Raw genomic sequence first — 57,671 nt, forward strand, 5'->3', positions numbered from 1 at the left:
GGGGGGCTGGTGTTGGTGTCTCGTGGGTGGGGCGTGTGGGCCGATCCTCGGGGTGGGGGGCGGGGTGGCGGCGCTCGGGTGGGGGATTTTTTCTTTGGGGGCCCCTGGGGTGCGCCCCCCCACTCATTTGCGAGGTGCGTTCAGATCAGGATGCCGCGCGCGCCAGCTGAACGTCGTCAGCCTTGGGCGACAGCTTGAACACGAAGTACAGCACCGTCAGCATGACCAGGAATGCCGGGCCGACATACAGCGCCACGCGGGTTTCCTCGAAGTAGGCCATCAAGCCGACCACCAGGATCAGGAACGCCAGCGCCAGGTAGGAGCTCAGCGGCCACAACCACATGCGGTACTTGAGCGCATCGCGCTCGGCGTTGGAAAGACCGGCGCGGAACTTGAGCTGTGCCAGCAGAATCATTACCCAGGTCCAGATCGCGCCGAACGTGGCGATGGCTGTCACCCAGACGAAGACTTTACCCGGCACCAGGTAGTTGGCCAGCACACCCAGCAACAGCGCCGCGATCGACAACAACAGGGCATTGCGCGGCACACCACCTTTCGAGGTGCGGGCGAAGACCGCGGGTGCCTGGCCGTTCTGCGCCAGGCTGTAGAGCATGCGCCCGGTACTGAAGATACCGCCGTTGCACGACGACAGCGCCGCGGTGATCACCACGAAGTTGATGATGCCAGCCGCGGTCTTGATACCCAGGCGCTCGAAGGTCATCACGAACGGGCTGCCCTGGCTGCCGATTTCATTCCATGGGTAGATCGACAGGATCACGAACAGCGCGCCCACGTAGAACAGCAGGATGCGCCAGAACACCGAGCCGATGGCCTGGGGAATGGTCTTTTGCGGGTTGCGGGCCTCACCGGCGGTGAGGCCGATCATTTCTACACCCAGGTAGGCGAACATCACCATTTGCAACGACATCAGCACACCGGTGACGCCGTTGGGCATGAAGCCACCGTTGCTCCAGAGGTTGGAAATGCCCATCGCTACACCGTCGTTACCAAAGCCGAAGGCAATGATGCCGATGCCGCCCAGTACCATGGCGATGATGGTGACAACCTTGATCAGGGCAAACCAGAACTCGAACTCACCAAAGGCCTTGACCGCGATCAGGTTGATCGCGCCCATGCTGCCCAGGGCGGCCAGGGCCCAGATCCAGCGGGGTACCTCGGGGAACCAGATGCCCATGTAGATGGCCACCGCGGTGATTTCCGCCACACAGGTCACCAGCCACAGGAACCAGTAGTTCCAGCCGGTGAGAAAGCCTGCCAACGGGCCGAGGTAGTCCTGGGCATAGCGACTGAAGGAACCTGCGACCGGGTTGTGCACGGCCATTTCGCCGAGCGCGCGCATGATCACCAGGATTGCCAGGCCACCGATGATGTAGGACAGCATGATTGCCGGACCGGCCATTTCAATGGCTTTGGCCGAGCCCAGGAACAGGCCGACACCGATACAGGCGCCCAGCGCCATCAGGCGAATATGTCGCTCGCCGAGTTCTCGTTTGAGTGGACCGCCCTGGGCGTTCTCACCATGAGAAGGATGGTTGCCGACTGGCATAGAAATACAACCTCATTTTGTTATTGGATATAGACCGTTCGTGCAGGCCTGGTACCGCCGATAGGCTGAATACGCTGCCTTGCCGGGAGCCACCTCGTGAGCGGTCCCGTCTGCCGGCACGCAACATGCCGGCAAAGCGAAAGGGGCGAGCAGTATAGGAAGCCCTCTGCAGGGCATTTCACTATAAAGAGCAGGATATTTGGCGAGAAGTCTCGGCAAAAACCCTATTCACGGAGGGGCATTCCCCGTGATTTCTCCACTCCTACTTACAGGGCGGCTAACATAGCACCAAAACAGGGCATTACAACCTCAACCAAAGGCGCACAATCTCTCGGTTTTTTAGGAAGTGCCTTACAACGCCTACAAATTTTTCACCACATCCGCTCACCGTCTAAGCTTCAGACAAGCAAGACGAAAATACGAAGCCGGGCTGATAAATATGGGCGCATTGTGGCAATCGGAACCAACGAGTAAGGAAGCTCCCCCTGAATCCCTTGAAGAATCACCCTTGCCGAAAAGCCCCCGCCAGCGTCATCTGTGGTGGCGGCTGGTCTGGCTGGTGCTGCTGCTCGCCCTGATCGCGCTGGGAATTGCCATCGCCAACGAAATGCATACCTCGCGCCTGCAATCGCGCGAGCTCAGCCAATACGCCTCGACACTCACCTACTCGCTACAGCCCGGGCCCAGCGACGCCATCCTTTACCCGGGCGACGGCCCCTTCGACAAGCGCCTGGGCTACAGCGCCCTGGGTGAGTTTTTGCCACGCCTGCTCAAGCGCGATTACGTGGTCAGTGAACAGGTGCATTTCTCCCCGGCCTTGATGACCTACACCGAGCGCGGCTTCTTTGTGCCGTACAAAGAGAAAATCCAGGCGGGGCTGTCGATCACCGACTGTAAGGGCGATGTGCTCTACCAGTACCACTACCCGCAGTTCCTCTACCCGGATTTCGATTCGATCCCGCCGGTCATCGTCAACAGCCTGCTGTTCATCGAGAACCGCGACCTGCTCGACCCCAACGACCCCAATGCCAACCCGGCGGTGGACTGGCCGCGCTTTGCCAAGGCAGCCTACAGCCAGGTGGCCAAATACCTGGCCCTGCCCGGCCAGTCTGCCGGCGGCAGTACCCTGGCCACCCAGCTGGAAAAGTACCGCCACTCGCCGGATGGCCTGACGGTTTCCGGCGGCGAGAAGATCCGCCAGATGATTTCCGCCAGCGTGCGCGCCTATCAAGGTGGGCCAAACACCCTGGAAGCACGCCAGCGCATTGTGCGTGACTACCTCAACAGCGTGCCGCTCTCGGCCGTACCCGGGCACGGCGAGGTTCACGGCATGGCCGAAGGTTTGCGGGTCTGGTACGGCGCCGACTTTGCGCAAGTCAACCAGGCCCTGGCGTCGACCGCCACCGACCCGCAAAGCATGGCGGCTCGCGGATTGGCGTTGCGTCAGGTGCTGTCGTTGATGATCGCCCAGCGCCGCCCTTCGCATTTTCTGTCAAAAGGACGCAACGAGCTGGCCGACCTGACCGACAGCCACATACGCGTCCTGGCCGCCAGCAACATCGTCGACCAGCCGCTGGCCGATGCGGCCCTGGCCAGCAAAGCGACCTTCCGCGACTGGGTGGCCCAGCCGACGATCCAGCCGATCGTCACCAACAAGGGCATCAGCGTTGCCCGCAGCCGCTTGTCCCTGGCCCTGGCACGACCGCTGTATGACCTCGACCGCCTGGACCTGTCGGCCACCAGCACCTTGCAGTCCGACCTGCAGGGCCAGGTCAGCCAGTACCTCAAGGACCTCGCCGACCCGGCGATTGCGGAAAAACTCGGGTTGTTCGGTGAACGCCTGCTGACGCCGACCAGCACTACCCAGGTGCGCTACAGCTTCACCTTGCTGGAACGCACCGCCAACGGCTCACGGGTAAGGGTACAAACCGACAGCACCGACCAGCCGTTCGACATCAACGAAGGCAGCAAGCTGGAACTGGGCTCCACCGCCAAATTGCGGGTGCTGACCAGTTACCTGGAGATCATTGCCGAGCTGCATGACAAATACGCCGATACTCCGGCCGCCGACCTCAAGAAGGTCCCGGTTGCCGAGCTCGACTTCATCACCCGCTGGTCAATCGACTACCTGATCCAGAACAAGGATCGCAACATCACCGCAATGCTCGATGCCGCGCTCAATCGCAAGTATTCGGCCAGCCCCGGCGAAGCCTTCTTCACCGGCGGCGGCATGCATGTGTTCAACAACTTCCGCAAAGAAGACAACAACCGTATCCCGACCCTCAAGGACGCCTTGCGCGAGTCGATCAACCTGCCCTTTATCCGCCTGATGCGCGACCTGGTGCGTTACAGCACCTATCAGGCGCCGGGCAACAGCGCCAGCCTGCTCAAGGACGATGCCGAGCCACGTCGCCAGGAATACCTGGCACGCTTTGCCGACAAGGAAGGCACCGACTACCTGCGCAGGTTCTGGAAAAAATACCAGCGCAAATCGTCGCAAGAACGCCTGGATACGTTCCTTGATGGCTTGCGCGTCACACCGATGCGACTGGCGGCCGTACACCGCTACCTGTTTCCCGAAGCCGATCAGGCCACCTTCAATGCCTTCGTTCGCGCCCACATGAAAAAGGAGCTGCAGGAAACCAAGCGTGCCCCGACCAAACAGGACGCCGTGACCGACAAGCGCCTGGATGACATGTACTTTGCCTACGGTCCGGGCAACTACGACTTGCCCGATCAGGGTTATATCGCCAAGGTCCACCCGCTGGACCTGTGGCTGCTGGGTTATCTGCTGAAAAACCCCACAGCCAGTTTCCAGGACGCAACCCAGGCCAGCGAGTTCGAACGCCAGGAGGTCTACAGCTGGCTGTTCAAGAGCCGGCACAAAGGCGCCCGCGACAGTCGCATCCGCACCCTGGTGGAAATCGAAGCCTTCCTGGATATCCACCGGCGCTGGAAGCGCGTCGGTTATCCGTTCGATCACCTGGTGCCCTCACTGGCCACCGCTATCGGCAGCTCGGGCGATCGCCCGGCGGCCCTGGCCGAATTGATCGGCATCATTCAGAACGACGGTATTCGCCTGCCGGTCTTGCGTATCGACACCCTGCACTTTGCCGCCGACACGCCTTATGAAACGCGCCTGGCGGGAGACCCCGACCTGGGCCAGCGGGTATTGTCGGTGGAAGTTGCACGGGCGCTGCGTGGTGCACTTTCGCAAGTGGTCGATGCCGGGACGGCGCGGCGCGTGTCCGGCAGTTTCAAACTCAACGACGGCACCCCGATGGTCATGGGCGGCAAGACCGGTACCGGCGACAACCGCATTGAAAGTTTTGGTGCCGGTGGCCGGTTGATCGGGTCGCGGGCGCTGAACCGGACTGCAACCTTCGTGTTCTTCCTGGGCGACAACCACTTCGGCACCCTCACCGCCTTCGTGCCGGGACGCGCCGCCGAAGCCTTCAAGTTCACCTCGGCCTTGCCGGTGCAAGTGCTCAAGGGTATGGCACCGATCCTCACGCCGTATCTGCAACCAGGCACCCATACCCTGTGCAAGGCACCGCAAGTGGCGCAAAAGTAGCCCTTTCAGCAGGCAGGTTCAGGCGGATATCCGACGTCTGAGCCTGCCTTCCCGCTGCGACCATTCATCACCTCCTCCCGTTTCATGAGAATAATTCTCACGCTCATGCTTGCTTTAAGATATATCTTGAGTAGTATCTGAAGATACATCTAACGCAACGGGAGACCTCCATGCGTGAACATCACCCCCACCACCCTCACCGTGACCCTGGCGAACGCCATGACGGTTTCGAGCGCCGCCATAACCGCGAACGCGGCGACCGCGGCCCACGGGTCTTTGCCCCCGGCGACCTGAAACTGCTGTTGTTGTCGATGCTCGCCGAGCAGCCGTGCCATGGCTACGACCTGATCCGCCAGATCGAAAGCCTGTTCGGCGGCCACTACAGCCCAAGTCCAGGCGTGATTTATCCGACGTTGACCTTCCTTGAAGAGAGCGACCTGATCGTCAGCCAGCCCCATGGCAGCAAGAAGCGCTATAGCGTCACCCCGGCCGGCCTTGAGTCGCTGGCCGAACAGGCCGTCGCCCTGGATGGCGTGCGCATGCGCATTGAAGTGAGCAAGCGCTCGCTGGTCGGGCACGACCGCCCGCAAGAAATCCACGAAGCGATCCACAACCTGCGCCATGCCTTGCAAATGCACAGCGGTCGCTGGAACCCGCAGGAGATCGAGCGCGTCCGTACCCTGATCAACAACACCGCCAAAGCCATCGTCGCCGGCCCCACAGCAACCCCCACGGAGCATGCCGAATGAGTGTCAACGACAACGCCTCGATTCACCGCGTCAGCCACGAGATCAAACGCCGCCGCCTGCAAGTGCTGCGCGTTACCGACCTGACCCCGCGCATGCGCCGCATCACCCTCGGCGGTGAGCAGCTCGAGGGCTTCATCAGCATCGGCAGCGACGACCACATCAAACTGCTGTTCGCCTGCTCGCCTGAAGAGCAGGCCGCACTGGACGGCTTTGAAATGGGCAACGAGGGCGTACGCCCGACCATGCGCGAATACACCCCACGCCGGGTAGACCTGGCGGCCGGTGAGCTGGACATCGACTTCGTCTTGCACGGTGATGGCCCTGCTTCGACCTGGGCCGCTCAGGCGCAAACCGGACAGTTCCTCAACATAGCCGGCCCGCGTAGCTCGATGGTGGTGCCGGATATCTTCGACAGCTACCTGCTGGTCGGTGATGAGACGGCGATCCCGGCCATCGCCCGGCGCCTGGAAGAGCTACCGGCCACACGCAAGGTGCTGGCAGTCATCGAGATCGAAGATGCCCAGGAGCAACAACCCCTGGCCACTCAGGCGCAACTGGAAGTGATCTGGGTGCCGCGTCATCAGCAGGATCTGCTGGCGGTGGTGAAAGACCTGACGTTGCCTGAAGGTCAGCTGTACGCCTGGGTCGCCCTGGAAAAAGCCCTGACGCGTAAGACCAAACGCCTGTTGATCGATGAAAAAGGCGTCAACGAAGACTTGATCAAGGCCGCCGCCTACTGGCGCCTCGACCCGCACGACGACGAGTGATCCAGCATTTCAGGGTTGCGTCCTGGCCTTGGCCAGGCGCCCGCCCTGCCAATGGTCCAGCGCCAGCATCACCCCACCGATGACAATGAAGCCGATCAGGATCGCCAGGGCGTTGAGAACTACCTGCGCATACCCCAGTTTGCTCACGTCGATGAACGGATAGGGATAGACCCCGATCGAATGCCCGCGCAGCAACGCAAAGGCAAAATACCCCAGCGGATACAGCAACCACAGCGCCACGTGCTTGAACCGCAAGTTGCCTTTTTCCACGCAGCACCACCAATAGGCAACGAACAGTAGCGGCATCACATCATGCAGCAACTCATCGGCCAGCCACTGCCAGCCTTGCGGATGCCACAGGTGACGTAACAACAGGCTGTAGGCCAGGCCAACCAGAATGATGCTGGCAGCGATCCCCGAACTGACGGCCGGGGCGAGGAAAAAGCGCCGCGCTGCAGACGCCCTGCCGAAAGCCGCCTGGCTGAGCACCACCGCCACCAGGGTATTAGTCAACACCGTGAAGTAGCTGAAGAAATTGATCAGGCCGCCGATCAGGCTGGCCTGCTCCTGCCAACGCGCGAAAAATACCAGCAGCATCTGGATGGCCAGCGCGCTCCAGCCCAGACAGGCCGCCAGGCCGATCACGACCTCGCGCCGGGCCATGGGCTTAGCGACCGCGCTGCAGTTTCAGGTACAAACGCTCGACTTTCTCCCGCGCCCAGGGCGTGCGGCGCAAAAAGGTCAGGCTGGACTTGATACTGGGGTCAGCTTTGAAACAGCGGATGTCGATGCGCTCGGCCAGCCCTTCCCATTGGTAGTGCGCCACCAGGGCGGTGAGGATCTGCTCCAGGGTCACGCCATGCAGCGGATTGGGGTTGGCGGTGGTCATGCCTGTGCTCCAGCGAATCAAAGGTGCGCACCTTAGCCCAGGGTCGGGTTGCAAGTCTTCAGACATTTCAACTTTCAGGGCGCTTTCAACTGACAGTCTAGTGCGCGCAAAGGCTCTGGTCAGCGCAAGGGCGTTTAAATCGAATTGGTAATGTTATATTGTATCAATACTATAACGCTGCCAAGGATCCTCGTTGCTCATGCGTCACTTCCCTCTTCGACTCTCCCCGCTCGCCGCCGCACTGTATTTCACTTCACCGCTAGGCCAGGCGGTGGAGCTTGAACCTCAAGTCATCACCGCCAATCCACTGGGCAACAGCCAACTGGCCGCACCGACCACCGTACTCGAAGGCGACGCCCTTGCCCTGCAACAAAAAGGCAGCCTCGGGCAAACCCTGAACAACCAGCCAGGCGTTGCCTCAACCTGGTTCGGTCCCGGCGCCAGCCGCCCGGTGATCAGGGGCCTGGATGGCGACCGCATCCGCATCCTGCGCAATGGCGTCGGCGCCCTGGATGCTTCCTCCCTGTCCTATGACCACGCAGTGCCCCTGGACCCGGCGACCGTGGAGCGCATCGAGATCGTCCGCGGCCCGGCCGCCCTGCTCTACGGTGGCAATGCCATCGGTGGCGTGGTCAACAGCTTTGACAACCGTATCCCGACCGCCCCAATCGAGGGTATCCACGGCGCAGGCGAACTGCGTTACGGAGGCGCCGACACCACCCGCAGCAGTGCGGGCAAACTCGAAGCGGGCGATGGTCGCTTTGCCTTGCACCTGGATGCCAACAGCCGCCAGTTCAACGACCTGCGCATTCCCGGTTACGCCCGCAGTGGCAACGTGCGCAACGCTGACGAACCGGGCTCGCGCCACCATCTGGAGAACAGCGACGGCCGCCAGGACGGTGGCGCACTGGGCGGTGCCTATCACTGGGATCACGGCTACGCGGGGCTGTCCTATAGCCGTTACGACGCCAACTACGGTTCGGTCGCAGAGCCCGGTGTGCGCCTGGACATGCAACAGGATCACTATGCCTTCGCCTCGGAACTGCGCGATCTGGACGGCCCGTTCAGTGCGCTGAAATTTGATGTCGGCTACACCGACTACCAGCACCGCGAACTGGAAGGTGGCGAGGTACACACCACGTTCAAGAACAAGGGCTACGAGGCTCGGGTTGAAGCCCGGCATCAACCCTTCGGGCCGGTCGAGGGTGTGATTGGTGCCCAAGTCACGCGCAGTGAGTTTTCAGCATTGGGCGAAGAGGCGTTCGTCCCGCAGACCGATACCGACAGCCTGGCGCTGTTCATGCTCGAACAGTGGCAAGCCACTGAACGCCTGAATCTGAGCCTGGGCGGGCGCCTGGAATACACCCGGGTCGACCCTGACAGCCTGGGCAGCGAGCGCTTTGCCCACGCCGACAGCGCCAGCAGCTTCACCGCTGCCAGCCTGTCGTCCGGCGCGGTGTATGAGCTGACGCCAGTCTGGTCGCTGGCGGCGACCCTGGGTTACACCGAACGGGCGCCGACCTTCTACGAGTTGTATGCCAACGGTGCCCACGTCGCCACCGGTACGTATGAAGTCGGCGATCCGGACCTGGGCAAGGAAAAAGCCATTTCCAGCGACCTGGCACTGCGCTTCGACAACGGTGTTCACAAAGGCAGTGTCGGCGTGTTCTACAGCCATTTCCGCAACTACATCGGCCTGTTGGCCAGTGGCGAGATGCGTGAAGGGCACGAACATGATCACGGTGACGAAGATCACGACCACGATCATGACCACGGCGGTGAGGTACCCGAGTATCTGTACAAGGGTGTGCGTGCGCGCTTCTACGGTATCGAGGCTCAGGACCGCTGGCAGTTGACGCAAAACCGGTTGGGGAGTTTTGCCCTGGAGTTGTCGGGCGACTACACACGGGCCAAAAATCTGGACAGCGGTGAGGACTTGCCACGCATCGCGCCCCTGCGATTGAACAGTGGCCTGCTGTGGGAACTCGAACGCTGGCAGGCGCGTGTCGATGTTCAGCATGCCAGCGCCCAGCATCGCAAGCCGGACAATGAAACCAGCACCGATGGCTATACCACCCTCGGCGCCAGTGTCGGTTACCGGTTCGATATCGGTCAAAGTGAGTGGCTGGCGTTTGTGCGCGGCGAGAACCTCACGGACCAGACCGTGCGTTATGCCAGTTCCATCCTGCGTGACATTGCACCGGCGCCGGGACGCAGTATCGAGGTAGGCCTGCGTACATCCTTCTGAGCCAACGGACTGTGTGGGAGCACGCTCCCACCCGGACTATTACCAATCCGGCAACGATCCCTCTTGTGGAATTGACTTTTTTTCTTACAAATTCAGCTATATCCTCTCCGCCGCAAGCTGAACCGCTTCAGTCAGCCCTCCCTGACAGCCTTATCGCCGAAGATCCCCAGGACCCGGCGCCCTTGCCGTTTACTCAACAATCAAAAGATAGCGCTATCTCATGCCTCAGATTCATCGTTTCCGCCTTTCCCCTGCCACCCGGACACTGCTTTCGGGTCTGGCCATCGCCAGCCTTGCCCCCGGTGCCCAGGCTGATGCGATGTTCGCCAGCGACTCGCCATGGATGCTCGGCGATTGGGGCGGCACCCGCACGGAGCTGGCTGAACGCGGCTACGACTTCACCCTCGGTTACACCGGCGAAATGGGCGCCAATTTGCACGGCGGCTACGACGACGACCAAACCGCGCGTTACAGCGGCCAGTTCGCCCTCGGCACCCACCTGGACCTGCAGAAGATCCTTGGCTGGGACGACACCGAGTTCCAGCTGAGCGTCACCCAGCGCCATGGCGACAACATCAGCAACGACCGCATCAACGACCCGCGCGTGGGCGGTTTCACCTCCGCCCAGGAAGTCTGGGGCCGCGGCCAGACCTGGCGCCTGACCCAGATGTGGATCAAGCAGAAATACTTCGATGGTGCACTGGACGTGAAATTTGGCCGCTTCGGCCAGGGCGAAGACTTCAACAGCTTCCCCTGCGACTTCCAGAACCTGGCGTTCTGCGGCTCGCAGGTCGGCAACTGGGCCGGTGACATCTGGTACAACTGGCCGGTCAGCCAGTGGGCGCTACGGGTCAAATACAACCTCACCCCCGCGCTCTACGCGCAGATCGGCGCCTACGAGCAAAACCCCTCGAACCTCGACCGTGGCAACGGCTTCAAGCTCAGCGGCAGCGGCACCCAGGGCGCAGTGATGCCGATCGAACTGGTGTGGGCGCCAGCGCTCAATGGCCTGAAAGGGGAATATCGCGCCGGTTACTACTACAGTAATGCCAAGGCAACCGATGTCTACAAAGACAGCAACGACCAACCGGCAGCGCTGAGTGGCCAGGCATACCGCAGCAGTTCGAGCAAACACGGCTTCTGGCTCGGCGCCCAGCAGCAGGTGACGTCGATAGCTTCCGACCACTCCCGTGGCCTGAGCGTCTTCGCCAACGCCACCCTGCACGACAAGAAGACCAATGCCATCGACAACTATGTTCAGGCAGGTGTTGTGTACAAGGGGCCCTTCGATGCCCGCGCCAAGGACGACATCGGCTTCGCCCTCGCCCGCGTGCACGTCAACCCGGCCTACCGCAAGAACGCCAAGGCACTCAATGAAGCCAATGGCGTCAGCGACTACAACGATCCCCTGTTCCGTCCGATCCAGGACACCGAGTACAGCGCCGAGCTGTACTACGGCATTCACCTGGCCGACTGGCTGACCGTGCGCCCGAACCTGCAGTACATCCGCCACCCCGGTGGCGTGCACCAGGTCGATGACGCATTGATCGGCGGGCTCAAGATTCAGAGCAGTTTTTAACCACCCTTTTGACCTAACGGAGAACACACGATGAGCACTGATGGTGCCTTGAGTAGAACCCGCTGGCTGCCGCGCCTGATGGGCGTGCTGCTGCTACTGATGGGCCTGGCCCTGCTGGCGGGCGGCATCAAGCTGAGCCAGCTTGGCGGATCGCTGTATTACCTGATCGCCGGTATTGGCTTTGCCCTGTCGGGCATTCTCTTGCTGGCACTACAGCGCACCGCTCTGGGCCTGTACGGCCTGGTGCTGCTGGGCAGCACCTTGTGGGCACTGTGGGAAGTCGGCCTGGACTGGTGGCAACTGGTGCCACGCCTGGCCCTGTGGTTCGCCTTGGGTGTGGTATTGCTGCTGCCATGGGCACGTCGCCCGCTGGTGGGCAACCCCACCAAGATCAACCCGGCCCTGCTGAGCCTGGCCGTGGTGCTCTCGGGCGCCACTGCAGTTGCCAGCCAGTTCACGCATCCGGGTGAGATCAAGGGCAAGCTGGGGCGCGACAGCACCGGCTTGGCCAGCACCGCCCCGCAGATGCCCGATGGCGAATGGCAGGCGTATGGCCGCACCGAGTTTGGTGACCGCTATTCGCCGCTGCGCCAGATCACCCCGGACAACGTGCACAAGTTGCAGGAAGCCTGGCGTATTCGCACCGGTGACCTGCCGACCGAGAACGACCCGGTGGAACTGACCAACCAGAACACTCCGCTCAAGGTCAACGGCATGCTCTATGCCTGCACCGCGCACAGCAAAGTGCTGGCCCTGGACCCGGACACCGGCGCTGAAATCTGGCGTTTCGACCCGCAGATCAAGAGCCCGGTCGGCTTCAAGGGCTTTGCCCACATGACGTGCCGCGGTGTCTCGTATTACGACGAGAACAGCTACGTCAACGTCGATGGCAGCCCGGCACCGAAGATCTCCGACGCCGGTAAAGCCGTCGCCCTGTCCTGCCCGCGCCGCCTGTACCTGCCCACCGCCGATGCGCGCCTGATCGCCCTGAACGCCGACACCGGCAAGGTCTGCGAAGGCTTCGGCAACCAGGGTGTGATCGACCTGACCACCGGTATCGGCCCGTTCACCGCCGGTGGCTACTACTCCACCTCGCCGGCAGCTATCACCCGTGAACTGGTGATCATTGGCGGTCACGTCACCGACAACGAATCGACCAACGAGCCGTCGGGTGTCATCCGCGCCTACGATGTGCATGACGGCCGACTGGTGTGGAACTGGGACAGCAACAACCCGGACGAAACCGCACCGCTGGCACCTGGCAAGACCTACAGCCGCAACTCGGCGAACATGTGGTCGCTGGCCAGTGTCGACGAAAAACTCGGCATGGTCTTCCTGCCGCTGGGCAACCAGACGCCTGACCAATGGGGCGCCGACCGTACCCCGGGCGCGGAAAAATTCAGCGCCGGCATCGTCGCGCTGGACCTGGCCAACGGCAAAGTCCGCTGGAACTACCAGTTCACCCACCACGACCTGTGGGACATGGACGTCGGCAGCCAGCCTACCCTGCTAGACCTGAAGACCGCCGATGGCGTCAAACCCGCGCTGATCGCCCCGACCAAACAGGGCAGCCTGTATGTACTGGACCGTCGTGACGGCACGCCGATCGTTCCGATTCGCGAAATTCCGGCCCCGCAAGGTGCTGTCGAAGGCGACCACACGGCGCCGACCCAGGCCCGTTCGGACCTCAACCTGCTTGGCCCGGACCTGACCGAACAAGCCATGTGGGGTGCCAGCCCGTTCGACCAGATGCTTTGCCGCATCCAGTTCCGCGAGCTGCGCTACGAAGGCCAGTACACCCCGCCGTCGATTCAGGGCAGCCTGGTCTACCCCGGCAACGTTGGCGTGTTCAACTGGGGCAGCGTCTCGGTCGACCCGGTGCGCCAACTGCTGTTCACCTCGCCTAACTACATGGCCTTCGTCTCGAAGATGGTGCCGCGTGAACAAGTGGCGGCCGGCAGCAAGCGCGAGAGCGAGACCAGTGGTGTGCAGCCAAACACCGGCGCACCGTACGCGGTCATCATGCACCCGTTCATGTCGCCGCTGGGCGTACCTTGCCAGGCGCCAGCCTGGGGCTACGTCGCCGGTATCGACCTGACCACCAACCAGGTGGTATGGAAGCACAAGAACGGTACCAGCCGTGACAGCTCGCCGATCCCGATCGGCCTGCCGATTGGCGTACCGAGCATGGGCGGCTCCATCGTCACCGCTGGCGGCCTTGGCTTCCTCAGCGGCACCCTGGACCAGTACCTGCGGGCCTACAACACCAATACCGGCAAGGAGCTGTGGAAAGCACGCCTGCCGGCGGGTGGCCAGGCCACGCCGATGACCTACACCGGTAAAGACGGCAAGCAGTACGTGCTGGTGACCGCCGGCGGTCACGGCTCGCTGGGCACCAAAATGGGTGACTACGTCATCGCTTACAAGCTGGCGGAATAGGCCTTAGCGCCCTGCTTCACGCTTCAAGCTGCAAGCCTCGCAATCCCCACTTGCGGCTTGTAGCTTGAAGCGTGAAGCTTAAGTCCCCATCTAAGCACCATAGCCATTTACGCAGGTGCCCCATGAGCGATCAGCAGGATCTACCCGAACATCCCGAGGACCACGCCGAAGTCGAGCATCCTGAAGCCACCCGACACACCGGCCACCACCTCGCCCTGCCCGGCCAGCAATTGCCGGACAAAGTCTATGTAATCCCGATTCACAACCGTCCGTTCTTCCCGGCGCAAGTCTTGCCCGTGATCGTCAACGAAGAACCCTGGGCGGAAACCCTCGACCTGGTCGCCAAGACCCCGCACCACGCCTTGGCCCTGTTCTTCATGGACACCCCGCCAGAAGACCACCGACATTTCGACACCTCGGCCCTGCCGCTGTACGGCACCCTGGTCAAGGTTCACCACGCCAGCCGCGAAAACGGCAAACTGCAGTTCGTCGCCCAAGGGCTGACCCGCGTGCGTATCCGTACCTGGCTCAAGCACCATCGTCCGCCCTATCTGGTCGAGGTCGAGTACCCCCACCAGCCGAGCGAGCCTACCGACGAGGTCAAGGCCTACGGCATGGCCCTGATCAATGCGATCAAAGAGCTGCTGCCGCTCAATCCGCTGTACAGCGAAGAACTGAAGAACTACCTCAACCGCTTCAGCCCCAACGACCCTTCGCCGCTGACCGATTTCGCCGCTGCACTGACCTCCGCCACCGGCAACCAGCTGCAGGAAGTGCTCGACTGCGTGCCCATGCTCAAGCGCATGGAGAAAGTCCTGCCGATGTTGCGCAAGGAAGTCGAGGTCGCGCACTTGCAGAACGAGATTTCCGCCGAAGTGAACCGGCAGATCGGCGAGCACCAGCGCGAGTTCTTCCTCAAGGAACAGCTCAAGGTCATCCAGCAGGAACTGGGACTCACCAAGGACGACCGCAGCGCCGACCTGGAGCAGTTCGAACAGCGCCTGCAGGGCAAGACCCTGCCTGCCCCTGCGCAAAAGCGCATCGATGACGAAATGGGCAAGCTGGCGATCCTTGAAACCGGGTCGCCCGAATACGCCGTCACCCGCAATTACCTGGACTGGGCCACCGCCCTGCCCTGGGGCGTCTATGGCAAGGACAAGCTCAACCTCAAGCACGCCCGCAAGGTCCTCGACCAGCACCATGCCGGGCTCGACGATATCAAGGACCGGATCCTCGAGTTCCTTGCCATCGGCGCCTGGAAAGGTGAAATCAGCGGCTCCATCGTCCTGCTGGTGGGGCCGCCCGGTGTCGGCAAGACCAGCATCGGCAAGTCCATCGCTGAATCATTGGGCCGGCCGTTCTATCGCTTCAGTGTCGGCGGCATGCGCGACGAGGCAGAGATCAAAGGCCACCGCCGCACCTACATCGGCGCCCAGCCTGGCAAACTGGTACAGGCGCTCAAGGACGTGGAGGTGATGAACCCGGTCATCATGCTCGACGAGATCGACAAGATGGGCCAGAGCTACCAGGGCGACCCGGCCTCGGCGTTGCTCGAAACCCTCGATCCCGAGCAGAACATCGACTTCCTCGATCATTACCTGGACCTGCGCCTGGATCTGTCCAAGGTGCTGTTCGTGTGTACCGCCAACACCCTGGACTCGATTCCCGGGCCATTGCTTGACCGCATGGAAGTGATTCGCCTGTCCGGCTACATCACCGAAGAAAAGCTGGCCATTGCCAAGCGCCACCTGTGGCCCAAACAACTCGAGAAGGCCGGCGTGGCCAAGACCAGCCTGAGCATCACCGACAGCGCCCTGCGCACCGTGATCGAGGGATATGCCCGCGAGGCAGGGGTGCGTCAGCTGGAAAAACAGCTGGGCAAACTGGTGCGCAAAGCCGTGATGCAACTGCTGGAAAACCCCGACGCGACCATCAAGATCACCCCCAAAGACCTCGAAGCCTCGCTGGGCATGCCGGTATTCCGTAGCGAACAGGTACTGTCGGGCAAAGGCGTCATCACCGGTCTTGCCTGGACCAGCATGGGCGGTGCCACCTTGCCGATCGAAGCGACGCGCATTCATACCCTCAACCGCGGCTTCAAGCTTACCGGCCAGTTGGGCGATGTGATGAAAGAGTCGGCCGAGATTGCCTACAGCTATGTCAGCGCCAACCTCAAGAAGTACGGTGGCGAACCGGCCTATTTCAACGAAGCCTTCATCCACCTGCACGTGCCCGAAGGCGCCACACCCAAAGACGGGCCCAGCGCCGGTGTCACCATGGCCAGCGCCCTGCTGTCGCTTGCCCGCGACCAGGCGCCGAAAAAAGGCGTGGCCATGACCGGTGAGTTGACCCTGACCGGACAGGTTCTGCCGATCGGCGGGGTGCGTGAAAAAGTGATTGCGGCGCGGCGCCAGAAAATTTTCGAACTGATCCTGCCAGAGGCCAACCGCGGCGACTTCGCAGAGCTGCCCGATTACCTCAAGGAAGGCCTGACCGTGCACTTTGCCAAACGCTTCAGTGATGTTGCCAAGGTGCTGTTCTGAGGCCCTGAAACAGTATCGGCGGCAGGCCGCATCTACAGCCTCTGTAGGTGCAGGCTTGCCGCGCAATCATCTTCAGTTATGCTGCGCTTTCGTCGTCCAACCGGAGCCACCATGACTGCCGTCCGCCTGCTCGCTCCCCTGAGCCTTGCTTTGCTCACTGCCTGCGCCCAGCAACCGCCCCACACGGTGGAACTGGATAAGCAGAACGATTGCCCGGTACAACTGCATACCGGCCAGAACCTCACCCTGACCCTCCCCAGCAACCCCAGCACCGGTTACCGCTGGCTGTTGCAAAACCCCGCTGCCGGTATTCTGCGTAGCTTGGGGCCCGAGGTGTACAGCCATCCGGAAGACGCCGGTGTAGTCGGCAGCGCCGGTCAATCGGTGTGGCGCTTCCAGGCCCAGACCGCTGGCGTCGGCCATCTGCTGCTGGTTTACCAGCAACCCTGGGCGCCGGAAGTACGCCCGGTACAGACCTTCGACTGCGACATTACGGTGAAGTGACCGCGCTGGTCAGTCAGGCCATGCATCTGGCGGCCAGTTTGGCTAAAATGCCCGCCTTTTACCGCCCAACGCCTGGATTGCCCCCGTGAGCAAAGAACCTGACCGCCTATTCGCCCAGCCACTTGGCCAGGTGCCCGACTTCGCCTTCAACGAAGACGTGGTGCGGGTGTTCCCGGACATGATCAAGCGCTCCGTACCGGGCTACCCGACCATCGTCGAGAACCTCGGTGTGCTCGCGGCACAATTCGCGCAACCGAATACCGCCCTGTATGACCTGGGCAGCTCGTTGGGCGCCGTAACCCAGGCGCTACGCCGCCATGTGCGCAGCGACGGTTGCCGGGTCATCGCGATCGACAACTCCGCGGCCATGGTCGAGCGTTGCCGGCAATACCTGAATGCCCAGGATTCGATGTTCCAGGAGTTGCTGCCGGTCGAAGTCATCGAGGGCGATATTCTCGCCCTGGACTTCCAGCCTGCCTCTGTCGTGGCGATGAACTTCACCTTGCAGTTCATCGCCCCTGAACAGCGCCTGGAACTGCTTGCCCGTATCCGCGCGTCACTGTTGCCCGGCGGTGCGCTGATCCTCTCGGAGAAGCTGCGCTTCCAGGACCTGCAAGAACATGCCCTGCTCACCGACCTGCATGTCGCCTTCAAACGTGCCAATGGCTACAGCGAACTGGAAATTGCCCAAAAGCGTAGCGCCATCGAAAACGTGATGAAGCCCGACAGCCTCGAAGAACACCGCGAACGCCTGCTGGCGGCCGGTTTTTCCAAAGTCGTGCCCTGGTTCCAATGCCTTAACTTTGCCTCGTTGATTGCCCTGCCATGATTGATCTTTCCCCTCTGGTCCGCCGCCTGGCGGGCACCCCCCTGGCGCAATGGTCACAAGGCCTGCAAGCGCAACTCGACGCCAAGATGGAGAAAGGCCACGGCGACCTGGAACGCTGGCAAAACGCGTTGGACGCCTTGCCGGCGCTGGTGCCCAGCCAGGTTGACCTGGTCAACGGCCTGAACCTGGACTGCGACTGCGATACCGACACCCGTGACCGCATGCGCCAGGCCTTGATGGGGCTGTCGCCGTGGCGCAAGGGCCCGTTCGACCTGTTCGGTGTGCACGTCGATACCGAATGGCGCTCGGACTGGAAATGGTCACGGGTCGCCCCGCACCTGGACCTCAAAGGCAAACGCGTGCTGGATGTCGGCTGCGGTAACGGCTACTACCAATGGCGCATGCTTGGCGCCGGTGCCGACAGCGTCATCGGTGTCGACCCCAACTGGTTGTTCTTCTGTCAGTTCCAGGCGGTGCAGCGCTACCTGCCGGAACTGCCAGCCTGGCACCTGCCGTTCGCGCTGGAAGACCTTCCGGCCAACCTCGAAGGCTTCGACACAGTATTTTCCATGGGCGTGTTCTACCACCGTCGCTCGCCCATCGAGCACTTGCTGGCGCTCAAGGACTGCCTGGTAAAAGGCGGTGAACTGGTGCTGGAAACCCTCGTGGTCGAAGGTGACGAACATCAGGTACTGGTCCCCGAAGACCGCTACGCGCAGATGCGCAATGTCTGGTTCCTGCCCTCGGTTCCGGCCCTGGAGCGTTGGCTGCGGCGTGCCGGATTTACCGATGTACGCTGTGTCGACGTCAGTGTTACCAGCATCGAGGAACAGCGCAGCACGGAGTGGATGCGCTATCAGTCGCTCAGCGACTTCCTTGACCCTGCTGACCACAGCCGCACCGTCGAAGGCTTGCCAGCCCCACGTCGCGCGGTGCTGGTGGCACGCAAGTAAGGGCTGAACGCACGATTTTGCGGAGTTAAAAAAAGGCGCCCTGTTGGGCGCCTGAAAATTCACCTTTACCAAAGGGGCGGGGAGCCTCCAAGGTGAATGGAGCTACTCTTTGGCGACCTGCTGCTGGGCGTTATCGCGCTTGGGCTTGTCGACGGTGACCAGCGCCTGATCCTTCTTGCCATGGAGCTGCTCCTGGCTCAGACGGAATTTCTCCCAGAACTGCTTTGAACGCTCCGCGCCACCTTCGGCCAACGCGGAACCGCTACCCAGGGCCAGCGCGCCCATCAGCACATACTTGATCAGGCTCATGTTGCTCACCTCGTGATTGAATGTCGGTACGCTTCAATCATAAGAAGGACAAGCTAACGGCAAGGTGAGCCGGACATTACAGTGTTGCAAGAAAGGCACTACAACACTGAACGGATATTGCCGAAACACAGGTTCCGTCATTCACCGACGCCTTGCGCTTCATCCTTGCGGTGCGCCCAGTAGTACAGCGCCGGCAGCACCAACAGCGTCAACGCGGTGGACGACAGAATGCCGCCAATCACCACGGTTGCCAGCGGTCGCTGTACCTCGGCACCGGTGCCTGTCGCCAGCGCCATCGGGATAAAGCCCAGGGACGCCACCAACGCAGTCATCAGCACCGGCCGCAAACGGGTCAACGCCCCTTCATCAATGGCGATACGCAGCGGCCGCCCTTGTTCACGCAAGCCGCGGATAAAGGCGATCATCACCAGGCCATTGAGCACCGCGACCCCGGACAAGGCAATGAAGCCCACCCCGGCCGATATCGACAACGGAATATCACGCAGCCACAGCGCCACCACCCCGCCGGTCAAGGCGAAGGGAATACCGGTGAATACCAGCAAACCGTCCTTGAGGTTGTTGAACATCATGAAGAGCAGGCCAAACACCAACAGCAAGGCCACCGGCACCACCACCTGCAGACGTTGAGCGGCCGATTGCAGCTGCTCGAACTGCCCACCCCAGCGAGTCCAGTAGCCGGCCGGAATACTGACCTGACCGGTGATGCGCTCGCCCGCCTCGTCAACAAAAGAGCCGATATCACGGCCGCGCACGTTGGCGCTGACCACCACCAGGCGTTTGCCATCTTCCCGGCTGATCTGGTTAGGACCCTGCACCAGTTGCAGGCGGGCAACATCGGCCAGGGTGATAAAGCCGATCTGGCCATTGCCGGCGCTGCCCGCCGGCACCGGAATCAACAGCTGCGCCAGGCCGTCGATGTCGGTCCGCAGGTTATCGGACAGGCGCACCACCATGTCGAATCGACGGTCTCCCTGGTACAGGGTTCCCGCCTGACGGCCGCCCACCGCCACGGCGATGGTGTCCTGCACATCGCCGACATTGAGCCCGTAGCGAGCCGCCTTGTCTCGATCGACTTCAATGGTCAGGACCGGCAACCCCGAGGTCTGTTCGACTTTGACCTCGGAGGCACCGGGTACCGCTTGCAGCGTGGCGGCGATCTGTGCGGCAGTGCGATTGAGCTGGTCCATGTCATCGCCAAAGACCTTGACCGCCACATCGCTGCGCACCCCGGAAATCAGCTCGTTGAAACGCAACTGGATCGGTTGCGACAGCTCATAGTTGCTACCCGGCACGCGGGCACTGGCGCGTTGAATGTCGGCGATCAACTGCTCGCGCGACTTGCCCGGATCTGGCCACTGATCCTGGGGTTTGAGCATTACATAGCTGTCGGAAATGTTTGGTGGCATCGGGTCCGAGGCAATCTCGGCAGTCCCGGTGCGCGCGAACACCCGCTCGACCTCCGGCACCTGGCTCAACACACTCTGTTCCAGTTGCTGCTGCATCGCCACCGACTGGCTCAGGCTGGTGCCGGGAACGCGCAACGCCTGCAGGGCGAAATCACCTTCGCTGAGGCTCGGCACAAACTCGCTGCCCATGCGGCTGGCCAGTACTGCCGACAACAGTACCATTACCGCCGCCAGGCTGAAGGCGAAGCGCCGATGCCCCATGACCCACTGCAGCAACGGCGCGTAGCCACGCTTGGCACTGCGCATCAGCAGGTTTTCGTCTTCCTTGACCTTGCCCGTGACAAACAGGGCAATGGCCGCCGGCACGAAGGTCACCGACAGCAGCATGGCACCGAGCAGGGCAATCACCACGGTGAACGCCATCGGGTGGAACATTTTGCCCTCGACCCCACTCAGGGCAAAGATCGGCAGGTACACCACCATGATGATCAACTGCCCATAGATCAGTGGCCGACGTGCCTCGCGGGCAGCATTGAAGACTTCGTGAAAGCGCTCGGAGCGGGTCAGCAAGCGACCATGGTGCTGCTGGGCGTGCGCCAGACGCCGGATCGCGTTCTCGACAATCACCACTGCGCCATCGACGATAATGCCGAAATCCAGCGCCCCCAGGCTCATCAGGTTGGCACTGACCTTGTTGCTGAACATGCCGGTGAAGGTAAACAGCATCGACAGCGGAATGATCATCGCGGTGATCAGCGCGGCGCGAATGTTGCCAAGGAACAGGAACAGAATCACGATGACCAGGATCGCGCCTTCGATCAGGTTCTTCTTCACCGTGGCGATGGCCTTGTCGACCAGGTTGGTACGGTCATAGACCGTCACCGCACTGACCCCGGCCGGCAACGAGCGGTTGATCTCCACCAGCTTTTGCGCCACGGCCTGGGAGACTGTGCGGCTGTTCTCGCCGATCAGCATGAACACCGTGCCCAGCACTACTTCCCGACCGTTCTCGGTCGCTGCACCGCTGCGCAGTTCTTTGCCGATGCCCACCTCTGCGACATTGCGCACACGGATGGGCGTGCCGTCGATGTTGGCCAGGACGATATTGGCAATATCGTCGATCCCCGCCAGTTGCCCCGGCGCGCGGATGAGCAATTGCTCGCCACGACGCTCGATGTAACCGGCACCGACGTTGGCATTGTTACGCTCCAGCGCAGTGAGCAGATCGCCCAGGGTCAGCTTGTAGGACGCCAGGCGCTTGGGATCAGGGGCAATCTGATACTCCTTGGCAAACCCGCCAATGGTGTTGATTTCTGCAACACCGCGAACATTGCGCAATTGCGGCTTGATGATCCAGTCCTGGATTTCCCGCAGGTCTGTCGGGGTGTACGGCGTACCGTCTTCTTTGCGTGCATCGTCGGCGGCTTCCACCGTCCACAGGAAGATCTCGCCAAGCCCCGTGGAAATCGGCCCCATCGCTGATTCCACACCGTCCGGCAATTGTCCGCGGGCCTGTTGCAGGCGCTCGTTGACCAGTTGCCGGGCAAAGAACAGGTCGGTGCCTTCCTCGAAAATCACTGTCACCTGCGACAATCCCGAGCGCGATAGCGAACGGGTCTGCTCAAGGCCAGGCAAACCGGCCATGGCGGTCTCGATGGCAAAGGTAATACGTTGCTCGGTTTCCAGTGGCGAAAAGCCCGCCGCCTGGGTGTTGATCTGCACCTGGACGTTAGTAATGTCCGGGACCGCATCGATCGGCAACTTCTGATAGCTGGCCACCCCCAACCCGGCCATCAACAGCACGGCCAGCAGCACCATCAGGCGCTGCTCGATGGCAAATTGAATCAAGCGTTCGAACATGACGGGTACTCGCGCGGGTCAGTGGACGTGCTCGGCGCTGGCTTTGCCCAGCTCCGATTTGAGGACGAAGCTGCCCAGCGCCGCCACTTGCTGGCCGGCTTGCAGGCCCTTGCGAATTTCGATGTAACCATTGGCGCTGGCGCCCAGTTCGACCGCCTGGGCACTAAAACCCTCGGCGGTTCGCACGAACACAGTGGGCTTTTCTTCGAGGGTCTGGATGGCCTGGTCGGGTACCGCCAGTACGGCGGCAACGGCGTCGCTCGGCACCTGCACCGCCACGAACAGCCCCGGGCGCCAGGCACCACGCGGGTTATCAAGGGTGACACGCACGCTTGCGGTTCGCGTTTGCTCACCCAGCAGACTGCCGACATGGCTGATCCGCCCCTCAACCTGTTCGCCCAGTTCGGTGGCGACAATGTTCACTGCCATCCCCGCGCGGACCTTGCCCAGGTCACGGGGTGCCACGCCAAACGTCGCCCAGACCCGAGACAGATCGGACAGGGTGAAGGCGGCACTGGTTTCGTTGACCACTTCGCCCGGCACCAGGTGCTTCTCGACGATCTGCCCGGCAAACGGCGCCCGTAGCTCATAACGGTTACCGCCCGCCAACACCGTGGTGCCGCTCAGGGCGCTGATTTTCTGCCGGGCATTGGCCTGGGCAATTTCGGCCTCCTGCAGGGCCTGACGGGCTTGCAGGTAGTCTTGCTCGGCAGAGATACCCTCCTGCCACAGGTCCTTTTCCCGTTGATAGGTACTGCGTGCCAGCTCCAGCCGCCGCTGGCTGGCCGCCAGTTCACTGCGCTGTTCGGATATCTGCGGGCTGGCGATCACCGCCAGCACATCACCGGCCTTCACCTGCTGGCCAAGCACCACCGCCACCGACTCCACCACGCCGGCAGCCCGCGGCACCATGTGCGCGGTACGGTCTTCATCGAATCGGATCTCACCCGGTAACGACAGGTTGTTCTGCAATTGCCGGGGCGCGGCAGGTGCCAGCTCGATACCGGCCAGATCAATCTGCTCCTGGCTGAGCACGATGGTGCCCGCTTCTTCCTCATGCCCTGCTTCGGCGTCGGCATGCCCATGCTCGCCATGCCCCTCCTCTTGGTGATCACCTTCTTCAGCATGATCGTGTGCAGCAGCCGCGGCCGGCGCATGAGGAGCGGCCTGACGTGCCAGTAGCACGCCGAGTCCCAGGCCCAGCAACAAGGCAGCGATCAGCAGGGTTATGGACTTCTTGTTCATGCAGTCTCCTTGGCACGCACCGCAGTGTGCGGCGTCGATCAAAGCGGGGGAATGTCGATCAGGCTCAACGACCGGCCAGGCTCAGGTCGCCGAAAATTCGCTCCAGACGCACCCGCGCTTCACTGCGCTGGGCCTGGGCCTGGAGGTACTGCAGACGGGCCGCAACCAGGGTGCGCTGAGCGTCGAGCACATCGAGAAAGGCGAACTTGCCGCGCTCGAAACCACGGGTGGCAGCATCCACAGCCTGTTGCGCGGACGGCAGAATCGAGCGGTCGAAGTCCTCCACCTCCTGGGCGGCGGTGCGCCACTGGGCCAGGGCCTGGATCACTTCACTGCGCAGACGCAGCTCGGCACCGTTGCGCTGGTCACGCGCCTGATCGGCACGGCGTGCTGCGGCCAGGACATTGCCCTGGTTGCGGTCAAACAAAGGAATGGGCAACGACACGCCAACGACATTGACGCGCTCACGCTCGGTTTCGCTGTACTGGCTGCCAACGCTCACGGTCAGGTCGGGAATCCGCTGCGTGCGGGCCAGGTCCAGGGCGGCTTCGCGTTGATCGATCTGCACGCGGGCCAGGCGCATGTCCGGTGTCTGCTCCAGGCGCTGCATCAACTGGGTGCGGCTCGGCAGGTCCGGGTCTTCACTGCCGACACCGTCGACCCGGCTGAACGTCGCCGTCGGCGCACCGGTTGCTGCCGCCAGCTGCTGATAGGTCACGGTCAGTGCCTGCTCGGCCCGCCCCAGCTCCAGGCGCACCTCAGACAGCTGCACCTGTGCCCGGGTCGCTTCCACGGGTGAGGCACTGCCGGCTTTTACCCGCCCTTGCACCACACGCAAGGCGCGCTCGCTCAGGTCCAGTGACTGTCGAGCCAGTTGCAGCCCCTCCTGGGCCTGTACCGCAGCCTGATAGGCGCCAATCACTTCGGCCCGCAGTGCATTGCGCTGGCGCTCAAGTTCAAGCCCGGCCAATTGCGCATCCTGCCCGGCCACGCCGAGGCGCGCGCCGCGCTTGCCACCCAGCTCGAACATCTGGCTCACACTGACCGTGGTGGTCTGCGAGCCATTGCGGGTGTCTTCCATCTCCCAGCTCAGCTCGGGGTTGGGCAGCACGCCGGCCTGGCGCCGATCGCCTTCGGCAATATCAATACCCCAGCGCGCAGCTGCCAGCTCAGGGTTATTGGCCTGGGCGCTTTGCAAGGCGTTGTCGAGGGTCAGTACGGGGCCTTGTGCCAACGCCAGCGAAGGTACGGCGAGCATCAGCAGCGTCAGCAGAACGCGGCCGGTGCCAGGCCTGTCCAGGGTGCGAAACATGGCGGACTCCTGCGCCTGTTGGGAGCCCGCACTGTAGTAACCGGGGTTTATCCTCAAGATGACTCGAGGATTACAAATCTGTAATCCAGCCACGGCGGCAGCAAAGATGCCTTAGTATCCGCCGCTCGATGCCCTGCGGCCCTTGACCCTGCAGTTACTTCAGGGTTGAGAATCACCGCTTTTTACACCACCGAGTCATTGCATGCGCTTACTGATTATCGAGGACGAGCTCCGCACCGCCGACTACCTGCATCAGGGCTTGAGCGAGAACGGCTACATAGTCGATTGTGCCCACAGCGGCGCCGACGGCCTGCACCTGGCCCGCCAGCAGCCTTACGACCTGATCATTCTCGACGTCAACCTGCCCGAGCTTGACGGCTGGACGGTGCTGCAACGCCTGCGTGCCGAGTCCAGCACACGCATCATGATGCTCACCGCCCACGGACGCCTCTCGGACCGGGTCAAGGGCCTGGACCTGGGTGCCGACGACTACCTGCTCAAACCCTTCGAGTTCCCGGAACTGCTCGCGCGTATCCGCAGCCTGCTGCGGCGCAACGACCAGAGCCTGCAGCCAAGCACCCTGAAAGTCGCCGACCTGGAGCTGGACCCTGGTCGCCACCGCGCCTACCGCGCAGGCCAGCGCATCGACCTGACGGCCAAGGAGTTTGCCCTGCTGCACCTGCTGATGCGCCAGAGCGGCGAGGTGCTGTCGCGCACACAGATCATTTCCCTGGTCTGGGACATGAACTTCGATTGCGACACCAATGTGGTTGAAGTCTCCATCCGCCGCTTGAGGGCCAAAATCGATGATCCCTTCGACGACAAGCTGATCCACACCCTGCGCGGCGTTGGCTACGTGCTTGAGCGCCGCGAATGAAACCGGGCCGGCTTTCCCTGCGCCTGGGCCTGAGCGTCACCTTGATGGGCGCCACGCTGGTGTTGCTGTTGGCGTGCCTGGCAGTACTGGCCCTGGACCATGAACTCGACAGCCGTGCCCGCAAGAGCCTGGGCGCGAAGATGACGCAGATCGAACACGGGCTGCGCATCGACCTCAAATCGGCTGACCTGCAAACCTCCGCCCACCCGTTGCTGGACGTGGTGATGGGGCATGACAACATGAGCCTGAGCGTCATTGCCCTGACCGGTCGCCACTCGGCCTTGCTGACCCTAGGGCCGGGGCTGGATGCCCAGGCGCTGATGCAGATCCCCGGGACTGCGCAGCTGACATTCAGCGCGTGGCGAGACAGCGATGGCAACCACCTGCTGACCGCATCACGGCTGATGCGCTTGCAGGACGGCAGCGAAGTGCGTGTGCTGCTCACGGTCAACCGCGCCGATGACCACAGCTTGCTCCAGGCCTACCTGCGTTCGACCCTGGTGGCCTTGCCGCTGTTGCTGCTGCTGATTGGTGTCGGTGCCTGGAAGCTGGTACAACGCGGCCTGAAGCCGCTGCGCCGGTTTCGTCAGATTGCCGAGCAGGTGTCCGCCCAGCAACTGGCGCTGCGCCTCCCGGTGGATGGCTTGCCTCTGGAGCTCAGCGACCTGGCCAAGGCCATCAACATCATGTTCGACCGCCTGGACAGCGGCGTGCAGCAACTCTCACAGTTTTCCGACGACCTCGCCCATGAACTGCGCACGCCGATCGGCAACCTGATGGGCAAGGCGCAGGTGACCCTGTCCCGAGAGCGCCCGGTGGAGCAATACCGCGACGTGCTGGAAGCCAGCATCGAAGAACTGACCCGGCTCAACCGGATTATCAATGACATGCTGTTTCTGGCCCAGGTCAGTCAACCGCAGACTCAGGTACCGCTCAGATCAGTGGCGCTCGCCGATGAGGTGGCACGCGTCAGCGAACTGTTCGAGTTCAGTGCCGAACAGAAGGACATCACCCTGCGCCAGCAAGGCTGGGGCACGATCCAGGCCGATCGCTTGATGGTGCAGCGGGCGCTGTCCAACATGCTCAGCAATGCCATTCGCCACAGCCCTGAGGGGCAAGCGATCGATATTGCCATTGAGCGCCGGGGCGACGAACTGTGCCTGTGGGTCGAGAACCGAGGGCCGGGTATCGAGCCGGAACATCTACCCCACCTGTTCGACCGTTTCTATCGGGCAGGCTCGGGACGTTCGCGACTGGAAGGCGGTACAGGATTGGGCTTGGCGATCGTGAAATCGATCATGGATGTGCATGGCGGGCGGGTTGAGGTGAGCAGCCAATTGAATGGCCTGACCCGGTTCAGCCTGGTATTTGCGCAGACGTCATGCGCGTAGGAGCGGATCTATCGGGGCGCGACCTTTTCGCGGATAAATCCGGCCCCCAACCTGTAGGAGCGTGGCTTGCCCGCGAAAAACGATGACGCGGTGCATCAGGGACACCGCGGCGCCTGGTTCGCCGGCAAGCCTGGTCCTACGTCGGGGGCCTTGCTCCTACCCTTCTTTTCGGCAATCAGTGGCGGCTGGCGGCCATGATCAATGCCTTCATTTCCGCCACCGCCGACTTGAAGCCGACAAACAGCGCATGTGCCACCAGGGCGTGACCGATGTTCAGCTCGTTGATGCCCTTGATCGCGGCAACGGCTTCAACGTTGTGGTAGTGCAGGCCATGACCGGCGTTGACGATCAGCCCCTGGGCCAGGCCAAACGCCACACCATCGGCGACCCGCTTGAGCTCCTCGGCCACCTCTGTGGGAGTTTCGGCATCCGCATAACGGCCGGTGTGCAGTTCGATGGCCGGCGCACCGACGCGGCGTGACGCTTCGATCTGGCGCTCATCGGCATCGATGAACAGCGAGACTTCCGAGCCCATGCGTGACAAGCGCTCGACCGCCGCCTTGATCCGCGCTTCCTGACCGGCGACGTCCAGGCCACCTTCGGTGGTCAGTTCCTGACGGGTTTCCGGCACCAGGCAGATGTGCGCCGGGCGAATACGCTCGGCGAACGCCATCATTTCCTCGGTGACACCCATTTCGAAGTTCATGCGCGTTTGCAGCACGTCCTTGAGCACCAGCACGTCGCGCTCCTGGATGTGCCGACGGTCTTCACGCAAGTGCACGGTGATGCCGTCGGCGCCCGCCTCTTCGGCGTCCAGCGCGGCCTTGACCGGATCGGGGTAACGCGTGCCGCGCGCCTGGCGCAAGGTCGCTACGTGGTCGATGTTCACGCCAAGCAGCATGCGGTTGCTTTGAGTCACGAAAAGGCTCTCCAGAAGATTTAGCCTGACAGCATACGACGAGCTCAGCGCTTGCGAAACAGTTCCCGACTGACCAATGGCCGCCCGCCCAGGTGAACGGCCAGCGCTTGACGCATCAGGCGCTTGGCCGCGCTCAAGGCGCCCGGCACGGTCCAGTCGGCTTCGGCCATGGCAATCAGCTCGGCACCCCGGAACAAACCGGGTTGCAGCAAGAACACCTGCTCGAGCCCGGCATCCACCTGCAAACGGTACAAACCATCGACGAGCAATGGTTCGCCATTGATGTCCTGGTCGAGGGAAAAGGCATAACCCAACTCGTCCAGCAAACGCCACTCGAATGCTCGCAGCAACGGCTCCAGCGCGCGCCCGGCGGCCAGCGCCTGCAAGGTGGCGGCGTAATGCTCGAACAGCACCGGTTGCGGGTCCTCAGCCGGTAGCAAGCGAATCAGCAATTCATTGAGGTACAAGCCACTGAACAGGGCATCGCCATGCAACCAGGCCGCCACGCCGACGCTGTCCAGGCGGCCAACCGTTTTCAGTTCGCCGCGACCACGAAATTCGACCTCAAGCGGAACAAACGGCCGCGCCTGGTTGCCGCCTTTGCCACGCGCACGGCGCAACACGGCGCGCAGGCGCCCTTGCGGGGTGAGGAAGTCAACCAGCGCACTGGTTTCACGGTAGGCCCGGCTGTGCAGCACGTAGGCCGGCAGGCCTTCTGGGATGTCCATGAGCGCGCGTCAGCAAAGAGTTGACCCGACAGCGGACGCTGTCGGGCCTGAGACGATCAGAGGTCGCCGTAGCCCAGCGAACGCAGGGCGCGTTCGTCGTCGGACCAGCCACCCTTGACCTTGACCCACAGGTTGAGCATGACCTTGGCGTCGAAGAGTACTTCCATGTCCTTGCGCGCTTCGGAGCCGATACGCTTGATGCGCTCGCCCTTGTCGCCAATGATGATTTTCTTCTGGCCGTCACGTTCGACGAGGATCAACGCATGAATATGCAGGATTTTGCCCTGTTGCTTGAACTCTTCGATTTCCACGGTGATCTGGTACGGCAGCTCTGCACCGAGCTGGCGCATGATCTTTTCGCGTACCAGCTCGGCGGCGAGGAAACGGCTGCTGCGGTCGGTGATCTGGTCTTCCGGGAAGAAGTGATCGTTTTCCGGCAGGTGCTTGGCGATCAGGCTTTCCAGCGCTTCGAGGTTATGCCCCTGCTGCGCTGAGATCGGCACGATCTCGGCGTTCGGCAGTTGTTCCTGCAGCCATTGCAGGTGCGGGATCAGGTCGGCTTTCTCTTCGATCCGGTCGGTCTTGTTGATCGCCAGGATCACCGGCCCCTGCACGTACTGCACGCGCTCCAGAACCAGCTGGTCTTCGTCGGTCCACTTGGTGCGGTCGACCACGAAGATCACCACATCGACGTCCTTGAGGGCAGCCGAGGCGGTTTTGTTCATGTAGCGGTTGAGCGCCTTTTCGTTGCTCTTGTGCATACCGGGCGTGTCGACGTAGATCGCCTGCACATCACCCTCGGTCTTGATTCCGAGCATATTGTGGCGAGTGGTCTGCGGCTTGCGCGAGGTGATCGCCAGCTTCTGGCCGAGGATATGGTTGAGCAAGGTCGACTTGCCAACGTTAGGACGGCCGACAATGGCGACGTAGCCGCACCGGGTGGTATTCGTATCAGTCATTGCCATTCTCCACGCCCAGGGCGATCAGTGCTGCGGCGGCCGCGACTTGCTCGGCGATACGCCGGCTGACGCCTTGCCCTCGGCTTTTTTCAGTCAAAAGGGTCACTTCGCATTCGACGAAAAACGTCCGGCAATGGGGTTCACCTTGAATATCCACCACTTCGTAGCGCGGCAGTTCGCAGGCCCGCGACTGCAAAAATTCCTGCAGACGGGTTTTCGGGTCCTTGTTGGTATCGACCAGCGTCAGGCTCTCGAACTCACCGGTCAGCCAGGCCAGCACGCGCTCGCGGGCGGTCTGCATGTCTGAATCCAGGTAGATCGCGCCGATCAACGCCTCGAGGGCGTCAGCCAGGATCGATTCGCGGCGAAAGCCACCGCTTTTCAGCTCACCGGAGCCCAGGCGCAGGTACTCGCCCAGGTCGAAACCACGGGCCAGTACGGCCAGGGTCTCGCCCTTGACCAGACGCGCACGCAAGCGCGACAGCTGGCCTTCGCGGGCCTGGGGGAAGCGCTCGAACAGCGCTTCACCGGCGACGAAGTTGAGGATCGCATCGCCGAGAAATTCAAGGCGTTCGTTATTGCGCCCGGCAAAACTCCGGTGCGTCAGGGCCAGCAGCATCAGCTCCTGGTTCTTGAAGGTGTAACCGAGCTGGCGCTCGAGGCGGTTCAAGGAAACGCTCACAGTGTACCCACGCGCAGTTCGTGGCCGATATTCAACACTTTGTTCAAATCAACATCCTGAAAGACTATTTGGCTCATGCTCACCGGCGACGGTGGTCCAGGCGGATCATCGATCCCTCTGCACACAGCCTATGCCAGAAATGCATTCGGCGCTGTCCCAAGACAGCGCCGTTGTGGTGTTACTTGATCAGGCCAACCCGCGAAAGGTTCGGGAAGTGGCTGAGTTTTGGCTCTGGCCAGCTCATCCAGACCGCGAAGGCCTTGCCGACGATGTTCTGGTCCGGGACCATACCGTGCAGCGCTTTGGGAATATTGGGGTCATCCCAGAAACGGCTGTCGTTGGAGTTGTCGCGGTTGTCACCCATCATGAAGTAATGGCCAGCCGGTACTGTCCATTGCTGGTCAGGCGGCATGCGATAGCGGCTCATTTCCTTGCGGATCAGGTGCTCGGCTTCGCCCAGCTTTTCCTTGTACAGCTGTGCGCTGCCCAGGGTGCCTGGCTCACTGCCCACCAGTTGCTCGGCAATCGGCTGACCGTTGACGAACAGCTTCTTGTCGTTGGTGTAGCGAATCTGGTCGCCCGGCAAGCCGACTACACGCTTGATGTAGTTGACGTTCGGGTCGCTCGGATAGCGGAACACCATGACATCGCCGCGCTGCGGGTCACCGACTTCGATGACTTTCTTGTCGATCACCGGCAGGCGAATGCCATAGGAGAACTTGTTCACCAGGATGAAATCGCCCACTTCCAGGGTCGGCTTCATCGATCCCGAAGGGATCTGGAAAGGCTCGATCAGGAACGAACGCAACACCAGGACGATGAACAGCACCGGAAAGAACGACTTGCCGTACTCAACCAGCAACGGCTCCTTGTTCAAGCGCTCGACCACTGCCATTTCTGGCTGGCTGACGCTGCCCTGATAGTTGGCGATCGCCGAACGCCGGCGTGGCGCCAGGAACAGCAGATCGACCAGGGCCAACAGACCGCAGACGGCTACGGCGATGACTAACAACAGCGGGAAATTTAGCGACATAGGACCTAATTATTCCAACCTGAGCACGGCGAGGAAGGCTTCTTGTGGAATTTCCACGTTGCCGACCTGTTTCATGCGTTTCTTACCGGCCTTCTGCTTCTCCAACAGCTTGCGCTTACGGCTTACGTCACCACCGTAGCATTTGGCCAGTACGTTCTTTCTGAGCGCCTTGACAGTCGTGCGCGCAACAATCTGCCCGCCGATGGCGGCCTGGATTGCAACGTCGAACATCTGCCGAGGAATCAGTTCCTTCATCTTCTCGGTCAACGCGCGGCCTTTGTAGTGCGCATTGTCGCGGTGCACGATCAGCGCCAGGGCGTCGACCTTGTCACCGTTGATCAGTACATCGAGCTTGACCAGGTTGGCCGACTGGTAGCGGTCGAAATGGTAGTCCAGCGACGCATAGCCACGGCTGGTGGACTTCAGGCGGTCGAAGAAGTCGAGTACCACTTCGTTCATCGGCAGGTCATAGCGCACTTGCACCTGCGAGCCGAGGAACTGCATGTCGCGCTGTACGCCGCGTTTCTCGATGCACAGGGTAATGACGTTACCCAGGTGCTCCTGAGGCACAAGGATGGTCGCGGCGACGATCGGCTCGCGGAAATCTTCAACCGAGGACACATCCGGCAGCTTCGACGGGTTGTCGACGTAGATGGTCTCGCCGGTCTTGAGTTTGACCTCGAAGATCACGCTCGGCGCGGTGGTGATCAGGTCCAGGTCGTATTCGCGCTCCAGGCGCTCCTGGATGATCTCCATGTGCAGCATGCCGAGGAAACCGCAACGGAAGCCGAAGCCCAGTGCGTCGGAACTCTCGGGCAGGTATTGCAGCGACGAATCGTTCAGGGTCAGTTTCTGCAACGCATCACGAAAATCTTCGAAATCGTCGGAACTGACAGGGAACAGACCGGCATAAACTTGTGGCTGAATGCGTTTGAAACCAGGCAGCACGTCAACTTCAGGGGTGCTGCTCAGGGTCAGGGTGTCACCGACCGGTGCACCGTGAATGTCCTTGATGCTGGCAATGATGAAGCCTACTTCACCGGCTTTCAGATCAGCGGTTTGCGTGTGTTTCGGGGTGAACACACCAACGCTGTCGACCAAGTGGACTTTACCGGTGGACTTGACCAGGATCTTGTCGCCCTTCTTCACGCGGCCATGACGCACGCGCACCAGGGAGACAACGCCCAGGTAGTTGTCGAACCAGGAGTCGATGATCAGCGCCTGCAGGGGCGCCTCGATGTCACCGGTTGGCGCAGGAATGGTGTGCACCAGGCGCTCCAGCACCTCGTCCACGCCCATGCCGCTCTTGGCGCTACAGGCCACGGCGTCGGTCGCATCGATACCGATGATCTTCTCGATCTCGTCCTTGACCTTGTCCGGATCGGCTTGAGGCAGGTCCATCTTGTTAAGGACCGGCATAACCTCCAGGCCCTGCTCGATGGCGGTGTAGCAGTTGGCAACCGACTGGGCTTCAACGCCTTGACCGGCGTCGACCACCAGCAGTGCGCCTTCACAGGCCGCCAGGGACCGGCTGACTTCGTAGGTGAAGTCGACGTGGCCCGGGGTATCAATGAAGTTCAGCTGGTAGGTAACGCCGTCGTTCGCCTTGTAATGCAGGGTGACGCTGTGGGCCTTGATGGTGATACCGCGCTCACGCTCCAGGTCCATGGAGTCAAGCACCTGGGCCTCCATCTCACGCGCAGACAGGCCGCCGCACATCTGGATGAAACGGTCCGCCAGGGTCGACTTGCCATGGTCAATGTGGGCGATGATGGAGAAATTGCGGATATGACTCAAATCACTCACGGGTCAACACTCAAAAAGGCTGCGGGCCGGACGCCCACCGAAAAATAGCCGGGAATTGTACCTGAAGCCTGACCTTGGCGTCACGTGAACTGTGGTGACAAGGATTGCCAGCGTCCAACCCCGGATGACCGCTCAGGCACAAAAAAGGGCAGCTTGCGCTGCCCTCCCCTGTACCGCGCTGCTTACTCAGCCAGCTTGAAGGTAATGAAACTTGCACGTCCCTGACGCAGTACGCGCATCGACACCGAACGGTTCTTCGGCAGTTCCTTGGCGATTTCGGTGAATTCCTTCGCCGAGGCGATCGCCTGGTTGTTCAGGTGGCTGATGACGTCGCCCGGACGCAGGCCGATCAGCGCCGCCGGGCCGTCCTGAACTTCCTTGATGACCACGCCACCTTTGAGCTCCAGGGTTTTCTTCTGCTCGGCGGTCAGGTCGGACACCGACACACCCAGACGATTGCTGCTGCGCTCAGCGCCACCGCCGGCAGCGTCGGCGAGTTCGGCATCGTCGTCCGGCAAGGCGCCGACCGTGACGTCGAGGTTCTGGCGTTTGCCGTTACGGATGATCTCGAGCTTGGCCTTGGCGCCGTCTTTCAGGCTGCCGACCAGGTGCGGCAGGTCGGCCGACATGACAATCGGCTGACCGTTCATGCTCAGGATCACGTCACCAACTTGCAGGCCACCCTTGGCCGCCGGGCCGTCTTCCAGCACCTGGGCTACCAGGGCACCGGCCGGCTTGTCGAGACCGAAGGACTCAGCCAGGTCCTTGTTGACCTCCTGAATCACCACACCCAGCCAGCCGCGGCTGACCTTGCCGTCTTTCTTCAGCTGGTTGGAGACGTCCAGGGCAACGTCGATCGGGATCGCGAACGACAGGCCCATGAAGCCGCCGGAACGGGTAAAGATCTGCGAGTTGATACCCACCACTTCACCGTTCATGTTGAACAGCGGGCCGCCCGAGTTACCCGGGTTGATGGCCACGTCGGTCTGGATGAACGGCACATAGGTGTCGTTCGGCAGGGTACGGCCCTTGGCACTGACGATACCTTTGGTCACCGAATGGTCGAAACCGAATGGCGAACCAATGGCCAGCACCCACTCACCGACCTTGAGCTTCTCGGAGTCACCCAGCTTGACGGTCGGCAGGTTCTTGCCGTCGACCTTGAGCAGAGCGACGTCGGTGCGCGGATCGGTGCCGACCAGCTTGGCCTGCAGTTCGCTGCGATCGGACAGACGGACGATGATTTCATCGGCGTCGGCGACCACGTGGTTGTTGGTCAGCACATAACCGTCGCTGGAAATGATGAAGCCCGAACCGAGCGACTGCGCTTCACGCTGGCGGTCACCGCGCGGCGAGCGGGGTGCCTGTGGCATGTTGCGCTCGAAGAATTCGCGGAACATCGGCGGCAGCCCTTCAAGGTCGGGCATCTGACCGGCGGCATATTTGCGGTCCGGCAGCTTCTGCTTGGTACTGATGTTCACCACCGCAGGCGAGGCCTGCTCGACCAGGGTGGTGAAGTCCGGCAGGGCTTCGGCCTGGGCGGTGACCACCTGACCGAGCATGAACACGGCGGCGAACAACGATAGGTAGGTTTTCAAGCGTGGTATTGACATACGGCTCCCGTCACATCGAGCGTGGTTAGCAGTAGGGCCCTGCAGACGCAGGAAAGGCCAGTCCCCGAAAGGACTGACCTATAGAAAAAATCTTGGTTTTTTGCAAACTGTAAAGCTTGCCAATCATGTCAGCCAAGGCACCCTCGACCGATAAACAGGATAGTTATCCGTCATTTTTGTGCCTGGGCATCCTGAGCGCGCATGGACAAGGCAATCCGCTCTGCCGTTCCGATCGGAATTTCGCCGACCACGGTGACCATCATTTCGCCCTTGGGCGTGGTCAAGCGTCGGGAAACAGCCGCGGTCGGCCCCAACTGCGTGCGAATATCCACTGCCGAGCCACCGTCCAGGGCTTCGACAAACACCGAAAACCGTGCCAGGCCGTCATCGAACATCAAGCTGCTGACAACGTTCTTGCCTTCCGGATCCTTGCGCACCGAGCTGTCGACCAGCTCAAAACCCGCGGGCAACCACTCCGAGCGCCACGCGGTCACCGGTTGCTTGGCCTGGGACGCGACCAAGGTGACCGGCTTGCACAACTCGCTCGCTTTGAGCTCGTCATCGCTCGGCGGCTGCGCGGTGTTAAGCCGGGTGAACTGAAAACGCTCCAGCAACCGCCCCTTGTCGTCGAGCATCAACGACTTCAGTGGCAGCCCGGTCTTGCGATCCAGGTGCAACTCGAAGGCATAACGATGCTGGTCACGGGGTGTGAGGGTGACGATCACCGCTTCACGGTCCGCCACCCGCGACCTGCCGGCAATGCCGAGGTCGTACCAACTCATCAACTTGAGGGGATCAAGCACTCGCGCCGTGGAATCTGGCGGATTGGTCACACCAGACACCAGGGCCCCGCTTACGCACTGGGTATGCCCGTCGACACGCACGACTTCCTGGGCCGAGCCATCGAGCTGCAGAAGCCGCTCGCTGACCTTGCCGTCCTGGACGCGGTGCCAGATATCGTGGGTGGAGAAGCTGCCGTTACGCTCGTAAACGAAAGTACCCTGATAGCTCTGCTGTTGCTCGGCCTGCGCCAGCTTCTTCAGCCAGTCGCCCGCCTCCGGTGAGGAGTTGGCCGCATGGGCCGGCAGTATCAGCCAGCCTCCCAGCAACAGCGGTATAAGAGGTAGCGCGCGCATGATCCTCCTTACTTAACGGTTTTCCAGGCTGGCCGCGCGGGCGTAAGGCAGTGCGCTCTCGGTACCCTTGAGTGCTGCTTCCTGAGCATGCTGGCGCAGATAGCCGGGCAGACGCTGGTCGTGCCAGCCGGATTGCCCTTGCAGCACGCCATTGGCCATTGGCCCTGGCTGCTCTGCACTCTCACTATAGCCTGCCAACACAGCGGGGCCTTGAACCTGTGGCACACTCAGTCCCTGCTGGGCAGGTTGCTGGGCAGCCAGCTGCACACCGCTGATTTCGTCTTGGTTGTACAGACGCACACCGGCCAATACCGCGACGGTCACCGAAGCCGCCACGGCCAGACGACCCAGGCTGCGCCATGGACCGCGGTTGACCTTGACCGGCGCCGCTTCGTCAGCCAGCGCGGCAGACACTGCGGAGGCGATATCCAGTTTAGGCAGCACCAGTTCCTTGTGCATGGCCGCACGTGCAATCTGGTAACGGGACCAGGTAGCACGGGTTTCGGCATCATCGACGGCGTTCAACACCCGACGTAATTCCAGTTCGTCCGCTTCGTTATCCATCACCGCGGACAGCGATTCCTGCAAAGCTTCACGACTCATGGCGGTTCCTCTCTTGGCTGTCGCCGCTGTCTCAGGTTTCCTGCAACAACGGCTGCAGGGCTTTGTCTATGGCCTCCCGAGCGCGGAAAATTCGAGAGCGCACGGTACCCACCGGACACTGCATGACGCTCGCAATGTCCTCGTAACTCAGACCGTCAAATTCACGTAAAGTTAACGCCGTACGTAAATCTTCTGGCAGTTGCTGAATGGTCCGATGGACGGTGCCTTCGATCTCATCTCGCAACAACGCACGCTCGGGGGACTCCAGATCCTTGAGGCCATGATCGCCGTCGTAAAATTCCGCATCCTCGGAACTTACATCGCTGTCCGGTGGCCGCCGTCCGCGGGACACCAGATAGTTCTTTGCCGTGTTGATGGCAATGCGGTACAGCCAGGTATAGAAGGCACTGTCTCCGCGAAAATTACCCAGCGCACGATAAGCTTTGATGAAAGCTTCCTGCGCAACATCCTGGGCTTCATGGGTGTCGTGTACGAAACGCACGATCAACCCGAGAATCTTGTGCTGATACTTCAGCACCAACAGATCAAACGCTCGCCTGTCGCCACGCTGCACGCGCTCGACAAGCTGCTGATCCTCTTCCTGGGTTAGCATGAACACTCCTCAGTGAACTCGAAGGAGCCGTACGAGAAGCATCGTTCAGGCTTGCAACCATAGACTCGGGCTTTTCGCAAAAGTTCTCCCCTTCAAGCAAGTTTCCTGCGGCCCTTGGTCGGCTCGCACGAAAAACGCAGCGCGGTCACGGCCGGCTGCGTCGATAATCGGGTCTCGAATACGCCGGCAAGGCCCTGTTACGGGTCACTGCCCTGCGTCGCCGCGGTATTGTGGCGGGCGGTCAGCCTACTATGGATATCCACACAGCATGGAAAGTTCCCACAGCAGCGCCTGCCCAGCATAAGCGCCATTGGAAATCAGGGCCTTGAGGCTGCTATAAAGGCAGCCGGTCCAGATTCACGATAGTTTCACAATGCCATATGCGCCTGACTATTGTGCCGATCCCCCCCTTCAGATACTAGTGTCCTGACATGAGCCAACAACTCCAACATGATGTCCTCGTGATCGGCAGCGGTGCCGCCGGTCTGAGCCTGGCGCTGAACCTTCCGAGCCACCTGCGCATTGCCGTGCTCAGCAAGGGCGATCTTGCCAACGGCTCGACCTTCTGGGCCCAGGGCGGCGTCGCTGCGGTGCTCGATGATACCGACACGGTGCAGTCGCACGTCGACGACACCCTGAACGCCGGGGGTGGCCTGTGCCACGAAGACGCCGTGCGCTTCACTGTCGAACACAGCCGCGAAGCGATCCAGTGGCTGATCGACCAGGGCGTTCCCTTTACCCGTGATGAACATGCCAGTGTCGACGACGGTGGTTTCGAATTCCACCTCACCCGCGAAGGCGGCCACAGCCATCGACGCATCATTCATGCTGCCGATGCCACCGGGGCGGCAATCTTCACCACGCTGCTGGCCCAGGCGCGCCAACGCCCGAACATCGAATTGCTGGAGCAGCGCGTTGCCGTTGACCTGATCACCGAGCGACGCCTGGGCCAGGACGGCGAGCGCTGCCTGGGTGCCTACGTGCTGAACCGCAACACCGGCGAAGTCGATACCTATGGCGCCCGCTTTACCGTGCTCGCCACCGGTGGCGCGGCCAAGGTCTACCTGTATACCAGCAACCCTGACGGGGCCTGTGGCGACGGCATTGCCATGGCCTGGCGCGCTGGCTGCCGGGTGGCCAACCTGGAATTCAACCAGTTCCATCCCACCTGCCTGTACCACCCGCAAGCCAAGAGCTTTCTGATTACCGAGGCGCTGCGCGGTGAAGGGGCCTTGTTGCGCCTGCCCAACGGCGAACGCTTCATGCCGCGCTTCGACCCGCGCGAAGAATTGGCGCCGCGCGATATCGTCGCCCGGGCGATCGACCACGAGATGAAACGCCTCGGCGTGGACTGCGTCTACCTCGACATCAGCCACAAATCTGACGATTTCATCAAGACTCACTTCCCGACTGTGTACGAACGCTGCCTGGCGTTTGGCATCGACATCACCCGCCAGCCGATCCCGGTTGTGCCGGCGGCGCACTACACCTGCGGCGGCGTTATGGTGGACGACAGCGGCCACACCGACGTACCCGGCTTGTATGCCATCGGCGAAACCAGCTTCACCGGCCTGCATGGCGCCAATCGCATGGCCAGCAACTCGCTGCTGGAATGCTTCGTCTACGGCCGCGCCGCCGCCGCCGACATCGAAGCGCACCTTGACCAGATCAGCATGCCTCGCGAGCTGCCCTGCTGGGATGCCAGCCAGGTCACCGACTCGGACGAAGACGTGATCATTGCGCACAACTGGGACGAGCTGCGGCGTTTCATGTGGGACTATGTCGGGATCGTGCGCACCAGCAAACGCCTGCAACGCGCCGAGCACCGCGTGCGCCTGCTGCTGGATGAAATCGACGAGTTCTATAGCAACTACAAGGTCAGCCGTGACCTGATCGAGCTGCGCAACCTGGCCCAGGTCGCCGAACTGATGATTCGCTCGGCCATGCAACGCAAGGAAAGCCGCGGTCTGCACTACACCCTGGACTACCCGGGGATGCTCGCCGAGGCACGCGACACTATCCTGCAGCCACCCACCTACGCCGACTGAACTTCAAACGCACGCGCAGGCGCCGGTGCTGCACCGGCTCCAGCGCGTCAGCGGCAATGCACAGCCCTTGCGTCCAGTAGCTGCCTTTGCGGCGGTAGCGCAGCACGATCAAGCCCGGCAAAGCCAGGCTGTCTGGACGCAGCTGCACCGGCTGCCAACCCTGGTCAAGACTGAACAGGTGCCAACCGCTTGGGTCACGCCGCAAGCCGCTGACGGCCTGGGAATGACTGAGCAGGATGCGTCGGGGAATCATCCAGCCGGCGTGCGCCAGGCACGCGCCAATACCCGCTACCTGCGCCCACACGGCAAGCGGCAGCAGGCACAGTCCCAGCATTGCCAGCAACTGGCACGCCAGGTAGGCCGCCAGCAGGCTTGAAGAGCCTTGCCAGCGACACTCGAAGCGATCACTTGGGCTGGACACGGTCCAGAATGATGCGAACCATGCGTTGCAGTTCGGGGTCTGGCGACTCGCTGCGTTCCATGAACCAGCCAAACATGTCCTGGTCTTCACAGCTGAGCAGACGCCAGTAGAGCTCGCGATCTTCCGGGCTCAGGGTTGGGTAGACATCCTGGCTGAAAGGGACCAGCAACACGTCCAGCTCCAGCATGCCGCGGCGGCTATGCCAAAAGAGCCGGTTGAGTTCAATTTGTTCGACCATGGAGCCCTCCTAAAATAGGCCGACAGTATACAGAGCCCGCGCCCGGGGAACACGCGACGTTGGTCCGTAGTTCTGCGCAAAAAATGACAGAGGGGCCAGCTCAACTACCTATTTTTCCGGCAGCGCTCTATCATGGTCCCCAGTCTTATCTACCCTGCGATGTCCCATGGCCGATTCCGCTTTTTTCTGCACCCTTTCCCACGAAGGCGTCCTCGCCGTCCGCGGCTCGGACGCTGGCAAGTTCCTGCAAGGCCAACTGACCTGCAACATCAGCTACCTGGGCGACAGCACCAGCAGCCTCGGTGCGCGCTGCATGGTCAAAGGCCGCATGCAGTCGAGCTTTCGCATCCTGCCGGAGGGTGACGGCTACCTGCTGGCGATGGCCCGCGAACTGCTGGAACCGCAACTGGCGGACCTGAAGAAATACGCCGTGTTCTCCAAGGCCAAACTGACCGACGAGAGCGACGCCTGGGTGCGCTTTGGCGTGCACGGCGGTGAAACCGCGCTTGAGGCGCTGGGCCTTGAAGTGCCGGCGCAAACCGACGCGGTGACGCGCCATGACGGGCTGATCGCAATTGCCGTGTCGCCCGCGCGGATCGAACTCTGGGTTGCCGCCGATCAGGCAGAACACGTGAAGGCGCAACTGGCTGAACAATTGCCGCAAGCCGACCTCAACGACTGGCTGCTCGGGCAGATCCGCGCCGGTATTGGCCAGGTCATGGCACAAACCCGCGAGCTGTTCATCCCGCAGATGATCAACCTGCAGGCCGTGGGCGGTGTCAGTTTCAAGAAGGGCTGCTACACCGGCCAGGAAATCGTTGCGCGCATGCAGTACCTGGGCAAACTCAAACGCCGTCAGTACCGCGCAGCCCTGACAGGACAGGAGCTACCCGTGCCAGGCACCGAAATCTTCTCGCCAACCCACAACTCGTCGGTAGGTGAAGTGGTGCTGTCGGCACGCAACGCCGAGGGCAGTGAACTGCTGGCTGTGTTGACCGCCGATGCCGTGGCCGACAACAACCTGCATGTGGGCAGCCCCGATGGCCCGCGCCTGGACCTGCTGTCGTTGCCTTACGAACTGGATCGCGACCGCGAGATCCAGCGCTGAGCCCGCCCTGCCCCGGCGCTTGGATGACCGGGGTTGTCCATGAACAACGCTAGAGAATCACGATGAACAATCTGGCCGAGATGGTCCAGACCCAGTTGCTGGCTGCCATCGACAACGATGACCTGGTGCTGCCGACCTTACCCGAGGTGGCACTGAGTATTCGCGAGGCCGCCGAAAACAGCGAAATCAGTGTCAGCGCCCTGAGCAAAGTCATCGGCCGCGACGCTGCCCTGTCTGCACGCCTGATCAAAGTGGTGAACAGCCCGTTGCTGCGCGCCACGGTTGAAGTCACCGACCTGCAAACCGCCATTACCCGCCTGGGCATCAACTACAGCTGCAACCTGGCCATTGGCCTGGTGATCGAACAGATCTTCCACGCGCGTTCTGACGTCGTTGAGAAAAAAATGCGTGAAGTCTGGGCCTCCAGCCTGGAGGTCGCGGGCATCAGTTATGAACTGTGCCGGCGCTACACCCAGCTCAAGCCCGACCAGGGTGCCCTCGCCGGCCTGGTTCACCAGATCGGCGTGCTGCCGATCCTGACCTACGCCGAAGAACACAACGAGCTGCTCTCGGACCCGGTGTGCCTGAACTATGTCATCGACCAGATTCACCCGGTACTGGGCGACAAGATCCTCAGCACCTGGGAATTCCCCGAGCAACTGGTCAAACTGCCCGGACAGGTACTGGACCTTCACCGCGGCAGCAACCGGGTCGACTACGTGGACGTCGTCCAGATTGCCCGGGCCCTGAGCCATGCCACCGGCAAGGTGCAGCCCCTGGCAACCCTGCCCGCCTACCAGCACCTGGGGCTGCCAGCCGGCACGGAACTTGAGGCTTGCGACCTGCTCAACGCCCGTGCCTTGTTCCGTTGATCAACGCTGCGCTAGCCCACTGAAAAACTCACCCGAACCTTCAGGCCACCGCGCTCACCATCGTGCAGGCTGATCTGTGCCAGATGGGCGCGGCAGATTTCGCCGACAATCGCCAGGCCCAGACCCGTGCCCTGGGCACTGCGCCGATAAAAGCGCTCGCACACCCGCTCGCGCTCCTCCTCGGGAATACCCGGTCCATCATCTTCAACCTCCAGCACACCCGGCGCGTAGACCCGCAAAATCACATTGCCGCCTTTGGGCGTATGCGCCAGGGCGTTGTCCACCAGGTTGCTGAGCAACTCGTTGAGCAAGGTCGGTTCGCCGCGCACATGAACAGGCGCCTCGGCTTCCAGCGCCAGTGCTACACCACGGGCGTAGGCCAGCGGCGCCATCGCCATGCCCAGTTCGCGGGCCAGCTGGCTCAGGTCGAGCAGCTGCGCCCCGCCCTCGGCGATTGCCCGCGCACCGTTCTCGACCCGCGCCAGCGACAACAGCTGGTTGGCCAGGTGGGTCAGGCGGTCGGTACCTTGCGCGGCAGATTCCAGAGTGTCACGCCAGACCTGCGGCTCGTTTGAGCGCAGGCCCAGTTCGACCCGGGCCTTGAGGGCGGCCAAGGGTGTGCGCAACTCATGCGCTGCCTCGGCGATAAACTGCGCCTGGCGCTCGAACTGCACACGCAGGCGTTCGGTGAAGTGGTTCAAGGCGCGCACCAGCGGGCTCAGTTCGCGCTGTACCTCGATCAGCGGCAAGGCGCGCAAGTCATCCAGCTGACGCTCCTCCACGGCGCTGCGCAAGCGCTCCAGCGGACGCAAGGCGGCGCTGACGGCAAACCACACCAGCATCAACGCACCGAGCGCCAGCATCCCCAGCCGCAACAGGGTATCGGCCATCAGGCCACGCGCCATGCGCACCCGTGCTTCTTCGGTCTCGGCCACGCGGATTTCGGCCATACCGTTCATGTTCGGCTCGGTAACGGCCTTGAGCAGGCTTACCACGCGCACGTCCTGCCCCAGGTAGCGGGCGTTGTAAAAGCGCGCCAGCGCCGGGTAATCATCGGTACGCGGGGTGCCGGGCGGCGGTGCGGGGAGGTTTTCGTAGCCCGAGATCAGGCGTTGGTGAATGTCGTTGACCTGGTAATAGATGCGCCCGGCACTGTCATAGGCAAAGGTATCCAGCGCGACATAAGGCACATCGGCGCTGAGGCTGCCGTCACGCTGGGACAAGCCCGCGGCAATGGTGCGCGCCGACGCCAGCAGGGTTCGGTCATACGCTGTGTCGGCGGCTTCGCGACCGTTCCAGTAAGCACTCAAGCCACTGGCCAGCATCAATACCACCAGCAGCAGTGCCAGGTTCCACAGCAGCCGCCCGCGCAGGCTGCCGGTGTCACGCATCGCGGTGCTCAAGCAGGTACCCGAGCCCCCTGAAGGTAACGATGGCGACGGCATGCCCATCGAGCTTCTTGCGCAGGCGATGGACATAGATTTCGATGGCATCGGCGCTGGCTTCTTCATCCAGGCCGAAAACCTGAGCGGCCAGTTGCTCCTTGCTCATCACCCGCCCGGGGCGTGCAACCAGGGCCTCAAGCACTGCTTGCTCGCGGGAAGTCAGGGTCAGCAATTCGTTGCCGAGGGTAAAGCGCCGGGTATCGAGGTCATAGACCAGCGGCCCGCAGCGCTGCTGGCGCTCCCCACCCAGCACGGTACGCCGCAACAGGGCCTTGACCCGCGCTTCGAGCTCGGTGAGTTCAAAGGGTTTGGCCAGGTAGTCATCGGCGCCCAGGTTCAGGCCATGAACCCGGTCCTTGACGTCGCTGCGCGCGGTCAGCATCAGCACCGGCAGGGTCTTGCCACGGGCACGCAGGCGCGCCAGCACCTCGAAGCCGTCCATGCGCGGCAGGCCCACATCAAGCACGGCCATGGCATATTCCTCGGTGGACAAGGCCAGGTCGGCGGCCACGCCATCGTGCAGCACATCCACGGTCAGGCCGGCACTTTTAAGGGCCTGGGCCACGCTTTCAGCCAGCTGCAGATGGTCTTCGACGAGCAGCACACGCATCGATTTCTCCCGGTCACGTCGCGGTCAATGCCGCGGAGTGTACAGCTGACAGATCAGCTGTGAAGCCTTCGTAACAATGAAAAGCTGCTGAAAGGTTAGCGAAAGGTTCAGCCCCTAGCATCGTCTGACGGCTCACTCTGCTTGCCGTACAACCGAACCTCGATGTTCGAACTAATAAGAACAAAAACGGAGTTTCAAGACGATGCTGTCCATGCAGCCACAGGCCTGTGTGCCTACCCGCCGATTACCTTCCCGCCAGACCGCAGTTGCCAGCGCCCTTGCCCTTGCCGGCGTCGCCCCGCTCAGCCAGGCCGCCTTCTTCGATGACAGCAAGGCCAGCTTCGAAACCCGCAACATGTACTTCAACCGCGACTTTCGCGACGGTACCAGTGCCCAGCAATCCAAGCGTGACGAATGGGCCCAGGGTTTCATGCTCAACTTCGAGTCGGGGTATACCGACGGCCCGGTCGGTTTTGGCCTCGATGCCCTGGGGATGCTCGGCATCAAGCTCGACTCCAGCCCCGACCGCACCGGTACCGGCCTGCTGCCCACCCACGACGATGGCCGCGCGGCCGACGAGTATTCCAAGCTCGGCCTGACCGGCAAGGTGAAGATTTCGGCCACTGAACTGAAAGTCGGCACCTTGATTCCTGAACTGCCCACCCTGCAGCCCAACGACGGCCGCATCCTGCCGCAGACCTTTGAAGGCGGGCTGCTGACCTCTGGCGAAATCAAGAACCTGACCTTTACCGGCGGGCGCCTGGAAAAAGCCAAGGACCGCGACGACACCAACAAGGAAGACATTGCCCTCAACAACAAGAACGGCCGTTTTCTCGGTACCGTTGCCGGCAATCACTTCGACCTCGCGGGCCTGGACTACAAGTTCACCGACAAAATCACCGGCAGCTATCACTGGGCACAGCTGGATGATGTCTATCGCCAGCACTTTGTCGGCATGATTGCCAGCCAGCCGTGGGGCCCGGGCACCTTCGGCGCCGACCTGCGCATGGCGTTCAGCGACGACCAGGGTCAGGCACGCGGCGGCAAGATCGACAACACCTCGCTCAACGGCATGCTCAGCTATGGCCTCAAGGGCCACAAGTTCAGCGCCGGTTACCAGCACATGTCGGGCGACAGCGCCTTCCCTTACGTCGACGGCTCCGATCCGTACCTGGTCAACTTCGTGCAGATCAACGACTTCGCCGGTAAAGACGAACGCTCCTGGCAAACCCGCTATGACTTTGACTTCGTCACGCTGGGGATTCCCGGCCTGACCTTCATGTCCCGCTACATCAGCGGCGATAATGTCAGCCTGGCCAATGGTGGTGAAGGCAAAGAGTGGGAACGCGACACCGAGTTCAAGTACGTGGTGCAAAGTGGCGCCCTGAAAAACGTCGCCGTGCGCCTGCGCAACGCTACCTTCCGCTCCAACTTCACCCGCGATGCGGACGAAGTGCGGCTGCTGGTGAGTTACAGCCTTGCGTTGTGGTAATCCCCGATAACAATAATGCTCACGGAGATCGACGATGAACTTTTCACTGCGCCGCATTGCCCTTGCCACCAGCTGCCTGCTGCTCGCCGGTAACGTCCTGGCGAACGAACCCAAACGCCCTGAATGCATCGCCCCGGCTTCCCCCGGCGGCGGTTTCGACCTGACCTGCAAGCTGGTGCAAAGCGCCCTGGTCAACGAGAAAATCCTCAGCAAACCCATGCGCGTGACCTACATGCCCGGCGGTGTTGGCGCCGTCGCCTACAACGCCGTAGTCGCTCAGCGCCCGGCGGATGCCGGGACCCTGGTGGCCTGGTCGAGCGGCTCGTTGCTCAATCTGGCCCAGGGCAAGTTCGGCCGCTTCGACGAAAATGCCGTGCGCTGGCTGGCAGCAGTGGGTACCAGCTATGGCGCCATTGCAGTGAAAAACGATTCGCCCTACAAAACCCTCGATGATCTGGTTGCCGCGCTGAAAAAAGACCCGAGCAAAGTCGTGATTGGCTCCGGTGGTACCGTCGGCAGCCAGGACTGGATGCAAACCGCGTTGATCGCCAAGGCCGCCGGGATCAATCCACGCGACCTGCGCTACGTCGCCCTCGAAGGGGGTGGAGAAATTGCCACGGCGTTGCTGGGTGGGCATATCCAGGTGGGCAGTACCGACATCTCCGACTCCATGCCACACATCCAGAGCGGTGACATGCGCCTGCTGGCGGTGTTCGCCGAAAACCGCCTGGACGAGCCGGAAATGAAGAACATTCCGACCGCCAAAGAGCAGGGTTACGACATTGTCTGGCCTGTGGTACGTGGCTTCTACCTGGGGCCGAAGGTCACCGATGCCGAGTACGACTGGTGGAAAGCCTCGTTCGACAAACTGCTGGCCTCGGAAGAATTCGCCAAGCTGCGTGACCAGCGCGAACTCTTCCCGTTCGCCATGACCGGCGCCGAGCTGGATACCTATGTGAAGAAACAGGTGGCCGACTACAAAGCCCTGGCCAAGGAATTCGGGCTGATCCAGTAAGCCCTGCTTTTCCCCAGCGATCCCGTAGAAGCGGACTCTCCGGCGTCCCGGTGAATCCGCGCCTACACGGTCGGCGACCCATGTTTGTGAACCTCACAGAGGACACGCGCGATGATCCTGCAACGCGTCTTTGCCCTGTTTTTGCTGGCGCTCTGCGCCGCCCTGGCAGTCATGGCCTGGCCTTACCAGGCTGCATTTTCCTACGAACCGGTTGGCCCTCGTGCCTACCCCTTGCTGATGCTCGGCCTGATGGGCCTTGGTCTGCTTTACCTGGCATTTCGTCCTACGCCCATCGTGCACAAAGAGGACGAGCCGGAACTGGACCGCGAAACCCTGAACAAGATTGCCATGTGCATCGGCTTGCTGCTGGTGTTCGCCGCCACCTTCGAGCCCCTCGGTTTCATTGTCAGCAGCATCTTGATCGGCGTGCCCATGGCACGGCTCTACGGCGGGCGCTGGCTGCCCAGCGTGATGATCATCGGGTTGATGAGCATTGCCCTGTACTGGCTGTTCGACCGCGTCATGGATGTCCCTCTGCCCCTCGGCCTGCTCGACGTTCTGGAGAATTGACATGGATACTCTCAGCTACCTGGGCCAGGGCTTCGGCGTCGCCCTCAGCCCCTACAACCTGGTCACGGCCCTGGCCGGCACCCTGATCGGTACCGTGGTCGGCCTGCTACCCGGCCTGGGGCCGATCAATGGCGTCGCCCTGCTGATCCCGATTGCCTTTGCCCTCGGCCTGCCACCGGAGTCGGCACTGATCCTGCTGGCGGCGGTGTACCTGGGCTGCGAGTACGGCGGGCGGATCAGCTCGATCCTGCTCAACATACCCGGCGAAGCCTCCACCGTGATGACCACCCTCGACGGCTACCCCATGGCCCGCCAGGGCCTGGCTGGCGTGGCGCTGTCGCTGTCGGCCTGGAGCTCGTTCATCGGCGCCTTTATCGCTACCTGCGGCATGGTGCTGTTCGCTCCCTTGCTGGCGAAATGGGCGATCGCCTTCGGGCCGGCGGAGTACTTCGTGCTGATGGTGTTCGCCATCGTCTGCCTGGGCGGCATGGCGGGCGACCGGCCGCTGAAAACCTTTATTGCCGCATTGATCGGTCTGTTCCTGTCCAGCGTCGGCATCGACGCCAACAGTGGTGTGTACCGCTTTACCGGTGACAGCGTGCACCTGGCCGACGGCATTCAGTTCGTAGTGCTGGTGCTGGGCCTGTTCTCAATCAGCGAGATTCTGTTGCTGCTGGAAAAGACCCACCACGGCCACGAAGCGGTAAAAGCCACCGGCCGCATGCTGTTCAACTTCAAGGAAGCTGCCTCGGTCTTCGTGGTGAACATCCGCTGTGGCCTGCTCGGCTTCATCATGGGTGTACTGCCCGGTGCCGGCGCAACCCTGGCCAGTGCCGTGGCCTACATGACCGAGAAACGCATCGCCGGCGCCAAGGGCACTTTCGGCAAAGGTGACAAACGTGGCCTGGCCGCCCCTGAAACCGCCATCGGTGCCTCCTGCTGTGGCGCCCTGGTGCCGATGCTGACCCTCGGTGTCCCGGGCTCGGGGACCACTGCGGTGATGATCGGCGCACTGACCCTGTACAACATCACGCCGGGGCCGATGCTGTTCGAACAGCAACCGGACATTGTCTGGGGCCTGATCGCTTCGCTGTTCATCGCCAACATCATGCTGGTGATCCTCAACATCCCGATGATCCGCATCTTCACCCGCATTCTGGCCGTGCCGAACTGGGCCCTGGTGCCGGTGATCGCGATCATTACCGCGATCGGCGTGTATGCCGTGCATGCCACCACCTTCGACCTGTTCCTGATGATCGGTATCGGCATCTTCGGCTACATCCTGCGCAAGCTGGACTTCCCGCTGTCGCCGATTCTTCTCGGGTTCATTCTCGGCGGGTTGATGGAGCAGAACCTGCGCCGCGCGCTGTCGATCTCCAACGGCGCCCTGGACATCCTCTGGTCCAGCCCGATCACCTTGAGTGTGTGGGGCCTGACCATTGCCATGATGCTGTTGCCGTTGCTGCGCATCTGGCGCAAACGCAGTGTGCAGCGGCGCGCCCTGGCCGATGTCTGACCGGTTGCTGAAGCTGTATTGGGCCACAGGGCTGGTCGGTCTGGCAGGCGGGTATCTCGCCAGCCAGGTCGGCTGGCCTTTGCCGTGGATGGTCGGCTCGTTGCTGGCGATCATCCTCGTGCGCTGCCTGACGCCCTGGCAATTGAGCGAAATACCCGGCGGGCGTAAATGCGGGCAGTGGATCATCGGCATCGGCATCGGCCTGCACTTCACCCCTGCGGTAGTCGAGCAGGTGGCGAGCAACTTCGGCCTGATTTTCTGCGGTGCGCTGATTACCAGTGTGTCCAGCGTGGTCGGCATCTGGTTGTTGCGCCGCACCGGTGAAGACCGTGCCACGGCGTTTTTTTCCAGCATGCCGGGGGGATCGGGAGAGATGGTCAACCTCGGTGCGCGCAATGGTGCCAACCTCAGCCAGGTTGCCGCCGCGCAGAGCCTGCGGGTACTGGCCGTGGTGCTGTGTGTGCCGGCGCTGTTCAAGTACCTGCTGGGCGATGGCGTACCGATCACCCATGCCGGGAGTGTCAGCTGGGGCTGGCTGGCGCTGATCTGTCCGCTGGGGCTGGTCATGGCCTTGCTGTGGCAGCGCTTGAAACAACCCAACCCCTGGCTGTTCGGCCCGTTGCTGATCGCCGCCATTGCCAGTGTCGGTGCCGACCTGCAGATCGCCCTGCCCGACGGCGCCAGCCAGGTGGGCCAGTGGTTGATCGGCAGCGGCCTGGGCTGTCATTTCAACCGTGCCTTCTTTCGCCGCGCGCCGTCGTTCCTCGGCCGCACCCTGATCGCCACGGCCCTGAGCATGCTCATCGCCGCTGCGGCAGCCTGGACCTTGAGCCACCTGACGCAACTGGACCTGCGCTCCCTGACCCTGGGCATGATGCCGGGCGGCATCGCCGAAATGAGCCTGACCGCCGAAACATTGCAACTGTCGGTGCCACTGGTAACGGCACTGCAGGTGATGCGCCTGCTGTTTGTGCTGTTTCTTGCCGAACCGCTGTTCCGCCACTGGATCAGCGAACGCGCGACTCCCGGCCCAGACAGCAACAACGGCAATTGAGGGGCGACGCCAATGGGGCTGCGCTGCAGCCCCGTCTCCTAGAGCGGCGGCAATGCCCACTGCACGGGCGTCAGGCCATGCTGCTCGAGGAACTTGTTGGTGCGGCTGAAATGCCCGCAGCCCAAAAAGCCGCGATAGGCAGACAACGGCGACGGGTGTACCGACTTGAGCACCAGGTGCTTGGTGCTGTCGATCAGCTTCTGCTTGCTCTGCGCGTGCGCGCCCCACAGCAGGAACACCGTGTTGGGCTGATGCTCGCTGACCAGTTCAATAATGCGGTCAGTGAAGAACTCCCAGCCCTTTTTGGCGTGGGAAGCGGCATTGGCGCGCTCTACAGTCATGGTGGTGTTGAGCAGCAACACGCCCTGGTCTGCCCAGTGCTGCAGGCAACCGTGCGCAGGAATCTCGATGTTCAGGTCGCGGTGCAGCTCCTTGTAGATGTTGACCAGCGACGGCGGTGTCGGGATGCCCGGCTGTACCGAAAAGCACAAGCCATGGGCCTGACCCGGACCGTGATATGGGTCCTGGCCGAGGATCACCACCTTGACCTGATCCAGCGGTGTGGAGTTGAGCGCATTGAAGATCAACGGGCCAGGCGGGTAGATCTCTTTGCCCGCGGCGTATTCCTGGCGCAGGAATTCGCGCAGCTGCTGCATGTAAGGTTGCTCGAACTCAGCGCGCAGCGCTTCTTTCCAGCTCGGTTCGAGTTTGATGCGATCGTCGTCAGTCATGGGGTCATCCGTAAACAATGGCGCGACACTAGGAAAGCTGCCCGGACTTGTCAATCGATCCGACCGGCGACCGACGTAATCGTCAGCAACGACCATACTTGTGCGGATAAACGTGAAGAGGTCGCCCATGGTTGCCGTACTGCATGAGGAACTCACGGGTGTCGATGGCGCCCGCATTGGCGTCATTACGCTGAACGCCCCGCAGGCGCTCAATGCGCTGTCGCTGCCGATGATCGAAGTCATCGACGAACAGCTCAAGGCCTGGGCCGAAGACAGCGACATCGTCTGTGTGTTACTGCGCGGCAATGGCAGCAAGGCCTTTTGCGCCGGTGGCGAGGTGCGTAGCCTGGCACAGGCGTGCCGTGACCATCCTGGCCAGGTGCCGCACCTGGCGACACAGTTCTTCGCCAGCGAATACCGCCTCGACTACCGCCTGCACACCTACCCCAAGCCGCTGATCTGCTGGGCACACGGCCATGTACTGGGCGGCGGCATGGGGCTGATGCAAGGCTCGGCCATTCGCATTGTCACCCCGGGCAGCCGCCTGGCGATGCCGGAAATCAGCATCGGGCTGTACCCGGATGTCGGTGCCAGTTGGTTCCTTTCGCGCCTGCCCGGCAAGCTCGGGCTGTTTCTCGGCATGACCGGTGCGCCGATCAACGCCTGCGATGCGCTGGACCTGGGGCTGGCCGATCGCCTGCTGGGTGAAAACCAGCAGGAAGCGTTGCTCGATGACCTGCTGCAGCTGAACTGGCAGGAGCAGACCGCCCTGCAACTCAACAGCCTGCTCAAGGCCCATCAGCATCAGGCGGCTACCGAACGACCTGCTGCCCAGTGGCTGCCACGGCGCAAACAGATCGACACCTTGCTCGATGTGGCGGATCCGGTCTGCGCCTGGCGGGCGATTGCGGCGCTGCGCACCAGTGACGACCTGTTGCTGGCCAAAGCAGCACAAACCATGCTCGACGGCAGCCCGCTGACCGCCCATCTGGTCTGGGAGCAGATCCAGCGCGCCAGGTACCTGTCATTGGCCCAGGTGTTCCAGATGGAATACGCCATGAGCCTGAACTGCTGCCGACATCCGGAATTCAGCGAAGGGGTGCGTGCGCGCCTGATCGACAAGGATCAAAAGCCGCACTGGCACTGGGCGAACATCGCCCAGGTGCCGAAAGCGGTGATCGACGCGCACTTTGCCAAAGTCTGGGAAGGCCGCCATCCCCTGGCCGACCTCGCCTGAGGCGATCAGCGATGCCAGTTGCGGTCCGGCCAGCCACTGTGGTCGCGGTTCTGCCCCGAGGGCTGCGCCCGGTAACGGTCGTTACCCCGGCCCGGATGCGGTTGGTAATAATGGCCGGGGGCCGGGCGGTAATACTGCGGTGATGACCGGTAGTACTGGGGAGAAGGACGGTAATAGTGCGGTGCCGGCCGGTAGTAGTTAGGCGGCGGCGCGTAATAGCGAGGCGGTGGCACTACATAATAGCCACGGTTGTAGGGGTAGGCAGGCCGGTAATAACCCGGATAACCATAGCGGTCGGCGGTGTAGACCTCGGTGCGGTAGTAACCGTTACCTCCGTAAGGAACACAAGCGGTTGTCAGCAAACTCAGCACTGCAACAAGCAAAAGTCGGCGATACATGGCGGCCTCCCGGACCGCGGAACTGCCCATCCCAGCGACGCTGGTCGGCGCCGACAGACAAGCGCCCGTCGACATTAACTAAGACCACGAAATGCCCCGCCGGTGCCGATCCTGCAATAATTTGAAACAACGCCAATACCCATTATATTTGTCCAGTTATTTATCGGCTCAGCCACTAGAATGAACGGCATTGGCCTATACCAAGGGAATGACCAATTGCCTCGATCCGCGGTGTTTTCGCAGCGCTCACTCATCCTGACCTTGCTGCTGTTGTTGGGCTGCGGATTCCTCGCAACGTCCCTGATCAGTTACTTTGCCTCGCGCAGCGCGATTCGCGACAGCATCATCAACACCGAACTGCCGCTGACCTCCGACACGGTCTATTCGGAAATCCAGAAGGACCTGGTGCGGCCGATCCTGATTTCCTCGATGATGGCCCACGACACCTTCCTGCGGGACTGGGTACTGGGCGGTGAGCGCGACACGGCGCAAATCTCCCGCTACCTCAACGAGGTCATGGGCCAGTACCGCGCCTACACCGCCTTTTTCGTCTCCAGCGCCAGCAACAACTATTACCAGGCGCAAAAAGGCGTGCTCAAACAGGTCAACCCGCAGGAGCCGCGCGACACCTGGTATTACCGGGTGCGAGACATGGCCGCCCCCTACGAGATCAACGTCGACCTGGACATGGCCAACCAGGACAAGCTCACCGTCTTTATCAACTACCGGGTATTCGACTACAACGGCAACTTCATCGGCGTCACCGGTATCGGCCTGACCGTCGAAGCCGTGGTCCATCTGATCGATGACTATCAGAAACGCTACCAGCGCCAGGTATTCTTCGTGGACCCGAAAGGCGACGTGGTGCTGACCGGCTCCAATGGCGGTACCGACGCGATCCGCGTCGGCCAGTCGCTGCACGAGCTGGGGGGACTGCAGGATGTGCTCAAGCAGATGCCCGGCGCGGTCACCGGCAGTCACGAATACCGTGGCACGGACGGCCATAGCCATTTTCTCAACGTACGCCTGGTACCGGAGCTGAACTGGTACCTGTTCGTCGACAAACGCGAAGGGGCGGCGCTGGACAAGATCCGCCAGTCGCTTTACCTTAACCTGGCGATCTGCGCCATGATCGGCCTGGTGGTGCTGTCGTTGCTCAATGCCATGGTCAAGCGTCACCAGGACAATATCGAGACCCTGGCCACCCGCGACAGCCTCACTGGCCTGCCCAACCGTCGTGGCTTTGACCTGCTGGCGGCCCAGGCGCTGCTCGAAGCCCAGCGCGAGCCCAAGCCGCTGGTCGCGCTGTTGATCGACCTCGATCACTTCAAGGTGCTTAATGACACCCATGGCCACCTGGCCGGCGACGAAGTCTTGCGCCAGTTCGCCCAGGTCCTGGAAAACTGCCTGCGCCTGTCGGACATCATCTGCCGCTGGGGTGGCGAGGAGTTCATCGTGCTGCTCAAGGACACCGACGGTGCACAAGCGCGGGAAGTCGCCGAAAAAATCCGCCTGCGCACCGAACAGCTGAAGTTCACCTTCGCCGACCGCCCGATTACCCTGACCACCAGCATCGGCTTGAGCTGCCTGCAGCCTGAAGATACCCTGCACAGCCTGATCGCCCGTGCCGATCATGCGCTCTACCGTGCCAAACAAAGCGGACGCAACCGCGTTTGCGTAGAAATGCTCAGGTCCGACTATGCATGACCCTCAACACTGCCCTGCCTGCGGCGCCAGCAACCGCTGCAGCCTTGCCGACCCGCGCACGGCAACCAACGCCTGCTGGTGCTACAGCGTCAGCATTGCCCCCGAGGTCATTGCGGCGCTGCCCGCCGAGCAGCGCAACAAGGCATGCCTGTGTCCCGCCTGCGCCCAGGTGCTGGAGCAACTCGAGGCGGCAAAATCGCTGCCCGGCCGTTAAACTGCAACGCCCTGCCCCGAGCCTGTATGCGCCTCGATCGATTCCTCAGCAACCTGCCCTGTTTCAACCGTCAGCAAGTACGCCTGCTGCTGGCTGAGCGACGGGTCCGTGTCGACGGCCATTGCGTCAGCGACCCGCACCTGGAGGTACGCGAGTTCAGCCGTATCGAGGTCGACGAGCAACTGCTGCAAGCCGGGCGGCCTGCGCGCTACCTGATGCTGCACAAGCCCCAGGGCTGCGTCAGCGCCACCCAGGACCCCGAGCACCGCACCGTGCTCGACCTGATTGATGAAACCGACAAACACGAGTTGCACCTTGCCGGGCGCCTGGACTTCAACACCACCGGCCTTATGCTGCTGACCAATGACGGCCAGTGGTCACGGCGCCTGACCCAGCCGCAAACCAAACTGGCGAAGATCTACTACGTCGAAACCGAACAGGTGATCGAGCCGCACTACATCGAAAAATTTCGCCAGGGCTTCTACTTTGCCTTCGAAGACCTCACCACCCTGCCCGCCGAACTGACCCTGCTCGGCCCGCGCTCGGCCCGCCTGAGCATCGTCGAGGGCCGCTACCACCAGGTCAAACGCATGTTCGGCCACTTCGACAACAAGGTGCTGCGCCTGCACCGCGAGCGCATGGGGCCGCTGCAACTGGACCCGGGCCTGCGCCCAGGCGAGTACCGCGCCCTTTACCCCGAAGAAATCCTGGCAATCTGAGGCGAAGACCGCCTGGCGGAAAATTTTCCTCAATCGTCCCAAAGGCACTTGCGGGTTACCCGCCTGGCTGCTTGAATCCAATCGTCGGTCTGCATGTGACTCATTGGTCACGCCCGCAGTCCAAGACACCTTTTTGCTGGCTACCCGTGCCTCGAAGTACTGGAGTCCGGCAGATTGCCCACCTAGAACAATACCGGTCGACCGCAGTCTCCAGGATCGACAAGGGCCCTCAGTTTCTCTTCAAGGCGCATGCCTACCTGTCATAAAGAACGCACATTCTTACATGTGCGAACACCCTTTCTTGCGCCAGGAGTCGACGACATGAGGCCAGAAATTGCTGTGCTTGATATACAAGGTCAGTATCGGGTTTACACGGAGTTCTATCGCGCAGACGCCGCTGAGAAGACGATCATCCTGATCAATGGTTCACTGGCCACGACGGCATCATTTGCCCAGACCGTGCGTAACCTGCACCCGCAGTTCAACGTGGTGCTTTACGATCAGCCCTATGCCGGCAAATCCAAGCCGCACAACCGCAACGAGCACTTGCTGACCAAAGAAGCCGAAGGGCAGATCCTGCTGGAACTGATCGACCACTTTGCCGCCGACCATGTCATGTCGTTTTCCTGGGGTGGCGCCTGCACTTTGCTGGCCCTGGCGCACAAGCCACGGCGCGTGGAAAAGGCGGTGATCAGTTCGTTCTCGCCGGTGATCAACGAGCCGATGCGCGACTACCTCGAACGCGGCTGCCAGTTCCTCAGCACCTGCGACCGCTATCAGGTGGGCAACCTGGTCAACGACACCATCGGCAAGCACTTGCCGTCGCTGTTCAAGCGTTTCAACTACCGGCACGTCAGCAGCCTCGATAACCACGAGTACGCGCAGATGCACTTCCACATCAACCAGGTGCTCGACCACGACCTCGACAATGCCCTGCGTTCGGCCCGGGTCATCGACATTCCGGTGCTGTTCATGAATGGCGAGTGGGACGAGTACACCACCATTGGTGATGCCAGGCAGTTCAGCCAGCACGTGCGCAACAGTCACTTCAGTGAAATCCGCGCGGCGGGCCACTTCCTCGACATGGAACACAAGGCAGCGTGCAACGCCACGCGTGACGCCTTGCTGGGCTTCCTCAAACCCACCGCCCGGGAGTCCCGCGTACGCAGTTCGTACGTCCAGGAGCATCATGCACTGGCGATCTGAGCCCCCTGGTTGGCGGTAGCACAGCCTCCTGCATCAGCGGCCCGCAAGGGCAGAAGGAAGATGCAAGACCTCGCGCTACCGGCCACCGACCCGGGCTTTTTTGCACGCCAAGGCTTCAAATCGCAGCGCGCTTCTGGTACAACGTCAGCCCTGAAAGCGGGTGTCGTATAATGGCATTACTCCAGCTTCCCAAGCTGATAACGAGGGTTCGATTCCCTTCACCCGCTCCAGTTCTTCCAAGGTACGCAAGCTGAACGCTTCTACCTGCTGCCTGTCAGCCTTCCCCCTCAAGGTTTTACCTCAACGCGTCCTTGCACTGCCGTTCACGCGCGCCTTACGTATCGTCAACTCACGTCCCGCTCAACACACGCGTCCACAAGCGGGTGCTCAAGCGCATGCCTGCCGGTGACAAGGTCTTGATCGGGAACAATGTGTCGAGCACGGCTGCCGGTGGATAGATCGCCGGGTTGTCGCGCAGCTCAGGGGTGATGAACTCCAGTGCCGCAGCGTTGCCGTTGGGGTACTTCACCGCGTTGCTGATGTTGGCGATTACCTTCGGCTCAAGCAGGTAATTGAGATAGGCATAGGCATTTTCCAGGTGCGGCGCGCCCTTGGGAATCACCACCATGTCGACCGCTACGGTGGAGCCTTCGCGCGGGATGCTGTAGCCGATGTTCACCCCGTTGCCCGCCTGCTGCGCGCTGGTCATGGCCTGCTGTACATCGCCGCTGAAGCCGATGGCGACGCAGATGTTGCCGTTGGCCAGGTCGCTGACGTACTTCGACTGGTGGAAGTAGCTGATGTAGGGACGGATCGCCAGCAGCGCGGCTTCAGCCTTCTTCAGGTCGGCCGGGTCCTGGCTGTGCGGGTCCAGGCCCAGGGTCTTGAGGGTGATGGAGATGATCTGGGTCGGGTTGTCGAGAAACGCCACGCCGCATTGACTGAGTTTCTTGATGTTCTCCGGTTTGAACAGCATGTCCCAGGACTGGGTCACGTCGGTATTCCCGAAGATGGCCTTGACCTTGTCAGCGTTGTAACCGATGCCGGTTGTCACCCACATGTAGGGAATTGCGTAGCGGTTGCCCGGATCGCTGGCCTCAAGGATTTTCATCAATTTGGGATCAAGGTTGCTCCAGTTGGGCAACCTGCTGCGATCCAGTTCCTGAATCGCGCCGGCCTTTATCAGGCGCGGCAAGAAGTGGTTGGACGGGCTGGCCAGGTCATAGCCACTGTTGCCGGTCATCAACTTGGCTTCGGTGGTTTCGTTGCTGTCGATCAGGTCGTAAGTGGTCTTGATGCCGCTGCGACGGGTGAACTCGCTCAGGGTGTCATCGGCGATGTAGCCGCTCCAGTTGGCAATGTTGACGGCTGCGGCGGCATGGGCCGTAGCGGTCAGCAACGTCATCGACAACAGGGTCATGCAGGTGCGTTTGAACATGGGGTGCCTCTCTTGTTTTTGTTGCGGCGTGTGCGCCGAAGTTTCAACGTTCGTTGCGGGCGCGCCAGACTTCCCAGGCCATGCGGGCTTTGGCGCCTATATCAAAAAACGGCTTGGGTGGCAGGTAACCCGGCTTGGCCTGACTGAGCACATCACTGAGCAAGGACGAATCGGCGCCGGTCGCCATCTCGACCAGCAAACGTCCCCACAAGGTGCCGCGAGCGACACCTGAACCATTACAGCCAGCGACCGTGTGCAGGCCGTCGTCGAGCCTGGTGAAGAGCGGCTCGCCCGAGCGGGTTCCACTCAGATGACCGGTCCAGGTGTACTCAAGGTCTTGCGCGGTGATGCCCGGGAAGCGCTTTTGCAACCCCAGCAGGTGCTCGCGTTGGCGTACCGCAAGGTCTTGGGCGTCAATGTCGCGCTGGCGGTACTCGACCGTGTTGCGGATCAACAGGCGCCGCCCCGGTAGCAGGCG

At 61.9% G+C, this 57,671-nt stretch carries 50 protein-coding genes and 1 tRNA gene (1 of these 51 running past the window's edge); 26 read left to right on the top strand and 25 right to left on the bottom strand.

Features of this window, described 5'->3' with window-relative positions:
• Nucleotides 1-145: 145 nt before the first annotated feature.
• Nucleotides 146-1,567: an amino acid permease gene (locus I5S59_RS14430; protein ID WP_197877227.1), complete on the bottom strand. Its 1,422-nt coding sequence runs from the start codon at nt 1,565-1,567 to the stop codon at nt 146-148.
• Between the two features lie 439 nt (nt 1,568-2,006).
• Here I5S59_RS14430 and I5S59_RS14435 point away from each other — a divergent pair, with 439 nt between their 5' ends.
• The 3 genes from I5S59_RS14435 to I5S59_RS14445 all read left to right on the top strand — a co-directional run bounded on the left by I5S59_RS14435 (nt 2,007) and on the right by I5S59_RS14445 (nt 6,657).
• Entirely contained in the window at nt 2,007-5,141 is a 3,135-nt protein-coding gene (locus I5S59_RS14435) for a biosynthetic peptidoglycan transglycosylase (protein ID WP_197877228.1), read from the top strand.
• A 170-nt stretch (nt 5,142-5,311) separates the two neighbouring features.
• Nucleotides 5,312-5,890, top strand: coding sequence for a PadR family transcriptional regulator (locus I5S59_RS14440; RefSeq protein WP_197877229.1), 579 nt, complete (start codon nt 5,312-5,314; stop codon nt 5,888-5,890).
• The gene (locus I5S59_RS14445; RefSeq protein ID WP_197877230.1) at nt 5,887-6,657 is read left to right on the top strand and encodes a siderophore-interacting protein; all 771 of its coding nucleotides are present in this window, start codon (nt 5,887-5,889) and stop codon (nt 6,655-6,657) included. Before I5S59_RS14440 ends, I5S59_RS14445 begins: the two co-directional genes overlap by 4 nt.
• A gap of 9 nt (nt 6,658-6,666) precedes the next feature.
• Here I5S59_RS14445 and I5S59_RS14450 read toward each other — a convergent pair whose 3' ends face one another.
• Both I5S59_RS14450 and I5S59_RS14455 read right to left on the bottom strand, forming a co-directional pair.
• A complete protein-coding gene (locus tag I5S59_RS14450) occupies nt 6,667-7,320 on the bottom strand; it encodes a Pr6Pr family membrane protein (RefSeq protein ID WP_197877231.1) in 654 nt (217 codons plus the stop codon).
• A 4-nt stretch (nt 7,321-7,324) separates the two neighbouring features.
• Nucleotides 7,325-7,546, bottom strand: coding sequence for a VF530 family DNA-binding protein (locus I5S59_RS14455; RefSeq protein ID WP_128324066.1), 222 nt, complete (start codon nt 7,544-7,546; stop codon nt 7,325-7,327).
• Between the two features lie 199 nt (nt 7,547-7,745).
• On the opposite strand from I5S59_RS14455, the gene I5S59_RS14460 reads away from it, so the two are divergent.
• The 7 genes from I5S59_RS14460 (at nt 7,746) to cmoB (ending at nt 18,641) form a co-directional block, all read left to right on the top strand.
• A complete protein-coding gene (locus tag I5S59_RS14460; protein WP_197877232.1) occupies nt 7,746-9,794 on the top strand; it encodes a TonB-dependent receptor in 2,049 nt (682 codons plus the stop codon).
• A 220-nt stretch (nt 9,795-10,014) separates the two neighbouring features.
• Entirely contained in the window at nt 10,015-11,373 is a 1,359-nt protein-coding gene (locus tag I5S59_RS14465; protein ID WP_197877233.1) for a carbohydrate porin, read from the top strand.
• A gap of 30 nt (nt 11,374-11,403) precedes the next feature.
• Entirely contained in the window at nt 11,404-13,812 is a 2,409-nt protein-coding gene (locus I5S59_RS14470) for a glucose/quinate/shikimate family membrane-bound PQQ-dependent dehydrogenase (protein WP_197877234.1), read from the top strand.
• A 122-nt stretch (nt 13,813-13,934) separates the two neighbouring features.
• On the top strand, nt 13,935-16,355 hold the full coding sequence (gene lon / locus I5S59_RS14475; RefSeq protein ID WP_197877235.1) for an endopeptidase La: 2,421 nt from the start codon (nt 13,935-13,937) through the stop codon (nt 16,353-16,355).
• 111 nt (nt 16,356-16,466) lie between these two features.
• On the top strand, nt 16,467-16,859 hold the full coding sequence (locus I5S59_RS14480) for a protease inhibitor I42 family protein (protein ID WP_197877236.1): 393 nt from the start codon (nt 16,467-16,469) through the stop codon (nt 16,857-16,859).
• 85 nt (nt 16,860-16,944) lie between these two features.
• The gene (gene cmoA / locus I5S59_RS14485) at nt 16,945-17,688 is read left to right on the top strand and encodes a carboxy-S-adenosyl-L-methionine synthase CmoA (RefSeq protein ID WP_197877237.1); all 744 of its coding nucleotides are present in this window, start codon (nt 16,945-16,947) and stop codon (nt 17,686-17,688) included.
• A complete protein-coding gene (gene cmoB, locus I5S59_RS14490) occupies nt 17,685-18,641 on the top strand; it encodes a tRNA 5-methoxyuridine(34)/uridine 5-oxyacetic acid(34) synthase CmoB (protein WP_197877238.1) in 957 nt (318 codons plus the stop codon). The genes cmoA and cmoB overlap by 4 nt, the downstream gene beginning before the upstream one ends.
• Before the next feature lie 102 nt (nt 18,642-18,743).
• Here cmoB and I5S59_RS14495 read toward each other — a convergent pair whose 3' ends face one another.
• The 4 genes from I5S59_RS14495 to I5S59_RS14510 all read right to left on the bottom strand — a co-directional run bounded on the left by I5S59_RS14495 (nt 18,744) and on the right by I5S59_RS14510 (nt 24,794).
• Nucleotides 18,744-18,950 carry a hypothetical protein gene (locus I5S59_RS14495; RefSeq protein ID WP_197877239.1) on the bottom strand — a complete coding sequence of 69 codons (207 nt, stop codon included), beginning with the start codon at nt 18,948-18,950 and terminating at the stop codon, nt 18,744-18,746.
• A gap of 137 nt (nt 18,951-19,087) precedes the next feature.
• Entirely contained in the window at nt 19,088-22,237 is a 3,150-nt protein-coding gene (locus I5S59_RS14500) for a CusA/CzcA family heavy metal efflux RND transporter (protein ID WP_197877240.1), read from the bottom strand.
• A gap of 18 nt (nt 22,238-22,255) precedes the next feature.
• Entirely contained in the window at nt 22,256-23,482 is a 1,227-nt protein-coding gene (locus I5S59_RS14505; protein ID WP_197877241.1) for an efflux RND transporter periplasmic adaptor subunit, read from the bottom strand.
• Nucleotides 23,483-23,546: 64 nt separating this feature from the next.
• Nucleotides 23,547-24,794 (bottom strand): TolC family protein, encoded by a 1,248-nt coding sequence (locus I5S59_RS14510; protein ID WP_197877242.1) that lies wholly within the window; start codon nt 24,792-24,794, stop codon nt 23,547-23,549.
• A gap of 202 nt (nt 24,795-24,996) precedes the next feature.
• Between I5S59_RS14510 and I5S59_RS14515 the strand changes: the two genes are divergently transcribed.
• Complete coding sequence (locus I5S59_RS14515) at nt 24,997-25,671, top strand: heavy metal response regulator transcription factor (RefSeq protein WP_197877243.1); 675 nt, start codon at nt 24,997-24,999, stop codon at nt 25,669-25,671.
• On the top strand, nt 25,668-27,062 hold the full coding sequence (locus I5S59_RS14520; RefSeq protein WP_197877244.1) for a heavy metal sensor histidine kinase: 1,395 nt from the start codon (nt 25,668-25,670) through the stop codon (nt 27,060-27,062). Before I5S59_RS14515 ends, I5S59_RS14520 begins: the two co-directional genes overlap by 4 nt.
• A 175-nt stretch (nt 27,063-27,237) precedes the next feature.
• Here I5S59_RS14520 and pdxJ read toward each other — a convergent pair whose 3' ends face one another.
• The 10 genes from pdxJ to rpoE form a co-directional block, all read right to left on the bottom strand.
• Complete coding sequence (gene pdxJ / locus I5S59_RS14525; protein ID WP_232239771.1) at nt 27,238-27,963, bottom strand: pyridoxine 5'-phosphate synthase; 726 nt, start codon at nt 27,961-27,963, stop codon at nt 27,238-27,240.
• A gap of 62 nt (nt 27,964-28,025) precedes the next feature.
• Nucleotides 28,026-28,709, bottom strand: coding sequence for a DNA repair protein RecO (recO, locus tag I5S59_RS14530; protein ID WP_197877245.1), 684 nt, complete (start codon nt 28,707-28,709; stop codon nt 28,026-28,028).
• A gap of 56 nt (nt 28,710-28,765) precedes the next feature.
• Nucleotides 28,766-29,668 carry a GTPase Era gene (gene era / locus I5S59_RS14535; protein ID WP_128324047.1) on the bottom strand — a complete coding sequence of 301 codons (903 nt, stop codon included), beginning with the start codon at nt 29,666-29,668 and terminating at the stop codon, nt 28,766-28,768.
• Complete coding sequence (rnc, locus tag I5S59_RS14540; protein WP_197877246.1) at nt 29,661-30,350, bottom strand: ribonuclease III; 690 nt, start codon at nt 30,348-30,350, stop codon at nt 29,661-29,663. Before rnc ends, era begins: the two co-directional genes overlap by 8 nt.
• Before the next feature lie 178 nt (nt 30,351-30,528).
• Nucleotides 30,529-31,383: a signal peptidase I gene (gene lepB, locus I5S59_RS14545; protein WP_197877247.1), complete on the bottom strand. Its 855-nt coding sequence runs from the start codon at nt 31,381-31,383 to the stop codon at nt 30,529-30,531.
• A gap of 9 nt (nt 31,384-31,392) precedes the next feature.
• Nucleotides 31,393-33,189 carry a translation elongation factor 4 gene (gene lepA / locus I5S59_RS14550; RefSeq protein WP_128324044.1) on the bottom strand — a complete coding sequence of 599 codons (1,797 nt, stop codon included), beginning with the start codon at nt 33,187-33,189 and terminating at the stop codon, nt 31,393-31,395.
• 182 nt (nt 33,190-33,371) lie between these two features.
• The gene (locus I5S59_RS14555) at nt 33,372-34,751 is read right to left on the bottom strand and encodes a DegQ family serine endoprotease (RefSeq protein WP_197877314.1); all 1,380 of its coding nucleotides are present in this window, start codon (nt 34,749-34,751) and stop codon (nt 33,372-33,374) included.
• A 221-nt stretch (nt 34,752-34,972) separates the two neighbouring features.
• Nucleotides 34,973-35,938, bottom strand: a complete 966-nt coding sequence (locus I5S59_RS14560) for a MucB/RseB C-terminal domain-containing protein (protein WP_197877248.1) — start codon at nt 35,936-35,938, stop codon at nt 34,973-34,975.
• Between the two features lie 12 nt (nt 35,939-35,950).
• The gene (locus I5S59_RS14565; protein ID WP_128324041.1) at nt 35,951-36,541 is read right to left on the bottom strand and encodes a sigma-E factor negative regulatory protein; all 591 of its coding nucleotides are present in this window, start codon (nt 36,539-36,541) and stop codon (nt 35,951-35,953) included.
• Nucleotides 36,542-36,572: 31 nt separating this feature from the next.
• Nucleotides 36,573-37,154, bottom strand: a complete 582-nt coding sequence (rpoE, locus tag I5S59_RS14570; protein ID WP_010220971.1) for an RNA polymerase sigma factor RpoE — start codon at nt 37,152-37,154, stop codon at nt 36,573-36,575.
• Nucleotides 37,155-37,585: 431 nt separating this feature from the next.
• Between rpoE and nadB the strand changes: the two genes are divergently transcribed.
• A complete protein-coding gene (nadB, locus tag I5S59_RS14575; protein ID WP_197877249.1) occupies nt 37,586-39,202 on the top strand; it encodes an L-aspartate oxidase in 1,617 nt (538 codons plus the stop codon).
• Here the strand turns inward: nadB and I5S59_RS14580 are convergent.
• Nucleotides 39,171-39,623, bottom strand: coding sequence for a protein YgfX (locus I5S59_RS14580; RefSeq protein WP_197877250.1), 453 nt, complete (start codon nt 39,621-39,623; stop codon nt 39,171-39,173). The two genes, nadB and I5S59_RS14580, sit on opposite strands and share 32 nt — an antisense overlap.
• Entirely contained in the window at nt 39,607-39,861 is a 255-nt protein-coding gene (locus I5S59_RS14585) for a succinate dehydrogenase assembly factor 2 (protein WP_128324038.1), read from the bottom strand. The genes I5S59_RS14580 and I5S59_RS14585 overlap by 17 nt, the downstream gene beginning before the upstream one ends.
• A gap of 166 nt (nt 39,862-40,027) precedes the next feature.
• On the opposite strand from I5S59_RS14585, the gene I5S59_RS14590 reads away from it, so the two are divergent.
• The gene (locus I5S59_RS14590) at nt 40,028-40,969 is read left to right on the top strand and encodes a YgfZ/GcvT domain-containing protein (RefSeq protein ID WP_197877251.1); all 942 of its coding nucleotides are present in this window, start codon (nt 40,028-40,030) and stop codon (nt 40,967-40,969) included.
• 62 nt (nt 40,970-41,031) lie between these two features.
• Nucleotides 41,032-41,841, top strand: coding sequence for an HDOD domain-containing protein (locus tag I5S59_RS14595; RefSeq protein ID WP_197877252.1), 810 nt, complete (start codon nt 41,032-41,034; stop codon nt 41,839-41,841).
• Between the two features lie 11 nt (nt 41,842-41,852).
• Here the strand turns inward: I5S59_RS14595 and I5S59_RS14600 are convergent, their stop codons facing one another.
• Together I5S59_RS14600 and I5S59_RS14605 are read right to left on the bottom strand one after the other, a co-directional pair.
• Nucleotides 41,853-43,232: a sensor histidine kinase gene (locus I5S59_RS14600; RefSeq protein WP_197877253.1), complete on the bottom strand. Its 1,380-nt coding sequence runs from the start codon at nt 43,230-43,232 to the stop codon at nt 41,853-41,855.
• On the bottom strand, nt 43,225-43,896 hold the full coding sequence (locus tag I5S59_RS14605) for a response regulator (RefSeq protein WP_197877254.1): 672 nt from the start codon (nt 43,894-43,896) through the stop codon (nt 43,225-43,227). The genes I5S59_RS14600 and I5S59_RS14605 overlap by 8 nt, the downstream gene beginning before the upstream one ends.
• 202 nt (nt 43,897-44,098) lie before the next feature.
• On the opposite strand from I5S59_RS14605, the gene I5S59_RS14610 reads away from it, so the two are divergent.
• From I5S59_RS14610 to I5S59_RS14630, 5 genes are all read left to right on the top strand, one after another.
• Nucleotides 44,099-45,388, top strand: a complete 1,290-nt coding sequence (locus tag I5S59_RS14610; protein ID WP_197877255.1) for an OprD family porin — start codon at nt 44,099-44,101, stop codon at nt 45,386-45,388.
• Between the two features lie 34 nt (nt 45,389-45,422).
• Nucleotides 45,423-46,403 (top strand): Bug family tripartite tricarboxylate transporter substrate binding protein, encoded by a 981-nt coding sequence (locus I5S59_RS14615; protein ID WP_197877256.1) that lies wholly within the window; start codon nt 45,423-45,425, stop codon nt 46,401-46,403.
• Nucleotides 46,404-46,514: 111 nt separating this feature from the next.
• Nucleotides 46,515-46,973, top strand: coding sequence for a tripartite tricarboxylate transporter TctB family protein (locus tag I5S59_RS14620; RefSeq protein WP_197877257.1), 459 nt, complete (start codon nt 46,515-46,517; stop codon nt 46,971-46,973).
• 1 nt (nt 46,974) lies between these two features.
• Nucleotides 46,975-48,489 (top strand): tripartite tricarboxylate transporter permease, encoded by a 1,515-nt coding sequence (locus I5S59_RS14625; protein WP_128324030.1) that lies wholly within the window; start codon nt 46,975-46,977, stop codon nt 48,487-48,489.
• Nucleotides 48,482-49,543: an AbrB family transcriptional regulator gene (locus I5S59_RS14630; protein ID WP_197877258.1), complete on the top strand. Its 1,062-nt coding sequence runs from the start codon at nt 48,482-48,484 to the stop codon at nt 49,541-49,543. The genes I5S59_RS14625 and I5S59_RS14630 overlap by 8 nt, the downstream gene beginning before the upstream one ends.
• A gap of 38 nt (nt 49,544-49,581) precedes the next feature.
• Here I5S59_RS14630 and ung read toward each other — a convergent pair whose 3' ends face one another.
• Complete coding sequence (ung, locus tag I5S59_RS14635) at nt 49,582-50,274, bottom strand: uracil-DNA glycosylase (RefSeq protein WP_197877259.1); 693 nt, start codon at nt 50,272-50,274, stop codon at nt 49,582-49,584.
• A 127-nt stretch (nt 50,275-50,401) separates the two neighbouring features.
• Between ung and I5S59_RS14640 the strand changes: the two genes are divergently transcribed.
• Nucleotides 50,402-51,511, top strand: a complete 1,110-nt coding sequence (locus I5S59_RS14640; RefSeq protein WP_197877260.1) for an enoyl-CoA hydratase/isomerase family protein — start codon at nt 50,402-50,404, stop codon at nt 51,509-51,511.
• A 5-nt stretch (nt 51,512-51,516) separates the two neighbouring features.
• On the opposite strand, the gene I5S59_RS14645 is transcribed toward I5S59_RS14640, so the two are convergent.
• Entirely contained in the window at nt 51,517-51,909 is a 393-nt protein-coding gene (locus tag I5S59_RS14645; RefSeq protein WP_197877261.1) for a hypothetical protein, read from the bottom strand.
• 216 nt (nt 51,910-52,125) lie between these two features.
• Here I5S59_RS14645 and I5S59_RS14650 point away from each other — a divergent pair, with 216 nt between their 5' ends.
• From I5S59_RS14650 to I5S59_RS14670, 5 genes are all read left to right on the top strand, one after another.
• Nucleotides 52,126-53,616 carry a sensor domain-containing diguanylate cyclase gene (locus tag I5S59_RS14650; RefSeq protein WP_197877262.1) on the top strand — a complete coding sequence of 497 codons (1,491 nt, stop codon included), beginning with the start codon at nt 52,126-52,128 and terminating at the stop codon, nt 53,614-53,616.
• Nucleotides 53,609-53,830 carry a cysteine-rich CWC family protein gene (locus I5S59_RS14655; protein WP_197877263.1) on the top strand — a complete coding sequence of 74 codons (222 nt, stop codon included), beginning with the start codon at nt 53,609-53,611 and terminating at the stop codon, nt 53,828-53,830. Before I5S59_RS14650 ends, I5S59_RS14655 begins: the two co-directional genes overlap by 8 nt.
• A gap of 26 nt (nt 53,831-53,856) precedes the next feature.
• Complete coding sequence (locus I5S59_RS14660; protein WP_197877264.1) at nt 53,857-54,549, top strand: pseudouridine synthase; 693 nt, start codon at nt 53,857-53,859, stop codon at nt 54,547-54,549.
• Nucleotides 54,550-54,870: 321 nt separating this feature from the next.
• Complete coding sequence (locus tag I5S59_RS14665; RefSeq protein ID WP_197877265.1) at nt 54,871-55,755, top strand: alpha/beta fold hydrolase; 885 nt, start codon at nt 54,871-54,873, stop codon at nt 55,753-55,755.
• A gap of 156 nt (nt 55,756-55,911) precedes the next feature.
• A tRNA-Gly gene (locus tag I5S59_RS14670) sits at nt 55,912-55,985 on the top strand.
• A gap of 119 nt (nt 55,986-56,104) precedes the next feature.
• Here the strand turns inward: I5S59_RS14670 and I5S59_RS14675 are convergent.
• Both I5S59_RS14675 and I5S59_RS14680 read right to left on the bottom strand, forming a co-directional pair.
• Entirely contained in the window at nt 56,105-57,193 is a 1,089-nt protein-coding gene (locus I5S59_RS14675; protein WP_197877266.1) for a polyamine ABC transporter substrate-binding protein, read from the bottom strand.
• 43 nt (nt 57,194-57,236) lie between these two features.
• Nucleotides 57,237-57,671, bottom strand: the final stretch of a protein-coding gene (locus tag I5S59_RS14680; protein WP_197877267.1) for an NAD(P)/FAD-dependent oxidoreductase. The gene runs 867 nt beyond the window's last position; the window shows 435 of its 1,302 coding nt (coding positions 868-1,302); its start codon lies off the right edge, out of view; the stop codon is at nt 57,237-57,239.

It is taken from the genome of Pseudomonas alkylphenolica, assembly GCF_016009175.1.
Lineage (GTDB): Bacteria > Pseudomonadota > Gammaproteobacteria > Pseudomonadales > Pseudomonadaceae > Aquipseudomonas > Aquipseudomonas alkylphenolica_B.

Excerpts from the sequence above, each read along its gene's own strand:
- rpoE (WP_010220971.1), bottom strand. The coding sequence starts at position 37,154 with ATGCTAACCCAGGAAGAGGATCAGCAGCTTGTCGAGCGCGTGCAGCGT.
- I5S59_RS14625 (WP_128324030.1), top strand. The coding sequence starts at position 46,975 with ATGGATACTCTCAGCTACCTGGGCCAGGGCTTCGGCGTCGCCCTCAGC.
- recO (WP_197877245.1), bottom strand. The coding sequence starts at position 28,709 with ATGGACATCCCAGAAGGCCTGCCGGCCTACGTGCTGCACAGCCGGGCC.
- I5S59_RS14605 (WP_197877254.1), bottom strand. The coding sequence starts at position 43,896 with ATGCGTGTGCTGCTCGTCGAAGACCATCTGCAGCTGGCTGAAAGCGTG.
- I5S59_RS14590 (WP_197877251.1), top strand. The coding sequence starts at position 40,028 with ATGGCCGATTCCGCTTTTTTCTGCACCCTTTCCCACGAAGGCGTCCTC.
- I5S59_RS14470 (WP_197877234.1), top strand. The coding sequence starts at position 11,404 with ATGAGCACTGATGGTGCCTTGAGTAGAACCCGCTGGCTGCCGCGCCTG.
- I5S59_RS14500 (WP_197877240.1), bottom strand. The coding sequence starts at position 22,237 with ATGTTCGAACGCTTGATTCAATTTGCCATCGAGCAGCGCCTGATGGTG.
- I5S59_RS14640 (WP_197877260.1), top strand. The coding sequence starts at position 50,402 with ATGGTTGCCGTACTGCATGAGGAACTCACGGGTGTCGATGGCGCCCGC.
- I5S59_RS14455 (WP_128324066.1), bottom strand. The coding sequence starts at position 7,546 with ATGACCACCGCCAACCCCAATCCGCTGCATGGCGTGACCCTGGAGCAG.
- I5S59_RS14445 (WP_197877230.1), top strand. The coding sequence starts at position 5,887 with ATGAGTGTCAACGACAACGCCTCGATTCACCGCGTCAGCCACGAGATC.
- I5S59_RS14465 (WP_197877233.1), top strand. The coding sequence starts at position 10,015 with ATGCCTCAGATTCATCGTTTCCGCCTTTCCCCTGCCACCCGGACACTG.
- I5S59_RS14555 (WP_197877314.1), bottom strand. The coding sequence starts at position 34,751 with ATGCTCGGTCAGGTGGTCACCGCCCAGGCCGAAGCCCTGCCGGACTTC.
- I5S59_RS14565 (WP_128324041.1), bottom strand. The coding sequence starts at position 36,541 with ATGAGTCGTGAAGCTTTGCAGGAATCGCTGTCCGCGGTGATGGATAAC.
- I5S59_RS14675 (WP_197877266.1), bottom strand. The coding sequence starts at position 57,193 with ATGTTCAAACGCACCTGCATGACCCTGTTGTCGATGACGTTGCTGACC.
- ung (WP_197877259.1), bottom strand. The coding sequence starts at position 50,274 with ATGACTGACGACGATCGCATCAAACTCGAACCGAGCTGGAAAGAAGCG.
- I5S59_RS14450 (WP_197877231.1), bottom strand. The coding sequence starts at position 7,320 with ATGGCCCGGCGCGAGGTCGTGATCGGCCTGGCGGCCTGTCTGGGCTGG.
- I5S59_RS14510 (WP_197877242.1), bottom strand. The coding sequence starts at position 24,794 with ATGTTTCGCACCCTGGACAGGCCTGGCACCGGCCGCGTTCTGCTGACG.
- I5S59_RS14655 (WP_197877263.1), top strand. The coding sequence starts at position 53,609 with ATGCATGACCCTCAACACTGCCCTGCCTGCGGCGCCAGCAACCGCTGC.
- I5S59_RS14435 (WP_197877228.1), top strand. The coding sequence starts at position 2,007 with ATGGGCGCATTGTGGCAATCGGAACCAACGAGTAAGGAAGCTCCCCCT.
- I5S59_RS14560 (WP_197877248.1), bottom strand. The coding sequence starts at position 35,938 with ATGCGCGCGCTACCTCTTATACCGCTGTTGCTGGGAGGCTGGCTGATA.
- I5S59_RS14585 (WP_128324038.1), bottom strand. The coding sequence starts at position 39,861 with ATGGTCGAACAAATTGAACTCAACCGGCTCTTTTGGCATAGCCGCCGC.
- I5S59_RS14630 (WP_197877258.1), top strand. The coding sequence starts at position 48,482 with ATGTCTGACCGGTTGCTGAAGCTGTATTGGGCCACAGGGCTGGTCGGT.
- lon (WP_197877235.1), top strand. The coding sequence starts at position 13,935 with ATGAGCGATCAGCAGGATCTACCCGAACATCCCGAGGACCACGCCGAA.
- I5S59_RS14595 (WP_197877252.1), top strand. The coding sequence starts at position 41,032 with ATGAACAATCTGGCCGAGATGGTCCAGACCCAGTTGCTGGCTGCCATC.
- I5S59_RS14480 (WP_197877236.1), top strand. The coding sequence starts at position 16,467 with ATGACTGCCGTCCGCCTGCTCGCTCCCCTGAGCCTTGCTTTGCTCACT.
- I5S59_RS14600 (WP_197877253.1), bottom strand. The coding sequence starts at position 43,232 with ATGCGTGACACCGGCAGCCTGCGCGGGCGGCTGCTGTGGAACCTGGCA.
- lepB (WP_197877247.1), bottom strand. The coding sequence starts at position 31,383 with ATGTCGCTAAATTTCCCGCTGTTGTTAGTCATCGCCGTAGCCGTCTGC.
- cmoB (WP_197877238.1), top strand. The coding sequence starts at position 17,685 with ATGATTGATCTTTCCCCTCTGGTCCGCCGCCTGGCGGGCACCCCCCTG.
- I5S59_RS14660 (WP_197877264.1), top strand. The coding sequence starts at position 53,857 with ATGCGCCTCGATCGATTCCTCAGCAACCTGCCCTGTTTCAACCGTCAG.
- nadB (WP_197877249.1), top strand. The coding sequence starts at position 37,586 with ATGAGCCAACAACTCCAACATGATGTCCTCGTGATCGGCAGCGGTGCC.
- I5S59_RS14495 (WP_197877239.1), bottom strand. The coding sequence starts at position 18,950 with ATGAGCCTGATCAAGTATGTGCTGATGGGCGCGCTGGCCCTGGGTAGC.
- era (WP_128324047.1), bottom strand. The coding sequence starts at position 29,668 with ATGACTGATACGAATACCACCCGGTGCGGCTACGTCGCCATTGTCGGC.
- I5S59_RS14620 (WP_197877257.1), top strand. The coding sequence starts at position 46,515 with ATGATCCTGCAACGCGTCTTTGCCCTGTTTTTGCTGGCGCTCTGCGCC.
- I5S59_RS14645 (WP_197877261.1), bottom strand. The coding sequence starts at position 51,909 with ATGTATCGCCGACTTTTGCTTGTTGCAGTGCTGAGTTTGCTGACAACC.
- I5S59_RS14615 (WP_197877256.1), top strand. The coding sequence starts at position 45,423 with ATGAACTTTTCACTGCGCCGCATTGCCCTTGCCACCAGCTGCCTGCTG.
- I5S59_RS14505 (WP_197877241.1), bottom strand. The coding sequence starts at position 23,482 with ATGAACAAGAAGTCCATAACCCTGCTGATCGCTGCCTTGTTGCTGGGC.
- I5S59_RS14460 (WP_197877232.1), top strand. The coding sequence starts at position 7,746 with ATGCGTCACTTCCCTCTTCGACTCTCCCCGCTCGCCGCCGCACTGTAT.
- I5S59_RS14430 (WP_197877227.1), bottom strand. The coding sequence starts at position 1,567 with ATGCCAGTCGGCAACCATCCTTCTCATGGTGAGAACGCCCAGGGCGGT.
- I5S59_RS14610 (WP_197877255.1), top strand. The coding sequence starts at position 44,099 with ATGCTGTCCATGCAGCCACAGGCCTGTGTGCCTACCCGCCGATTACCT.
- I5S59_RS14520 (WP_197877244.1), top strand. The coding sequence starts at position 25,668 with ATGAAACCGGGCCGGCTTTCCCTGCGCCTGGGCCTGAGCGTCACCTTG.
- I5S59_RS14665 (WP_197877265.1), top strand. The coding sequence starts at position 54,871 with ATGAGGCCAGAAATTGCTGTGCTTGATATACAAGGTCAGTATCGGGTT.
- I5S59_RS14515 (WP_197877243.1), top strand. The coding sequence starts at position 24,997 with ATGCGCTTACTGATTATCGAGGACGAGCTCCGCACCGCCGACTACCTG.
- pdxJ (WP_232239771.1), bottom strand. The coding sequence starts at position 27,963 with ATGCTGCTTGGCGTGAACATCGACCACGTAGCGACCTTGCGCCAGGCG.
- I5S59_RS14440 (WP_197877229.1), top strand. The coding sequence starts at position 5,312 with ATGCGTGAACATCACCCCCACCACCCTCACCGTGACCCTGGCGAACGC.